Annotated in this window: 50 protein-coding genes and 1 pseudogene (1 of these 51 only partly in view); 26 read left to right on the forward strand and 25 right to left on the reverse strand. The window is 46.8% G+C overall.

The features are described from left to right. The 6 genes and pseudogenes from DXZ20_RS11665 to DXZ20_RS11690 form a co-directional block, all read left to right on the forward strand. Window positions 1-421: M20/M25/M40 family metallo-hydrolase (locus tag DXZ20_RS11665; RefSeq protein ID WP_163703471.1), on the forward strand; the 421-nt coding region annotated here is incomplete at its 5' end. Between the two features lie 188 nt (window positions 422-609). Continuing rightward, a complete protein-coding gene (locus tag DXZ20_RS11670) occupies window positions 610-1,800 on the forward strand; it encodes an ABC transporter ATP-binding protein (RefSeq protein WP_250565724.1) in 1,191 nt (396 codons plus the stop codon). 67 nt (window positions 1,801-1,867) lie between these two features. Further along, the gene (locus DXZ20_RS11675; protein WP_163665019.1) at window positions 1,868-3,178 is read left to right on the forward strand and encodes an ABC transporter substrate-binding protein; all 1,311 of its coding nucleotides are present in this window, start codon (window positions 1,868-1,870) and stop codon (window positions 3,176-3,178) included. 129 nt (window positions 3,179-3,307) lie between these two features. Further along, a complete protein-coding gene (locus DXZ20_RS11680) occupies window positions 3,308-4,165 on the forward strand; it encodes an ABC transporter permease (RefSeq protein WP_163698320.1) in 858 nt (285 codons plus the stop codon). Beyond that, window positions 4,162-4,974 (forward strand): ABC transporter permease, encoded by an 813-nt coding sequence (locus DXZ20_RS11685; protein ID WP_250564963.1) that lies wholly within the window; start codon window positions 4,162-4,164, stop codon window positions 4,972-4,974. Before DXZ20_RS11680 ends, DXZ20_RS11685 begins: the two co-directional genes overlap by 4 nt. A gap of 33 nt (window positions 4,975-5,007) precedes the next feature. Further along, a pseudogene (locus tag DXZ20_RS11690) lies at window positions 5,008-5,166 on the forward strand (transposase); the annotation flags it as partial. 190 nt (window positions 5,167-5,356) lie between these two features. On the opposite strand, the gene DXZ20_RS11695 reads toward DXZ20_RS11690, so the two are convergent. Both DXZ20_RS11695 and DXZ20_RS11700 read right to left on the reverse strand, forming a co-directional pair. Beyond that, window positions 5,357-5,920: a histidine phosphatase family protein gene (locus DXZ20_RS11695; RefSeq protein ID WP_163669347.1), complete on the reverse strand. Its 564-nt coding sequence runs from the start codon at window positions 5,918-5,920 to the stop codon at window positions 5,357-5,359. Between the two features lie 809 nt (window positions 5,921-6,729). After that, complete coding sequence (locus DXZ20_RS11700; protein WP_163669346.1) at window positions 6,730-7,116, reverse strand: RidA family protein; 387 nt, start codon at window positions 7,114-7,116, stop codon at window positions 6,730-6,732. Between the two features lie 975 nt (window positions 7,117-8,091). Here DXZ20_RS11700 and DXZ20_RS11705 point away from each other — a divergent pair. Continuing rightward, window positions 8,092-8,337, forward strand: coding sequence for a hypothetical protein (locus tag DXZ20_RS11705; protein WP_250565725.1), 246 nt, complete (start codon window positions 8,092-8,094; stop codon window positions 8,335-8,337). 230 nt (window positions 8,338-8,567) lie between these two features. Here DXZ20_RS11705 and DXZ20_RS11710 read toward each other — a convergent pair whose 3' ends face one another. From DXZ20_RS11710 to DXZ20_RS11720, 3 genes are all read right to left on the reverse strand, one after another. Continuing rightward, on the reverse strand, window positions 8,568-8,975 hold the full coding sequence (locus DXZ20_RS11710; protein WP_163669342.1) for a nuclear transport factor 2 family protein: 408 nt from the start codon (window positions 8,973-8,975) through the stop codon (window positions 8,568-8,570). 60 nt (window positions 8,976-9,035) lie between these two features. Further along, window positions 9,036-9,452: an ester cyclase gene (locus DXZ20_RS11715; RefSeq protein ID WP_163669341.1), complete on the reverse strand. Its 417-nt coding sequence runs from the start codon at window positions 9,450-9,452 to the stop codon at window positions 9,036-9,038. 210 nt (window positions 9,453-9,662) lie between these two features. Next, window positions 9,663-10,292: an NAD(P)-dependent oxidoreductase gene (locus tag DXZ20_RS11720; RefSeq protein WP_163698325.1), complete on the reverse strand. Its 630-nt coding sequence runs from the start codon at window positions 10,290-10,292 to the stop codon at window positions 9,663-9,665. Window positions 10,293-10,574: 282 nt separating this feature from the next. Here DXZ20_RS11720 and DXZ20_RS11725 point away from each other — a divergent pair, with 282 nt between their 5' ends. Then, the gene (locus DXZ20_RS11725) at window positions 10,575-11,378 is read left to right on the forward strand and encodes a helix-turn-helix domain-containing protein (protein ID WP_163669337.1); all 804 of its coding nucleotides are present in this window, start codon (window positions 10,575-10,577) and stop codon (window positions 11,376-11,378) included. Between the two features lie 32 nt (window positions 11,379-11,410). Here DXZ20_RS11725 and DXZ20_RS11730 read toward each other — a convergent pair whose 3' ends face one another. Continuing rightward, complete coding sequence (locus DXZ20_RS11730; RefSeq protein ID WP_163698327.1) at window positions 11,411-11,872, reverse strand: GNAT family N-acetyltransferase; 462 nt, start codon at window positions 11,870-11,872, stop codon at window positions 11,411-11,413. Window positions 11,873-11,950: 78 nt separating this feature from the next. Between DXZ20_RS11730 and DXZ20_RS11735 the strand changes: the two genes are divergently transcribed. Continuing rightward, window positions 11,951-12,535 (forward strand): TetR/AcrR family transcriptional regulator, encoded by a 585-nt coding sequence (locus tag DXZ20_RS11735; protein WP_163698329.1) that lies wholly within the window; start codon window positions 11,951-11,953, stop codon window positions 12,533-12,535. Between the two features lie 45 nt (window positions 12,536-12,580). Here the strand turns inward: DXZ20_RS11735 and DXZ20_RS11740 are convergent, their stop codons facing one another. The 3 genes from DXZ20_RS11740 to DXZ20_RS11750 form a co-directional block, all read right to left on the reverse strand. Beyond that, window positions 12,581-13,552, reverse strand: coding sequence for an NAD(P)-dependent alcohol dehydrogenase (locus DXZ20_RS11740; RefSeq protein ID WP_163698331.1), 972 nt, complete (start codon window positions 13,550-13,552; stop codon window positions 12,581-12,583). A gap of 236 nt (window positions 13,553-13,788) precedes the next feature. After that, entirely contained in the window at window positions 13,789-16,545 is a 2,757-nt protein-coding gene (locus DXZ20_RS11745; protein WP_163698333.1) for a winged helix-turn-helix domain-containing protein, read from the reverse strand. Between the two features lie 164 nt (window positions 16,546-16,709). Continuing rightward, the gene (locus DXZ20_RS11750) at window positions 16,710-17,357 is read right to left on the reverse strand and encodes a TetR/AcrR family transcriptional regulator (protein WP_163703473.1); all 648 of its coding nucleotides are present in this window, start codon (window positions 17,355-17,357) and stop codon (window positions 16,710-16,712) included. A 188-nt stretch (window positions 17,358-17,545) separates the two neighbouring features. Here DXZ20_RS11750 and DXZ20_RS11755 point away from each other — a divergent pair, with 188 nt between their 5' ends. The 8 genes from DXZ20_RS11755 (at window position 17,546) to DXZ20_RS11790 (ending at window position 27,056) form a co-directional block, all read left to right on the forward strand. Beyond that, window positions 17,546-18,958, forward strand: coding sequence for a flavin monoamine oxidase family protein (locus tag DXZ20_RS11755; RefSeq protein ID WP_163698335.1), 1,413 nt, complete (start codon window positions 17,546-17,548; stop codon window positions 18,956-18,958). 15 nt (window positions 18,959-18,973) lie between these two features. Further along, a complete protein-coding gene (locus tag DXZ20_RS11760) occupies window positions 18,974-19,702 on the forward strand; it encodes a VC0807 family protein (protein ID WP_163669329.1) in 729 nt (242 codons plus the stop codon). Window positions 19,703-19,880: 178 nt separating this feature from the next. Beyond that, entirely contained in the window at window positions 19,881-20,306 is a 426-nt protein-coding gene (locus DXZ20_RS11765) for a hypothetical protein (protein ID WP_163698337.1), read from the forward strand. A gap of 139 nt (window positions 20,307-20,445) precedes the next feature. Then, a complete protein-coding gene (locus DXZ20_RS11770; protein WP_163698339.1) occupies window positions 20,446-21,825 on the forward strand; it encodes an efflux RND transporter periplasmic adaptor subunit in 1,380 nt (459 codons plus the stop codon). Window positions 21,826-21,865: 40 nt separating this feature from the next. After that, window positions 21,866-23,095: an ABC transporter permease gene (locus DXZ20_RS11775; protein WP_163698341.1), complete on the forward strand. Its 1,230-nt coding sequence runs from the start codon at window positions 21,866-21,868 to the stop codon at window positions 23,093-23,095. A gap of 13 nt (window positions 23,096-23,108) precedes the next feature. After that, the gene (locus DXZ20_RS11780; protein WP_163669322.1) at window positions 23,109-23,843 is read left to right on the forward strand and encodes an ABC transporter ATP-binding protein; all 735 of its coding nucleotides are present in this window, start codon (window positions 23,109-23,111) and stop codon (window positions 23,841-23,843) included. A 441-nt stretch (window positions 23,844-24,284) separates the two neighbouring features. Further along, on the forward strand, window positions 24,285-25,823 hold the full coding sequence (locus DXZ20_RS11785) for a glutamate-cysteine ligase family protein (RefSeq protein WP_163698343.1): 1,539 nt from the start codon (window positions 24,285-24,287) through the stop codon (window positions 25,821-25,823). Between the two features lie 9 nt (window positions 25,824-25,832). Then, window positions 25,833-27,056, forward strand: coding sequence for an ATP-grasp domain-containing protein (locus DXZ20_RS11790; RefSeq protein ID WP_163698345.1), 1,224 nt, complete (start codon window positions 25,833-25,835; stop codon window positions 27,054-27,056). A gap of 137 nt (window positions 27,057-27,193) precedes the next feature. Here the strand turns inward: DXZ20_RS11790 and DXZ20_RS11795 are convergent, their stop codons facing one another. From DXZ20_RS11795 to DXZ20_RS11805, 3 genes are all read right to left on the reverse strand, one after another. Then, window positions 27,194-29,620 carry an EAL domain-containing protein gene (locus DXZ20_RS11795; RefSeq protein ID WP_163669314.1) on the reverse strand — a complete coding sequence of 809 codons (2,427 nt, stop codon included), beginning with the start codon at window positions 29,618-29,620 and terminating at the stop codon, window positions 27,194-27,196. 163 nt (window positions 29,621-29,783) lie between these two features. Then, complete coding sequence (locus DXZ20_RS11800) at window positions 29,784-30,257, reverse strand: response regulator (protein WP_250565135.1); 474 nt, start codon at window positions 30,255-30,257, stop codon at window positions 29,784-29,786. Next, the gene (locus tag DXZ20_RS11805; RefSeq protein WP_489670945.1) at window positions 30,238-33,903 is read right to left on the reverse strand and encodes a PAS domain S-box protein; all 3,666 of its coding nucleotides are present in this window, start codon (window positions 33,901-33,903) and stop codon (window positions 30,238-30,240) included. Before DXZ20_RS11805 ends, DXZ20_RS11800 begins: the two co-directional genes overlap by 20 nt. Before the next feature lie 493 nt (window positions 33,904-34,396). Between DXZ20_RS11805 and DXZ20_RS11810 the strand changes: the two genes are divergently transcribed. From DXZ20_RS11810 to DXZ20_RS11820, 3 genes are all read left to right on the forward strand, one after another. After that, window positions 34,397-35,128: a class I SAM-dependent methyltransferase gene (locus DXZ20_RS11810; protein ID WP_284681670.1), complete on the forward strand. Its 732-nt coding sequence runs from the start codon at window positions 34,397-34,399 to the stop codon at window positions 35,126-35,128. Between the two features lie 433 nt (window positions 35,129-35,561). After that, window positions 35,562-36,878 (forward strand): sensor histidine kinase, encoded by a 1,317-nt coding sequence (locus tag DXZ20_RS11815; protein ID WP_250565726.1) that lies wholly within the window; start codon window positions 35,562-35,564, stop codon window positions 36,876-36,878. Between the two features lie 38 nt (window positions 36,879-36,916). Beyond that, entirely contained in the window at window positions 36,917-37,597 is a 681-nt protein-coding gene (locus DXZ20_RS11820) for a response regulator transcription factor (RefSeq protein ID WP_163698351.1), read from the forward strand. 104 nt (window positions 37,598-37,701) lie between these two features. On the opposite strand, the gene DXZ20_RS11825 is transcribed toward DXZ20_RS11820, so the two are convergent. The 4 genes from DXZ20_RS11825 to DXZ20_RS11835 all read right to left on the reverse strand — a co-directional run bounded on the left by DXZ20_RS11825 (window position 37,702) and on the right by DXZ20_RS11835 (window position 41,471). Then, complete coding sequence (locus DXZ20_RS11825) at window positions 37,702-38,565, reverse strand: sulfotransferase domain-containing protein (RefSeq protein WP_163698354.1); 864 nt, start codon at window positions 38,563-38,565, stop codon at window positions 37,702-37,704. Window positions 38,566-38,859: 294 nt separating this feature from the next. Then, window positions 38,860-38,982 (reverse strand): hypothetical protein, encoded by a 123-nt coding sequence (locus DXZ20_RS38205; protein ID WP_284681671.1) that lies wholly within the window; start codon window positions 38,980-38,982, stop codon window positions 38,860-38,862. A gap of 84 nt (window positions 38,983-39,066) precedes the next feature. Further along, a complete protein-coding gene (locus DXZ20_RS11830; RefSeq protein WP_163698356.1) occupies window positions 39,067-40,350 on the reverse strand; it encodes a DEAD/DEAH box helicase in 1,284 nt (427 codons plus the stop codon). A gap of 632 nt (window positions 40,351-40,982) precedes the next feature. Continuing rightward, window positions 40,983-41,471 (reverse strand): hypothetical protein, encoded by a 489-nt coding sequence (locus DXZ20_RS11835; protein ID WP_163669302.1) that lies wholly within the window; start codon window positions 41,469-41,471, stop codon window positions 40,983-40,985. Between the two features lie 44 nt (window positions 41,472-41,515). On the opposite strand from DXZ20_RS11835, the gene DXZ20_RS11840 reads away from it, so the two are divergent. Then, window positions 41,516-42,091, forward strand: a complete 576-nt coding sequence (locus tag DXZ20_RS11840) for a TetR/AcrR family transcriptional regulator (protein WP_163669299.1) — start codon at window positions 41,516-41,518, stop codon at window positions 42,089-42,091. Window positions 42,092-42,257: 166 nt separating this feature from the next. Here the strand turns inward: DXZ20_RS11840 and DXZ20_RS11845 are convergent, their stop codons facing one another. From DXZ20_RS11845 to DXZ20_RS11865, 5 genes are all read right to left on the reverse strand, one after another. Then, window positions 42,258-43,466, reverse strand: a complete 1,209-nt coding sequence (locus DXZ20_RS11845) for a serine hydrolase domain-containing protein (RefSeq protein ID WP_163698358.1) — start codon at window positions 43,464-43,466, stop codon at window positions 42,258-42,260. Between the two features lie 34 nt (window positions 43,467-43,500). Then, the gene (locus DXZ20_RS11850; protein WP_250565134.1) at window positions 43,501-44,412 is read right to left on the reverse strand and encodes a carboxymuconolactone decarboxylase family protein; all 912 of its coding nucleotides are present in this window, start codon (window positions 44,410-44,412) and stop codon (window positions 43,501-43,503) included. 678 nt (window positions 44,413-45,090) lie between these two features. Continuing rightward, window positions 45,091-45,570: a methyltransferase family protein gene (locus DXZ20_RS11855; protein WP_163698360.1), complete on the reverse strand. Its 480-nt coding sequence runs from the start codon at window positions 45,568-45,570 to the stop codon at window positions 45,091-45,093. Window positions 45,571-45,713: 143 nt separating this feature from the next. Beyond that, window positions 45,714-46,112: a RidA family protein gene (locus DXZ20_RS11860; protein ID WP_163698362.1), complete on the reverse strand. Its 399-nt coding sequence runs from the start codon at window positions 46,110-46,112 to the stop codon at window positions 45,714-45,716. A gap of 374 nt (window positions 46,113-46,486) precedes the next feature. Beyond that, complete coding sequence (locus DXZ20_RS11865; protein WP_163698363.1) at window positions 46,487-47,932, reverse strand: DUF1254 domain-containing protein; 1,446 nt, start codon at window positions 47,930-47,932, stop codon at window positions 46,487-46,489. A 502-nt stretch (window positions 47,933-48,434) separates the two neighbouring features. On the opposite strand from DXZ20_RS11865, the gene DXZ20_RS11870 reads away from it, so the two are divergent. Beyond that, entirely contained in the window at window positions 48,435-48,989 is a 555-nt protein-coding gene (locus DXZ20_RS11870) for a shikimate kinase (protein ID WP_163698366.1), read from the forward strand. Here the strand turns inward: DXZ20_RS11870 and DXZ20_RS11875 are convergent. Further along, a complete protein-coding gene (locus tag DXZ20_RS11875; RefSeq protein ID WP_250565727.1) occupies window positions 48,984-50,213 on the reverse strand; it encodes a SidA/IucD/PvdA family monooxygenase in 1,230 nt (409 codons plus the stop codon). The genes DXZ20_RS11870 and DXZ20_RS11875 overlap by 6 nt on opposite strands. Window positions 50,214-50,487: 274 nt before the next feature. On the opposite strand from DXZ20_RS11875, the gene DXZ20_RS11880 reads away from it, so the two are divergent. Then, on the forward strand, window positions 50,488-51,663 hold the full coding sequence (locus DXZ20_RS11880) for a metal ABC transporter substrate-binding protein (protein WP_163698368.1): 1,176 nt from the start codon (window positions 50,488-50,490) through the stop codon (window positions 51,661-51,663). A 72-nt stretch (window positions 51,664-51,735) separates the two neighbouring features. On the opposite strand, the gene DXZ20_RS11885 is transcribed toward DXZ20_RS11880, so the two are convergent. After that, window positions 51,736-52,026 (reverse strand): hypothetical protein, encoded by a 291-nt coding sequence (locus DXZ20_RS11885; protein ID WP_163698370.1) that lies wholly within the window; start codon window positions 52,024-52,026, stop codon window positions 51,736-51,738. 185 nt (window positions 52,027-52,211) lie between these two features. Here DXZ20_RS11885 and DXZ20_RS11890 point away from each other — a divergent pair, with 185 nt between their 5' ends. From DXZ20_RS11890 to DXZ20_RS11900, 3 genes are all read left to right on the forward strand, one after another. After that, entirely contained in the window at window positions 52,212-53,699 is a 1,488-nt protein-coding gene (locus tag DXZ20_RS11890) for an aminotransferase-like domain-containing protein (RefSeq protein WP_163698372.1), read from the forward strand. 92 nt (window positions 53,700-53,791) lie between these two features. Next, window positions 53,792-54,739, forward strand: a complete 948-nt coding sequence (locus tag DXZ20_RS11895) for a M14 family zinc carboxypeptidase (RefSeq protein ID WP_163698374.1) — start codon at window positions 53,792-53,794, stop codon at window positions 54,737-54,739. Window positions 54,740-55,416: 677 nt separating this feature from the next. Then, window positions 55,417-56,739 (forward strand): AAA-like domain-containing protein, encoded by a 1,323-nt coding sequence (locus DXZ20_RS11900; protein WP_163669639.1) that lies wholly within the window; start codon window positions 55,417-55,419, stop codon window positions 56,737-56,739. Here DXZ20_RS11900 and DXZ20_RS11905 read toward each other — a convergent pair. After that, complete coding sequence (locus DXZ20_RS11905) at window positions 56,736-57,122, reverse strand: PleD family two-component system response regulator (protein ID WP_163698376.1); 387 nt, start codon at window positions 57,120-57,122, stop codon at window positions 56,736-56,738. The two genes, DXZ20_RS11900 and DXZ20_RS11905, sit on opposite strands and share 4 nt — an antisense overlap. Before the next feature lie 345 nt (window positions 57,123-57,467). Beyond that, window positions 57,468-57,671 carry the final stretch of a WD40 domain-containing protein gene (locus DXZ20_RS11910; RefSeq protein WP_163698378.1) on the reverse strand. 3,333 nt of this gene lie beyond the right edge of the window, so the window shows 204 of its 3,537 coding nt (coding positions 3,334-3,537); its start codon lies beyond the right edge, outside the window — the gene reads right to left on this strand; it ends in the stop codon at window positions 57,468-57,470.

Here is a 57,671-nt window from a genome sequence, read left to right on the forward strand (position 1 = left end):
TCGGGATCTGTCGAATCAACGGTTGGATGCCATGGTGGCAGAGTTGGAGGAAGCAATGGATGCGATCGCCACCCAAACCCAAACCCAAATTCACATCAAGCCACAACTCCGCAACGAACCCGTTCCCGTTAATTCCCACATTTACAATGCCATTGCCCAGGTGTGCGATGAACTACGGCTACCGGCTCAATCATTGCCCAGCCGCGCCAGCCACGATGCCCAAATTATCGCTAGCATTACCGATATGGGTATGATTTTTGTCCCCAGCCAGAACGGCATCAGCCATTCTGAAACCGAGTACACAACGCCTGAACATTGCATTCAAGGCGCAAATATTTTATTACATACTTTGTTGAAGTTAGATCAACATTATCGTTGCCCAGAATATCCTCCAGCCATTAGAACAGAATCTAAAGTTTAATGGAACTTTCCACCTTCTGAAGGCAGCTATTGGTACGTTTTTACCCAGCTGTCTCCTAAGTTACATTCACTGTTGTCCCATGTTCACTGGTAACAGTTATTACTAACCTTCACGGCCCATAGTTGTATTCAGATTAAACATTTAGCTTCAATTTCGCACCCTTCTCATCCCTATAGGAGACATCCCCCATGGCGGTTAGCGCTGATCGGCCCTCCCCGATAGCCCCTCAAGAGCAGCCTCCCAAACCCACCATAGTATCGACTGAAGCTGCAGCAGGTGTTTCACTGCGCTCCGTCACCAAAAAATATGGCAATGTCATCGCCATTGAAAACATGACCCTGGATATCCCAGCAGGCATTTATTGCTGTTTGCTAGGACCCAGCGGATGCGGTAAAACCACTGCCCTGAGGATGATTTCAGGCCATGAGTCAGTCACCAGTGGCCAGGTCTTGATTGGAGATCGCTGTGTCAATGATTTGCCAGCCGCAAAACGGAACACTGCCATGATGTTCCAAAACTATGCCTTATTTCCCCATAAGACTGTCTGGCAAAACGTTGAGTTTGGCCTCAAAATGCAGCGTGTTCCTCTGACAGAGCGACGGGAACGTGTGGCAGAAATTTTAGAGTTGGTTGGTCTCAGTAATACCGCTAAACGCAAGCCTCATCAGCTAAGTGGTGGGCAGCAGCAACGCATTGCCCTGGCACGGGCCTTGGTCACCCGGCCCCAGGTATTGATGCTAGATGAGCCCCTCAGTGCCTTGGATGAAAACCTCCGAGTCCGGATGCGAGGAGAGCTCCGTAATATTCAAAAACAGTTCGGTCTCACATTTATTCAGGTAACTCACCATGTTGAAGAAGCCTTTTCCCTATCGGATCAAATTGTGGTGATGAACCATGGTCATATTGATCAGGTGGCCACACCGACTGAGCTGTTCAATCAGCCCGCGTCTCGGTTTGTTGCTCGATTTATCGGCGACAACAATATTTTCTCCGGTAAGGTATTAACCTCCACTGCCCAGGCCAATGGTAAGGATCTCATTCGCCTTGATGTTGAGGGCATAGGCTTACTGCACGCCATTGGTCACAGTAGTCAGCCTGGCACCAACGCCGCATGTTCTGTGCGCCCTGATCTTCTCACCCTAGGGAAGCCGGATTCTCCTACTGATTCTAAAACTCTTCCTACTAATACGCTGACCGCCCGCATCATCCAGGTGGAAATGACTGGTTTCGTCACCCGTGTCACCCTCATGGCAACCGCCACGGGCCAAACTCTACTGCATACGCTACGGACAGTAGACTTTCAAAACCTTGCCCTGCAAGAAGGCCAGACTGTTTCACTCAAATGGTCGGCCAACGACTGTGTTTTCCTAGCTAATTAGATGGGCATTCATCGCTGATCTAATCGAAGTCACAGAACTCACATGAATTTGTTTCTAGGACTAATCTATGACTAAAATCACTCGTCGTAAGCTACTTTACACTGGTTTGGCCGCTGGGGCTGCCGTTGCGACCACACGATGCGCGTCCTCTGCACCAGAAGGCACCCCTAACAATCCGGCTCCCGGCCCTGAAGTCAACACAAATCAAACTAAAGACGTCACCCTGCGCCTCATCGGTACTGGCGTTTCCCAGATCAACGAAATCCGCGATAAGGCCCAAGAGGACCTGGGCTTTAAGCTAGAAATGCGGGCTTTGAGTACTGAAGAAAACAACCAAATTGCCATCACCCAGCCCGATCAGTACGATATCTTTGACGGCGAATACTTTAGTTTGCCCCTAGTGGTTCCCTCCGGCAACCTGCAACCCATTGCCGTCTCTAAAATCAAAGATTGGGATAAGATCGTTCCCTTCTTCACCAGTGGCAAATTTGAAGGCATGCCGGTGGAAACGTCCCAGGGTACGGCTCCTTACAGAGTGATGTATCTGACTGGGGCAGATTCCAAAGAATTCTCAGCCACGCCCACAGATTTTGCCACCCTGATTCCCTTCCAGTACAATGCTGACACTCTGGGCTATCGTCCTGATCTTGTGGGTCGTAACATTGAAAGCTGGGGAGAACTCTTTAACGAGGAATTCAAGGGCAAGACCTCCATTCTGGATATTCCTCAGATCGGCATCATGGATGCGGCCATGGTGGCTGAAGCCCTGGGTCTGATGACCTTTGGTGACAAGGGCAACATGACCAAAGCAGAAATTGATCAGATTACCGATATCCTCAAAGAACAAAAGGCCAAGGGGCAGTTCCGTGCCTTCTGGAAGACCTTTGATGAGTCAGTAAACCTGATGTCCTCGGGTGAAGTTGTACTACAATCCATGTGGTCTCCTGCGGTGACTGCGGTGCAGGCGAAAGGCATTGAGTGCATCTACGCCCCCCTTAAAGAAGGCTATCGCGGCTGGGGTGGTGGCGTTGGCCTTTCCAAGAACCTCAGTGGCATCCAGCTAGATGCGGCCTACGAGTATATGAATTGGATGCTAGAGGGCTGGGTTGGTGCCTTCTTAGGTCGTCAGGGTTACTATAGCGCTGCACCAGAAAACGCTAAGAAGTATATGTCTGCTGAGGAGTGGGACTTCTGGTACGAGGGTAAGCCCGCCGCTGTGGATATGGTAGACCCCTTTGAGAAAACCCTAGCCAAGGCTGGGGCTGTTCGTGACGGTGGTGCCTTCAAGGATCGCTTTGGCAACATCGTCTGCTGGAACTCCACCATGGAAGAGAACACTTACCTCGTTCAAAAGTGGAACGAGTTTATTGCGTCGTAGTCGCCCTCACCCTAAATCCCTCTCCCCAGGGAGAGGGACTTTTAGTTCCCCTTCTCCCCAGGGAGAAGGGGGTAGGGGATGAGGGCCAACGTCTGCCAGCCAACCTTTTATTCAAGGCCCTATAGACCCATGGCTAAAGCCTGGACTAACCTAAAACCCTATTTCCTCGCAACGCCCCAGGCGCTAGCGCTGGGGCTATTCTTAATTTTCCCCATACTACTCATTGCGGTGGTCAGTTTCTGGGAGTTTAATGGCTACTCCATGACCCCCGCCTTTACCCTGGATAATTACATCGGCATTTTTACCTCCGATGTCACCCTTAAAACCTATTTCAACACCTTTAAATTTGTTGGGTTAACGTGGCTATTTACCTTGCTAATTGGCTACCCAGTGGCCTATTTTCTTTCATTTCACATTCCTAAACTGCGATGGCAGGTATTGTTGTTTTTGGTCTGTACCATCCCGTTTTGGACCTCGAATATCATTCGTATGATTTCCTGGTTACCGCTGCTAGGAAGAGAGGGGCTGGTTAACCAATTACTTCTAGGGGCAGGCATCACCCAGGAGCCGCTGGAGTTTTTACTATACTCAGACTTTGCGGTGGTGCTGGGCATGGTGCACCTCTATGTGATTTTTATGATTGCCCCTATTTTCAATAGCCTGATGCGCATCGACCGCACCCTAATCACCGCTGCAGAAGACATGGGTGCATCGGGGTTTGAGGTTTTTAGGGAAGTGATTTTTCCCCTATCAGCACCGGGCATTGCCATTGGTTCGATTTTTATCGTCACGCTGGTGATGGGGGAGTTTGTCACGGTGCGGCTGATGGGTGGGGGGCAGGCAGCTTCCATTGGCAAGCTGATTCAAACTCAGATTGGCAGTTTGCAATATCCCCTAGCAGCCGCCAATGCCATTGTGCTATTGGCCGTGACGTTACTAGTGGTCATTTCGATTTTGCGCCTTGTGGATATTAGAAAGGAATTATGAAAAAACGCTCTCTCTCTTTTTATCTGCTAGCTGCATTTTTTGGGCTGTTTGTTCTCTTTCTTTATGGCCCGATGATTACCATCTTTATCTTGTCTCTCCAAGGGCCAGATGGGACACTCACCTTTCCTGTCCGCAGCTTTGGCTTCTACTGGCTTGGGCAGGTTTTCCAAGAGCAGCGAGTGGGTAACTTTGTGGAGCCATTTAAGCGATCGCTAGTGCTGGGCGGTTTGGTAACCGCCTTAGTGGCTAGTATGGCCATTTCCGCAGCTATGGCCTTCCGACAACGGTTTCGGGGTGCAACTATACTGTTTTACTTGAGTATTGCCAGCCTAATTGTACCCAGCATTTTGGTTTCCCTGGGGCTGGGCGTCATGTTCCAAGTCATGGAGTGGCCCACCAGATGGTATAGCTCAGGTTTGGGAGCTCACCTGACCTGGACCTTGCCCATTGCATTTTTGATTATGTTGGGTATCTTTAATCGGTTTAATCCGTCCTATGAAGAAGCGGCCCGAGATCTAGGGGCCAGCGATGCCAAAACATTTTTGGAAATTGTCTTACCGCTGATTGCCCCTAGCCTCATCGGGGTGAGTTTATTAACCTTCACCCTTTCATACGATGAATTTACGCGTACATCGTTGGTGTCTGGACAGTACAATACATTGCCCTTGGAAATCTTTGGTATGACGACTAATGTTACGTCCCCGGCACTCTATGCATTGGGCACGTTGACCACTCTGTTTTCGTTTAGCTTAATTATAGTGGCCTATGTACTCTATAGACGTTTGTCAAAGCAACGTCTGTCAGAGTGAAATGAGTAGCTTAGCCGAAAACCACCCGTCCCGGAGATGGCCAAACAGCTCATGGGGAAACTTTTTGGTGATAAAGGCTATGTGTCTCAGGCATTATTTGAAACCCTCTATCAGCAAGGGTTTACCTTGATTGCCATACGACGGAAAAACATGACCCATCGCTTAATGTCCCTTCTGGATAAAGTCCTCTGAACTCACGTTGCTTAGATTGTGAAATGCGCAGCCCAACAACACTTTAAGTGGTCGGAGCAGGCCTGGAGTTATTTGGAGACTCATCACAAATGAGAGTCTCTCTATTCTGATTAGATGACATGATGGTGCATAGTTGCGTTCTAGGCAATATCACGTACATGCCACTAGCTTAAAATATTCAGCAGATAACTCAACGGCTATAAGTTGTACATCCCCAGTGTTCCAGTTTTGGCATTTGGGGACCATGCCATCCTCGCTTTTTTAACTCTCTAGCAATAAATAAGTTTGTGATGCCATGACCCACCAGGACTACAGACCCAGTCTCATAAGATTTTTGTTCTAATAATTCAGTGGCTTTTCTAACTCGTTCTTTGTTATAGGTCTGAGATTGAGAGTGAGGAGAATAACCTAAACTCAATAGCAACCTATCAAGAAAAAGCCACATATGAAATGGTAACCGAATATTGAGCGGACACTCAAGCCAAAAGTCTACTTCACGAAAGATAGGATTCCTAATAGGGAGAATGGTAGGTTCAAGGATTTGAGCAGAGTGTATAGAACGAGGAAGATCGCTCGTGAACACTAGCTTTGCTGATTGAACTAGCGCTTGAATAGCTTCTGGAGGGAAAGAATCACTTGCAATTCTGGCTGATTGATAATGACCAATGACCTGTGATAAATCGGAGCTATTGATCCATCCTTGTGGTGTAATTGCTGGTTTCCCATGCCTAATCAAGGTGATAGTTGTGCTCATTGCTTAGGATTCAAAAGTTCACTATCAAAGATGTGCTAGCTAACTATTATGCATGCGGAAAGCTTCTGGATAACACACCTACAAGGACATTATCTAGAAGTGTTTTGCCCAATCCCCTGATTTACTAAATTAGGCAGCCATCGGCCAACCTACCATAGTGACCTAGTCAAACCCCATGCCAGTAATTCAATACTATCCATACAGAATTCATTCAGATCATTGCTCGATCTTGGAATTTGCGAGGGGGTAGACTGCAAGGGCTAGTTAATGAGGTCAAGAATGACTTTTTTAAAGTTGATATGTGCAGCGGGTAGTCTTGGATTCGGGATTATTGTATTGACGGAGGAATCCACTCCACCATCGGTTAAGTCAGCTATTTTAGTGTTGATTTCACTCCTCTTCTTGAGGCTTTATTGGCCAGCTAAGTTATCTTAGGAGCACCGCACAAGTGATGTGAAATCGCCCTCTCAAGAACCAGCTTCGAGATAATTTGAGTAACGCCAGCAGCACGATCAACAGCCAATGTAGTAAGCCGTTTGAACACGTTACTGACGTTAGTAATGCGATTTGAGTTTTGAAGATTACGCCGTAAAACCCCTTTCTAGCGAACTTTCATGATGGCAGGGGAGAGCGGCAGCGGTTGGTTCGAGATTTGAAAGACGTCTGTGGTGGCTACTTACTGTTGGCGTTTTGCTGCTGCCTGCATATTTACTTGGAATCATTTTTAGCTGCTACATCCTTTTCAACCAGGTTTTCAACACGCTACCCTATTGGAGGGCAGCGTTTATCATAGTTCGCTAACCAGGGGACTATGAGCGGTAAGCGATGACACGAATCTCCACTAATGCACCTTCAGTGATGAGTTCGGAAACACCAATAGCTGACCAAGCAGGATAAGGATCTTTCACATACTCATCCTTGACCTTCGTAAAGGTGTCAAAATATTTACGTAGAGAAACATGGTAGGTTGTCATTTCTACAACATCATCGAAAGAAAGCGTGGCTTCTGTCAAGTATAGTAGAACCGTTTCAAAAGCCTCTCGGAACTGCGCCTCTGGGTCGCTTGAGATACTACGATCAGGACGTGTTCCTGTAGCACCTGAAAAGAATACGAACTTGTCAATTTTGACAGCAGGTGCGAAGTGCCAGTCGTTGTAATAATGAGAGAACTCTTTTGGAATAATCGGCTTTTTCATGTTTTACCTCTCGGAACTAAAGGGAAGGGTGGAATAAGTCCTTCAACCGAAGCCTATAAGCATTTACCCCCTACCCCTACCACGATAGCCTTCCATCAGCCTGGGAATGCTAATGAAGTATGAAGTATGCGCTAGCACACAACGCCCTTATCCGTTAGGGCGTTCTTTTTTTGAAAAAAAATCCCTCAGCCATTACCAGCCAAGGGATATGAAAAAGTGCATTTAGATAGAGTCCGGTAGTCCCCCTTTTATCTTGTGTAATACATGAAATTGACTACCGAATGTCTTTAAAAGTTGCAAAAGAATGCTCAATGGATGGTATTGAGGGAGGTTAGCCGAGCTAGTGCTCGTAACCGTGCTGGTGACCGTTAACTTCTCTGTAACGGCTTTAATAACAGGTTTAGCCCCGTACCGCTGGTAGTAGCCCAAACAGGAAACCCGCTAATAGTTCAATGGCACACATTAGCGGGTGATAACTTTATGTGACTCTCTGTGCTAACGAAAAGTTCAGGCTCATGCAGGTAAAAGTTCAGGTTTGTTCAGATCTAATAGGGTTGAGTGAGCTAATATTCAATATGCTGTGATATTGATGTGACCGTGTTTTCAACAAACATTGATGTGCTCACATTCCAAAGGAAGATCCATATGAAACACCAAGTTTTTGCACTAAATTAGAGTTAGCCTTAATCCACTAAACCCTGATGCATTAATGAATAATCAGGGAATCGCATTTGCGACTAAGCCATAGTTGGTGCATGCTCTGGCCAAGATATGTATCAACTATTTATTTAAGAGCATCAGGGTACCCCGCATATACCCAAAGAATTAGGGTGGGGTGAAGCGATCTTATTCTCCAGAAGTATTATTTATAGCTCAACTGTACCGTTAGCCTGTAGAAAGGTTGGGGCAATCTTATAAATGACTTTGTCAACAAGGCATTGAGTTTTGTGCAACACAACATCTAAAAGAAGGTCTATGAAGTACATATTGTGTACATTATTTTTGACATTGGGATTGGCAGTTTCACCTGCCACTGCTCAGGTAGAAATCATTGAAGAAGAGGTAATCCTGGAAGAATATGTCGAAGAAGAGGAAATCTATGAAGAGGTAATCCTGGAAGAATATGTCGAAGAAGAGGAAATCTATGAAGAGGAAATCATTGAAGAAGCAGTAATCCTGGAAGAAGAGCTGATACTTGAAGAAGAAGTATACGTTGAGTAATCAACCCTCTCTCTAGGGCGGCGATGGGTCTGTTGAGGGTAGATTTTACGCCGTCAGCATTACCGAATACAACCACCTTTTTTACCAATATTTCTCCCTTTTCAGATCACCATCAATCCATTATGCCAACGGCAATTGCCAGGCTGCTACGCTAATGGCTGTTGTGATAAAGCACTGAACCATGAAAAAACTATAGATACATTAGATCAACTTTTTTCACTGGATGAGCTCTATTTATCTTGGTCCTTATCTGAAAGCGTGTAGTGAAAAACTTTTGAGATGATTGTCCACTGACCGTCTAAGTAAATGAGAGATAGCAGATCGATATAGTTTTTGGAGAACATAGAGCTGCGAACTTTCGCGATCGCAGTTACTGCACCTGCAAACTCAATCGAATCAATGGAAAACCCATAGGGCTCACCATTATGTTCTGGTGAAACACGGGTTTCAACCATTGGTAAATAGGTATCCATATCAAGATGTAACAGTTCTCCATCGGATGCTGTGAAATATTGTGCCCTGGGATGAAACACCTTTTTTAAGAGCGATACATCACATCGATATAGACCGTCATAATACCGCTTGAGCAAGTCAATTACAGCATCATATTGTTGTTCTAGGATCAGCTCTGGGTTCATAGTTGCCTCCTGTTTATAGTTACGGCTTGATATACGTTTGCGAGCTAAATCTATTGTGCTTTATGTGGGTAGAGAGAAAAAGCCAAGCTGTTGAAACATTGCCAACTGGTCTAAAATTTCCCATTCCTCGATAATTTTATCTGCCTTAAAACGGCTGAGAATCATGCCGTGGACGTTCACTGGTTTGCCAGTTGCAGGGATTCCCATCAGGTCGCCATTATGGGTTCCGGTTAACGTAAAGCAGGTCACAACCTTGTTCTTTTCAGTGGCCAAGTCATCAACCTGTATCTTCAGGTCAGGAAAGGCTGTGCGAAATGCTTCAATAAAGCCCTTTAACCCATCGGCTCCCTGGACCTCTTCACTGGGACTACCAAAGATATAGTCTGGATGAACAAACTCCTCTATAGCTGAGAAATTGCCTTTATTGATCACCTCTTCAATGTAACGACGGATGATTGCTTGGTGAGTATCAGACATAAAATTCTCCTCGATTAGGTGCCAATGTTGAAGCTGTCAGCCTGTTTACTCGGACCCTTTAGCTGCGAACGTGGATAAGGTTTAGCTAAAGACATAGGGAAAGGGTGAATACAGCTGCTGCCAAAAAGGATGCTTCTGTCCGCACATGGTCCAATGTAGAATTCTGTAGGGGCAAGCCTTGTGCCTGCCCTAAGATAGCGAATGCGTTCTTCAGTAAGACAAACTTGGTGCTTGACGAAGATAGGTATCATTGAACAGCTGCTTCAAAATAAAATCCGCCACATCCGCGCGAGTAATTTTCAATTTCGAAGTTTTATCGGTGCCTGGAAACCCATGGCGGTATTGTCCTGTTCGACCACCCTCAATCAATGCCCCAGGTCGAACAATGGTCCAATCCAGGTTGCTTTGTTGCACATAACTCTCCTGTAGCTCATGATCTGCAAACACATGGCGCAGAATCAAGCCAAACATAATGTACTTCCAGAAGAAGTTTAGGCTACCCCAGCTATCTCCGGCACCAAGAGTGCTTTGACAGATAAATCGTCGTACACCCGCGTGTTCCATGGCACGGATGATCTGCTGTGTTCCTGCTGAGCGAATATTACTTTTTAGCTGTTGACCAGACCCGAGGATACATACAACCGCCTCTTGACCTTGGACTGCCTGCTCTACCGATGGCAGATCCATCACATCTCCCTGAGCCACGTTAAGGTTGGGATGCTGAATATTCAACTTAGCAGGGGTCCGGACAAAGGCTGTGACCCTATGCCCCTGGTCCAGTGCCTGTTCGACAACCTGACGCCCGGTACTGCCTGTAGCTCCGAAAATAACTAGTTTCATGGTGTTTGCTCCTAAGCAATGACACCCTTAGCTTAGGCAGGCGATTATTTCTGGGCTTTTTATTTCTTGCGGCCCTGTCACAATCTTGCGGGGAGTTGTCAAATGTGGACATGAAACGCAGAAGAGGCAGAGAAAGGCTGAAATCTAAAGTATGTAAGCGAAGTTACCTGATTACAGTTAGATAACCGATATAATTAGGTGCTGACGTCATGGGCTGACTCCGTGCAAGAACCTGCTATACCATCGGTTCAAACAAGTTCTTCGTTCGACCAGACACAGGACGTGGAGCCTATTCGTATCACACAACTCCTAAATCCCCCTGGCGAAGGGCATTATCACTGTGGGACTAAACACACGCTGTTTATGTCCCTTGTGCCTCGGCCTATTTACTATTTGCAAGCACAAGATGGCAAAACCCATACGGGATTGTACAAAAAAGGGGATATCTCTATTACTCCAGCGAGTACCCCATTTTTTGCTCGGTGGGAAGGAGATGAAAATTGTTTACAGATTCAGCTGAGCGATGCCTTTGTGAAACGTATCGCTCAAGAGACGATTCAGCAGGATTGCGATCGCATCCTGCTTCTCCCCCAATTTCAAACCAATAATCCCCAGCTTGAATCCATTGCCACCATGCTCCTCACCGAGTTCAAGCAAAACGCAACAGGCAACAGGCTATACCTGGATTCCCTAGCTAATGTTCTGGCGGTCAATTTACTCAGACAGCACACCACCACCAAAACATCAGTTCCCACCTATGGGGGTGGCTTACCCCAGTACCAACTGCAGCGAGTTTTGGACTATATCGATGCCTATTTGGATCGCGAGATCAAACTGGCGGACCTGGCCCAGCTATTAGACATGAGCCAATTTCACTTCAGCCGCTTATTTAAACAGTCCATCGGCATTTCTCCTCACCAATATCTGGTACAACAACGGGTAGAACGAGCTAAACAATTATTGAAACAAACAGACCGTCTCATCGTTGATATTGCCTTAGAGTGTGGATTTAACAGCCACAGTCATTTAAGCAAGCAGTTTCGTCAAGTGACCGGCATGAGCCCCAAGGCGTTTAGGGCAAGCTAATCATCAGACTCAGTGTCTTCAAACATCTAACCTCAAAAATTTAATAATTTACGATAAACAATCTTGTCAGCGCCTGCTTCATAAAAGTCACGAATGCACGCTTCTTGCCCATAACCACACTTAAGATAAAACGCTCGTGTCCGTTCGAAGCTTGCTAATGTCTCCACCAATAATAAGTGCGCCCCCCGTGCCGCCAACGTTTCTTCAACATGGCGCACCATTGCTGTACCCCGCCCTTGCCCCTGTTGCTCGGGATGGACAGCGAGAAAGAGTAGATTCCAGGTCCCATTGGTCATCCGCTCAGGCGCACAGTAGGCCGCCGCCACTAGCCCGTCATCATCGTCCGTCAGCCAAAAATGATCGCCATTTTCACCGCTAAAGTAATCATTTAGGCTTGATTTCAGCTCCTTCAACTCCTCTGGTGAGAAGCCAATTGCCTCACTAGCTAAGGCAAGTAGCGCAGCCGTGTCATCGAGCGTAGTCGATCGAATCATTACATCACAACAGTTGTTATATCGCTCAAAACATAACAACTGTTGTGATAACCTGTCAAGGTAGAGTTGCTAAACGCTATGGGTCATGAAGATCGCCGGATTGAGATTGCCAAAGCTGCATGGCAAGTGATTGTGCGGGAAGGGTTAGACCGGACGAGTATGCGTGCGATCGCACAGGAACTCGGCTCCTCAACCGGTGTGGTCACCCACTACTTTCGCAATAAGGAAGAGCTCACCCTATTTGCCCTAGAGCAAGTGGTGAAAGGCACCCTTGAGTATATGGAAACCCGTGCTACAGGGTTAGACGGAATCAGCAGATTAGAAGCAATGCTTTTCTCGGCTCTACCTTTGGAGGTTAGTGATAGAGACGACTGGACAGTATGGATAGCATTTTTAGGCTATTCCATTGGTCGTGAACACCTGGTTCAGGCGCATCAAAAACGCTATAGCCAGATACAACAGGTGCTCAGAAAAGAGCTATCTGATTTGCAAACCGCCAAATTAATTCGAGCCGATCTTGATTTAGCACTTGAAGCTAATGCTCTGATTGCCCTAGTCGATGGCATTGGCATCGGAGTCGTCATCAACCCTGATCAGTTCTCTATAGAGCAGCAAAAATATCTCATTCAGCAGCACATCCATGGTTTACAGATAACAGCCTGAACTGGGTTAAGTCGGGTCTAACAAATGTTGAATGCGCCTAAGGAGTTAGGCGTTGCTATGGGTATCCCAAGTAATCACCACTTTCCCCTTAGCGTGCCCTTCCCCAAGATAGCAAAGGGCTGCTGCTGTTGCCTTCAATGGATAACATCGATCTATCACAGGGACGACTTTGCCAGATTCAAGCAGTGCCCCAATAACGGACAGGTCCTTTTCCTCTATTTGCGCTACCCCCATAAATGAGAGTTTTCTACTGTCAACGTTGGATAATATGGGTCCCACAAGCAATGCCTGCATAATTTGAGCCAGTGCTCCCCCAGCCGCAACATAGATGCCTTTAGGGCATAATGCCCGACGGTAATTAAAAATCGAGTTATAGCCATTGACCGCAAAAATCAGGTCATACTGCTGCCCATGGGTGGTGAGATCGTCTTGTGTGTAATCGATAACGTGATCTGCGCCAATTGAACGGGCAATATCAAGATTTCGGGTGCTACAGACAGCCGTTACCATTGTCCCAAAAGATTTAGCTAGCTGCACGGCAAATGACCCCACGCCCCCAGAGGCTCCATTGATGAGAACTTTTTGACCTGGGTGAATTCGACCTTGCAGCGCTTGCAGCGCTGTCAGAGCTGCAACAGGCGTAGCGGCTGCGGCCTCAAATGATACGTTGGTTGGTTTCAGGACCAACTCATGTTCGTCAGCACAGGCATAGTCTGCGAATGAGCCTTTGGCGACTCCAAAAACCTCATCCCCTGGCTGAAACGTTGTTACGCGATTGCCCACAGCCTCAACCCGACCTGCTACATCCAGGCCCAGTGATATCTCTTTGGGCTTAAACAGTTCACCGTTGAGTAAACGGATCCCCATGGCCCCTCTTAAACGATGCCAGTCTAAAGCATTGACAGATGCCGCATAAACCTTGACCAAAACCTGATGATCACTGGGTACCGGTTGCTCGGTCTCGATCAGTTCAATGACATCCGGGGAGCCATATTTTGTGTACACAATCTTTTTCATTGAGATCTCCTTCTGTTCAACATTTACCCCTTTAACCAACAATGAAAACCAGAGCATTGTTTCACGCATTCTGGAGGGCAAGACTCAAAGATCCCAGAATGCGGGGGGCTGAATAATTGAACTTCTTTTCTAAAAATGTCCTTATCACCCACACAAGTAGCTTATGGGCAAGACGGGACAAGCGTCATACCACCCAGGTATTAATCGAGGAGTAATTACCAGGGGAAACCTGATTACTATGTTGACGACAAAATGCCGAAAACACGGGCTTTTGCAACGGCATCGGCTCGATGATGGGCATCGAGTTTGCCATAAATATTTCGCGTATGAACTTTCACTGTATTCACCGAAAGGCAGAGATTGGCTGCAATTTCCTGATTGGTCTGACCCTCGGCTATCAGGTGGAGCACTTCGATTTCTCGCTTACTCAAGGGTTCGAGCAAGGTGGTTGCTTGAGACTGTGTTGTGAATGATTTTTTAGGCCCTAATGCGTTCGGAGGAAATGTCGCTAACACGCGCTGCACATAATTAGGGTTTATTTTGTGAGAAAGAGCCCCATAGAGCAAACGGGCCATGGGCTGACCTTCATTGACAAAGATACGCAGGTAACCTTCAGTTTCTGCTAGTGTGAGCGCGCGTTCTAAAAATTGGAGCGCACACGGGATGTTTTCTTGGGCTTCATTGATGAGTGCTTGTAAGACAACAATCTCAATCATGCTGCCTAATCTGCCGCCTGTTTCTGCCATCGAGTATAGTTGTTTCAGCAGTGATATTGCTGTTTGCAACGTTTCATCTGTCTGGTCATGTCTGTACTGAGCAATGAGCACTCTGGCAAATGTAATGTACTCAAATTCTTGCAAATAACTGAGCTCATTTTCAACAGATAAGCCTTGTCCACGCAGCCAACTGAGAGCTTCGGCCAGTCTATCTTGACGGAGCCATATCCGTGTCTTTAATGCGGCTACAGAACAAACATTAGGAACAGGACTTTTTTGGTATATCTGTTCTGCCTTGTCGAGTAACGTGAGGGCATCATCGAGGTCTCCCTGCTCGGCCTTTAATTGAGCCTGAACGAGATACAATCCATAGGGCCATTCCGGTAATGCCGCTTGCTTCCCAAGTACCAGACATTTTTGAAGCTGCTGTTGAGCAGCTTCTTCATTGCCCTGTTCATGGTAAAGCTTGCTCAACCCCAGATGTAAGTCAGTTGTGCCCACTGGTTCGCCCTGCGCTGTCGCAAACCGTAAGGCCTCTGTGTAGATCTTGCTTGCATCAAAGAGACGGCCCTGGGCGATCTTAATGCTGGCCAATGTATAGGAGCCACTGATGGCAAACAGTATATGTCCTGTGGTCCGTAAGCGTGCGATCGCATCAGTCATATACTGAGCCGCTGTCTCCAAATCTCCATTTCTCCAATAGGCCAAACCTAGCAGAGAGCTTGCCAGGCCAGCTATATAGTGATTTGTCTCAGTCAGCAGGCTGAGGGTTTTCCGGGCATATTTGATCGTGCCAGCATGATCACCAAGGGCTTGGGCATAAAATGCCCAGGCCAGGTCCAATAACTCTTGTGGTGACTGGACTATGCTCTCATCTTGACTGCTTAACGAGACCTCCAAAGAATCTCTGTTGTTGACTGCCAATAAACGACTTGCATCCTTTAGTCGGCTCTCTGCAGCCTGCAACTGACCTGAAAAAAGCAACTCCCATGCCAGGCCAATGCTGAGCGTTGGCCGCGTTCGGACTAACTTATCCGGCAAGGTCTGCACCCATTTTGTCCAGGTTGCATTCTGATAGTAGGAGCCAATATTCGCTGACCATTCCCATTCGATCAGATCCGCCGCCCGCTCAAACTGTCGCGCAGCAAGGGCATGGTGGATCGCATTGAGTCGCAAATTATTTTGCTCGTACCAGGCACAGGCCCTTAGATGTAGCTCGGCTACATTGCCCGGCTGAAGCTTAGCTAAGCGCGCCTGTAGAACATCCTTGAAAAGATGATGGTAGCGATACCACTGGCGTTTATCATCGAGCGGAATCAACAACAGATTTGTACGTTCTAAAGAGTCTAAGATTGCTTGGCCTGATATGGAAGATTGTGGCACAACAGCATCACAAAGAGACCCACACAGTTGGTCAAGAATGGATGTGAACAATAGAAAATTCTGGATGCGTTCAGGTTGTTTTTCCAGAATCTCTTCCACCAGATAATCTAGTATAAAGTAATGGCTACCGGAGAACGATTGGATAAAGTTGCTTGTGTCCCGATGGCCTTGTAAAGATATGGCTGCCAGGTGTAGTGCGGCAATCCAGCCTTCAGTGCGGGTTTCAAGTGCGGTCATATCGTCTGCCGACAAGTTGAGCGCCATTACCCGGTTAAGAAATTCCGCCGTTTCGATTGGGGTGAAGCGCACATCAGATGCACGCAACTCAGTTAGTTGATCACGGGCACGCAGTCGTGCCAGGGGCAGTGGTGGGTCTTTGCGGGTGGCAATAACAAGGTGTATGGAGGATGGCGGCAGGTGATTGACCAAAAATTCTAGTGCCTGATCCACCGGTGCAGATTTAATCAGGTGATAGTCATCCAGGACGAGGATAAAATTCTCAGAAACCGCTGTAATTTCATTGATCAATGTCGTTAGAATTGCATTGATTGGAGGCAGTTGGGGGGAGTTTAGTGAACTTAAAATCCTCTCACCCAGTGGAGCCTCCCCCTCAACCTTGCTGAAGGTGAGCCTTTGCAAGGCAGACACAAGATAAACCAGAAAGCGAGTTGGATCATTATGCTCCTCATCCAGTGATAACCATGCCACCGGATGTTCACAGACCGCGACCCATTCGCTGAGTAACGTTGTTTTGCCAAAGCCAGCAGGGGCGGAGATGAGAGTGAGTTTTCTGTGTAACCCCCTATTTAACTGTTCAAGTAGCCGTGGACGCCGCACAGCATTGCGTCGTGGGGGTGGGATATATAGTTTGGTGGTTAAAATCGGCCTGTACATTATTAAATTATGTACATTACTCAAAAAATGATCCCGTGAATTTGATCCCGCTTCAACGTGAGGGGAGTAGTGAGTCTACCGTACCCATCATCACTATCAAGCTCTTCCTTGTTTATGCCGCTCATCTGCTGGAACCCAGCCACGATTTGTTAAACAGGGTGTTTCTAATCCAAGTATTGTTGAAGATAGCTGAGGGTAAGCAGCTTAGTTTCTGCCACCAGTTCTTGACGGAATTCCTGATCTCCACTGAGGGAAATCCATAAAAGTTCAGTAATTGTTTTAGTAATAACCATAGCGATGCGCTCACATTTTGTTATTGATAAACTTGGCTTACGCGCATGGAAGAAGCGAGCGAGTTCATTGATTACCTGATATTCAAAGTCATCGATTTTTTCAATGGCAGACCAGGTGATGGTGTCTAAAAGCTGTTCAAAAATAGCGCGTGACCCCGGATAGTCTGTGTAGAACTGATCAAACACATCAATCATCCGATCAACATAGCTGCGTAACGTTAGGGTGACTGTGTCGGGGGTATGCAGATCGAGAAATCGCTGATATTGCGTCTGCATATAGCGAATGGCCAGGGCCTTAAGAATAGCTTTTTTGTCGGGAAAGAATTGGTAAAGTGAGCCAACTGACACCTTGGCACGGGCTGCGATCGCACGCGTTGTCGTTGATTCATACCCAACCTCCAAAAATAGCTGCTCGGCAGCATCCAGAATGTGCTGGACTCGCTCCTGACTACGCGCCTGTTTAGGCTGTCGTCGCATCTTATTAAGTTTGGGTGAACTAGAGGAATCCGGTAGGGACATTGATTTTGGCTGTTGCTGATTGCGAAGACGGATCGACTGGGTAGCAGGCATCTATCTATTCAAGATGAAATCATACCGAGGATCGACGGCAACTATTTTTTTGCTAGGTTGACAAAACATGAATATTATTCGTATTTTTGAAACATGAACATTGTTCAGTTTTCTGCTTCTTTGAAGGCCCATTTCCCATGCGAACTATTACTCGGCGCATTCTGGTGTCCCTGCTAGCGGCTATTCCCTTCCTAAAAAAAACTCGTCAACCCATTGCTGCGCCAGCGTTGCCAGATCAAACCCACTATGACACCATCGTGATTGGTGCAGGGGCGGCAGGGTTAGCCGCCGCTCGGACATTGCAGGAGGCTAACCAGTCTGTACTCCTGCTTGAAGCTCGCGATCGCATCGGTGGCAGAGTCCATACAAATTACGATTTTGCCTCGCACCCCATTGAATGCGGTGCGGAATACCTCCATGGTGACAACATTGTGACCTGGGACTGGGTGCGTCGCTACCGGCTAGGGACATTGCCCGTATTTGATGAATATCGACACCAGTTCATGTACGTCAACCAAAAGCTGCTCCCGTTTAGACGTTGGTCAGCCATTCCTGGCATGGAAGTGCTTGATTGGATGGATGACTCGCCCATTGATACATTGATCACCTCATGGATTGATGCTGGCAAACCCGATGTCAGTCTGGCGCAGTTTCTCTTAGACGCTCAAGTCGAGCTGTCAACCGATGTGCGTCGCATCATGGACCATTTTTTCAGCGGTAGCTATGCAGCTAATCTCGATCAGCTGGGAATATATGGGTTAGCGGAGTTGACCTATGCCGGCGACGGCGATCGCTATTCTCGGCTAATCGAGGGATACTCCCATCTATTTGAGCAATTTGCAGCCGGACTCAAGATTCGCTATAAAACACCAGTCACACGCATTCACTGGCGTTCATCGGGGATAGAGATTCATACAGAAACCGGCAAAACTTACACCGCACAACAAATTGTGATCACACTGCCCCTGGCTCTATTGCAAGAGAATGCAGTGGAGTTTGAACCTGAGTTGCCCGATGCCAAACTCAATGCCATTCACGGCCTCGCTGCCGGACAGATTACCAAACTCATTCTGAAATTTGATCAGCCCTTCTGGTCTAGGGAATTAGAGTCTTGCCTGACCACACTGGATACTCAACTTTGGTGGAGACCGGGCTGGAAACGCCACCATGAGGCACCTGTTTTAACAGCCTTTACAGGCGCAACCGGAGCCAATAATCTGGGGCAGCTTGGACAAGCAGGCGCGGTTCAAGCAGGCTTACAAAATTTAGAACAGATGTTTGAGATGCCGTTGGCAGATCGATTAGTGGATGCGCTTTTTGTTGATTGGCAAGCAGATCCCTATGCCCGGATGGCCTATTCCTATGTTCCTGTAAATGGGGTGGGGTTGCGATCGCAACTTGCCCAGCCAGTCAATCAGGTCCTTTTCTTTGCTGGCGAAGCAACCCATACAACCCGTGCAGCCACCGTCCACGGCGCGTTAGAAAGTGGTATCCGGGCAGCTAATGAGATTCTATCTTTGAATACCAACGAAAATAAAAAAAAGAAATAGGAGGACAACTAAACCATGAACCGAAAACTAATACTCGATATCTTTATGGGATCTGTCATCCCTATCCTGGTCCTAAGCAGTCTGAATGAACAACTCGGAGCAGAAATGACCTATGTTGTTGCTGCCCTTGTTCCAGTAGGCTGGGTGTTTATTGATTTATTTTTTATCACTAAACGATTTAACTTTATTACCAGCTATATTGGCACGTTTGCGATTATTCGTGGTCTGCTAGCATTTTGGTTTGTCGATGGTATTCAGTTTGCCTTTAAAGATAGTGTTGGGTCTATCTTTCTGACCGTGGTATTTGGTGCTTCAATCATCATTCGCAAGCCGATCATCTACTATTTTCTGATGCAAGGCTTTAGTCCGGAGTCGCCGGAGCAAGAAAAATCATTAAAAGCATTGCTTACAGAGTCAAGGGTCTATCGGTCACTTGTCAATGGCACAATAATTATCTTGATGGTTAATCTATGGACAGGTATTGCCAATTTCTCTCTCAATCTCCGGATTGTGGTAGCCGATTTTGGCACAGCTATGTTTAATCAACAAGTGGCACAGGTGAATGCTATGACCCGCATCGCGCTGGCGATACCCGAGTTTATCGGATTTGTGATTGCTATTGTGGTGATCCGCCGGGCGATGTTTTACTATCTTCCTAAGGAGAATGGTAAAGAGCACAGTGAAAGTGATTTCTGGGATCTCTTACAACTACGCGAGGCTCAGAAGATCACGACAGACCCATAAAATCTAAAATGAGGGACTAAGAACTGCTATTGGCGTTAAGTCAATCCTCCTACAAGAAAACGTGATATATGTCCTATGCGATTTATGAAGTTTGCTACAAGCGTTCAGCAAGCCAAATTGCATAGGATGGGCATGTTCCAGCCAAAGAAACAAATTAGTGACTCATTGGAGCATCCCCATGCAATTTCAAATTACTCGAAAACGAATTGTCAACACTGTGTTGATCGGCACTCTAGCCCTGGGTCTGGGGAATTTTAATGGTCAGCCTGCTACAGCCCAACTTGACCGCAGTACCTTTCGGGAAGTAGCGCAAGAGCTTGACTTAAGCCGCTCTCAGATGAGACAAGTGGGCGGTATTATGCGAGACTTAAACTCTGAACTCGAAGAAATCCTCACCCCTGGGCAACTTGAGACACTACAATCTGCACGGGAACAGCAGGAGTCTCAGGACCCTCAGGAACTACAGGAAGCCTTAAATTTAACAGATACTCAGTCGGAACAGCTTGCTGTGGCCCATGCAGAGACGGTTGCTGAACTGCAAGAGGTTCTGACACCTGAACAGCTTGAAGGAATTATGGAAGTAACTGCCTTCAATCGGCTCTAAAAGACCATCCTAGCTTATACTACATCACTAAACTCACACTTCACCACAGGGCTCCTCTTAAGCTGATTTAAGAGACTAAGGGGGGCTTTTTCTCATTGCTAATGATGCGTTCGACCTGAATCAAATATTCAGTCTTGCTATGGATGATCACACTGACGCGACTAGTACACTAGCGATCGCAACCGAAGCACTCCATGCCACATCCCCCATATCATCTGAGAAAAAAAGGCCTCGCCGTTGGTTTCTTTGGCTGAGGAGAGCACTGTTCCTCAGCTTACTGTTACGTCTGGGGGTGGGCATAGTATTACGCTTGCCATCTATGCCTCGCGGCCATAATCAGGCAGGGTCACTGGAATCGTTGACGGTACCGGTAACCCATGGGCCTCTAGCAGTGAGGATTGAGGGTAATGGCACGGTCATTTCAAAGGACACCGTGAACCTCAGCCCAAAAACAACGGGTCGTCTGGCCAATCTCGATGTCCAGCAGGGTGATCGCGTGGAGGCAGGTCAGGTGGTTGCCCGCATGGAAATCGGGAGTTTAGCCGCTGAGCTACAGCAACGAAAAGCACAGCTTGATCAGGCTCAAGCTGATTATGCCAGAATTGTAGCCGGTAATCGAGAGGAAGATATCCTTCAGGCTGAAGCTCGTTTGGTGGCAGCCCAATCCCAGGTTGATCTGACGACAACTCGTCTGGAGCGGTTTGAGGATCTAGCCCGTCAGGGGGCGATTTCCCAAAATGATTTAGATCAGTATGTGAATGAAGCCCAAAGTGCTGTGGCAAATTTTAATGAAGTACAACAACAGCTTAAGGAAACCACCAACGGCTCGCGTCCCGAAGACATTGCAGCGGCAGCAGCCAATGTAGCAGCGGCTCAAGCGCAAATTGAGGTGATTGAAACGGAATTGGCAGACGCGAATATCCTGGCCCCCTTTGCTGGGTATGTAACCCAAACCTATGCCACCATTGGCGCAATTGTCACACCTACCACCACCGCATCCGCCACCGCATCCGCCACCTCCAGTTCCATTTTGGCCTTATCCTCAGGTCTCGAAGTTGAGGTGGATATCTTAGAAGCCAACATTGGCCAAATTCAGGTGGGCCAATCAGTGGAGATTGTCGCAGAGGCATTTCCCAACCAGGTCTATACAGGTCGGGTACAACGGATTGCTCCAGAGGCGATTATTGAAAACAATGTCACCACATTTCAGGTGGTTGTTGAGCTATTGACGGGCACTGACCAACTGCGATCGGGTATGACGGTGGATGCCACTTTTATGGGTGAGACCTTAACAGATGCTTTAATGGTGCCAACTGTTGCGATCGCCACCCAAGACGGACAGCTGGGCGTGCAAATGCCAGATAGTGAGGGCAATGCTGAGTTTCAACCGGTTACTGTCGGTATCACCCAGGCAGGGAGTACTCAAATTGTTGAAGGCCTAGAAGCAGGGGAGCGAATTTTTCTGGAACTGCCACCGGAGGAACAACGCCCTGGTCAATCTGGTTTTCCTTTACCTTAGCTGGTGACAAATTCAATTCACTCTCACACCTTTGAAACCAATGGGACTTAATGTTCTTGAAAATGCCAAGATGGCCTTTAAGACCCTGGCGGCCAACAAACTGCAAAGTGGTCTTACCATGCTAGGTATTATCATCGGCAACGCCTCTGTTATTGCCATGGTGGCAGCCGGAGAAGCGGCCCAAGGGTTTGTCACGGCACAGTTTGAATCCTTAGGCACCAATCTGTTGTTTATTACCCCTGGTGATGCCCAGCGGGGGCCGCTTGCCGGTACAACTCAGGCAGATACCCTGACGCTGGCGGATGCTGAGGCGATTACTCAAGAAGTATTGGCTGTTAGTGCGATCGCACCTCAAAAAAATACGCGGTTACGCATTACCCAGGGGGCCGCCGAGACCCAGGCCAATGTGACAGGAACTACACCAGACTACCAGGTTGTGCGAGATATCCAGATCGCCCAAGGACAGTTCTTGAATCCCATTGATGTCCAAACTAATTTACGGGTCGCTGTTCTCGGTAGTGAAACCGCTCGCACATTATTTGGAAATCAAGATCCGGTCGGTCGCAAAATTCGCATTAGTAACCTGAGCTTTACGGTTAGCGGCGTTGTGGAAGAGCGCGGTTCTTCATTTGGCCAAAACCAGGATGAGCTAGTCTACATCCCAATCAATGTGATGGTGAGCCAGTTGACAGGGCAAGAGACCGGCAAGATTAGCCCAACGGTGCAGGTGATTTCAATTTCTCTGGAAAGCCCAGACACAACTAATGCAGCCGTTTATCAAATTAGAAATTTGTTGCGTCTGCGCCACAACATTTTGCAAGGAGACGACGACTTTGCAGTACAAAGCCAGCAGGAATTGTTGGAGAGGTCTAGCAGCATCACAGATATTCTGGTGCTAGTGCTGGGGTTTACTGCCGGTATCTCCTTGTTAGTCGGGGGCATTGGCATCATGAATATCATGTTGGTTTCGGTGACAGAACGCACGGGGGAAATTGGTCTCCGTAAGGCAATCGGGGCCACTGGGACAGATATTCTGGCCCAGTTCACCATTGAGGCTGTTATCCTGGCGGCAACGGGCGGCATGATTGGTATTGGTGTGGGGCTTCTTGGAGTGGTGGGTCTGACATTGTTTAGCCCCTTGGAGGCTGGGGTCAGCCTGAACGCTGTGATAGTTTCGTTTACCGTGTCGGGCAGTATTGGTTTGATTTTTGGCATTGCGCCTGCCCAGAGAGCGGCAAATCTTGATCCGATTGTGGCCCTGCGGAGTTAGAACAACACATGCTATGAGCCATCTTATTCAACTGCAAAACCTATCTAAAACCTACGGCATAGGCGATCTCCAGGTGTATGCCTTGAAGGCTGTTGATCTGACCATAAATTCAGGAGACTATTGCACCATTATGGGGCCATCTGGCTCGGGAAAGTCAACGATGATGAATATGATTGGTTGTCTTGATCGTCCTACCCAGGGGGACTATTGGCTGGATGGTGTGAAGATCTCACAACTAACTGCTAAGCAATTGGCTGGCATTCGTAATCGTAAAATTGGTTTTATTTTTCAACAGTTTCATTTGCTCCATCAGCTGACAGCCGTAGAAAATGTTGTTCTGCCCATGGTCTATGCGGGGGTGCCTGCTGGCGAACGGGAGTCACGGGCCATTGCGGCATTGCAGCGGGTGGGTCTAGGGGACAGGCTAGGCAATCGGCCTAATCAACTCTCTGGCGGACAACAGCAACGAGTAGCGATCGCACGGGCCATCGTCAATCAACCCAAATTGCTCCTGGCCGATGAACCGACGGGGGCTCTGGACTCTCAGATGAGCCAGGAAATCATGGATATCTTTGCCGAGCTGAACCAGCAGGGCATGACCCTGGTGATGGTCACCCATGATCCGGAAGTCGCCCAGCGCTGTCGACGTACCATCACCTTTCGGGATGGGAGTGTTTTACAGGACTCGCACCACCAACCATCTCGCTCTATTCCCAGTGATTTAGCCCCAGGGCCATCTAATACCTAAGTCGAACTTTTAAAGACAGTCTCTGGGCAAACGCATCTTCATTGAGGCTCAAGTGGCGGGGAATATGACCTGTACGCTGGCCTACCTCGAATTTTTGCAATCTCAGTTTCCAGACCAATGCTTGATTGTGTTGTGGCATGGTGCCAGTTACTATTGGGGGGTATGGGCAATGAGCTCAATTCAAGTCTGCCAGCCCCCAATAGCGGATTCATTTCATTCGCTTTGCCCCCAATGGTCCAAATCAAAATCCGAGTCAACACATGTGGTTGTAGGCAAAGACTTGGGTCAGACATATAGCTGAATTGAAACCTCCATTTACAGTGCTTAATGCCCTTTCTGGATATTTTTGTGCACCCGAAATCTTTGATTTTCCGAACATGTAAATATACGAGATATTATCACCAACCAACTAGGTAGAGGCTATACAGAAGACGTGTAAAAATGACAAGTGTAATTTATCTCGAAGAAAACGGCCCATGGTTATCTAGTTTGGGCGATGTTTATGAGTTTTATGAACAATCTTTATCTAGCAATACGGTTAGTCCACAAACCTATGGTTTTGAGGTAGAGTTCTACGCTTTACAACAGCAAAGCGATTATGCAGGACATCTGGCTAATGTCGCTCAAGTTCAGCGTGTATTAGATGATTTAAAGGTTTCGAATACGGATTCCAGCGATGCTGTTTATACACTAGACCTGGCTCAACAATTAGAATTTGCCTCTGCCCCCCGCGATTCTATCACTGCGCTCTATCAGCATGGTCAAGAAGCCGAGCAATTACTGCAAAAAACAACTGAGCGTCATGGCCTTAGACCATCAGCATTATCTGTTCACCCTAGCGCCAATTGGTCTGATCCAGACTACATTAACCATATTGATCAAGAGCTAATTTCTGATGAACGCACCCAACTAGTCATTCCATGCTTTCAGCGTAGCATCGACAGTGCAAAACAACCGTACTCTGCCCATGATCTTTTGGCAACCTGCGGTATCCATACCACATTTGCGATTCACAACAAAATAGTACTCGAAGAAACACTAACCCTTGTTGGTGCAGTAACCTCACTCATTGCTGCGGCCAATCATGCTAGTCCGTTTTCCTATTTTGAGAATGCACAAAATTCTGTCCGTGAACTCTTATGGGATGCAAGCCTCACTCGCAGTGATAACCGTTTTGGTTTGCCACCGCAGCTTTCTGGTGCAGTGACCCTCGATGATGTCATCACACATATCATCAATCAACCGATGTGGTATGGCATTGACCAATACAATAATCTTCATGAGATTGCTAAACCAGTTACATTTGCCGATCTCATACGAACTGGCGGCATACATCTTGACGATACGTTTATTGCACCAACATTAGAGCAATATATCAATCATTCCCGCACCTGTTATAACAGTTACCGTGTGAAACCAACCTTTGCTGCTGATGGCATGATGTGTCTCACGGAGTTCCGAATTCCCGACGGTGGTGGTATGGGCAAAGCTGTCATGAATGTGGCGCTTATTCATGGCTTGACCCATAGTGCCGAAGCCCGTGGCCAATTCCGTCAGATTTTAGAGCGTTATGGTTTGCTTGATGTTACAGATAGTAAACAAGATGCGTATGAACGCAATAAGATTTTGCAGCAGAACTTATTAAAAAATAGTCTCTACGGAACAACTTTACCCTACAGAGGAGAAACTGCCATCACAGTTTGGCAAGAAATTATTGATTTGGCCTGTCATGAATTATCTGCTAAAGAAGATACACCAGAAATTCAACAAGTTTTGAACAAACTACAGGCAACAACCTATGTGAGTGAAGCAGAACAGCATCGTAAGTCCTTACAACGACTCGATATCGATCCGCAACAGCTTAGTAAACCGCACTATGCCGACAAGTTAGATCTGTTAACGGGCTATGCCCAGTTTGGGGAATACTACGAACTACCGCCTGCTCGTGTACTCTATCATCGGGCCGGGGACGGGCGGTAATGGTTTTCTATGACCCACAAAGTCTTTATCTTTGATTCCATGATGCAGAAAAATGTGTTATTCATCACTGACCCTATTGATTCCTTAGAGCCAGGGCACGATACCTCATTGGGTTTGATGGAAGCTGCCATTAAACATGGCGATCGAGTTTTTGTCACCACCCCTAAAGACTTCGTGATTAACTCCGACAGCCATGTTGGTAATATATATGCCGCTGTTCGAGAAGTCACTAGCTTTGCGCAACAGCAACATCCAACCGAAAATAAAAGGGTCTCAGCACCTGTTACTAATGGCACTGTTGTCAATATGACACTTAATTACCCACCTGGAAGCAGCGCAGGTAAAAATTCTATTGCGGCACCAGTTGCGGTTTTGCAGCGGCAGGATGACCGTAGTGACTGGTCAACCCAGCAAATTGCCACCAGGCTACATCCCAAGATTTGTGTCCTCAATGGTGGTGAAGCCACTTTAAGCACAGAAGACAAAATTGCAATCGTCACAGATTTTCCAGATCTTTGCCCACCCAGTATGATCACTGCCGACGCAGATAAACTGATTGGGTTTGCAGAGCACATGAAGTATGAAGGTGATCAAAAACTGGTGCTTAAGGCGACCCAGAGTTATGGTGGCAACGATGTTAAAATCATTCAATTAACAGATGTAAATTGGCAGCAGCAAATACGAGACTATACGCAGGAAAAAAACGCAACTAAACGTCCTATGATTGTTGCCCAAAAATTTCTGTCCGATGTTAAGAATGGCGATATGCGTATTTTCTATATCAATGGTAAACCCATTGCCGCTGTAAATCGTGTCCCCTCCCATGAAGAAACCCTAGCAAATATGGCTCAAGGCGGCATTGGCATTGCTGTTCCGCTGAGAAATATCTCACCAACTACTATGGCAGCCGTGCATCAGGTTGTTGACTGGGGTAAAAGACAAGGGATTGTTATTGTTGGCGTTGATGTAATTGGGCAGGACAGACCCTATATTACTGAGCTTAACCCAGGTTCGCCAACCGGACTGATTGAAGCTCAGGAACAGTTGGGCCAAGATGTATGTAGTGAAGCTTGGGTTGCGGTCAAAGAAGCTATTCATGAGCATCAAATAGCCCATGGAAATCTTTTATCCTTACACTGGCAGTTTATCTCAGAGCTATTTCAGCATCCAGGGTCCTACCTTGCTAACGTTGCTGCGTTAGCACAGCGATGGCTTATTACAAGGTTCTCTTAGACGTTTGCTAGCTTTTAAATCTTTAAAGAAATCACATGAAAAGGTAGACGTATACCTTATATGAACACCGTTTCACCCATAATCATTGGTGCGCTCTGCTCGGTTGATTGTCACTAGTGCCCATGGGATGAGAGTGTTTATGTACAAGCAATAATTTGTGCTAGATAACTTTCTACCTTTGTCGCTGGCAAGGGTTTAGAAAATAGATATCCCTGGCCTGCATCACATCCCAGTTCATGTAATTCAGTCAGCTGCTCATGGGCTTCAACCCCTTCGGCAATGGTGTTAAACCCTAATGCTTTAGCCAGGTTTACAATCGCACTCGTAATTCTAAAATTGCGATCGCTATTATTTAACCCATCGACAAAAGAACGATCGATCTTAATTGTTGAGATCGGAAATTGCTGCAAATATCGCAGAGAGGAAAACCCAGTGCCGAAGTCATCAAGACTCAGTTCAATACCTCGATTACAAATCAACTTCATAATTTCAGTAGCCGCTTGGGTATTTTGAATGAGACTACTTTCAGTAATTTCTAATTTGAGACATTGTGGATCCAATTGAGTCTCTGTCAGGATAGTATCAAGGGTGTAAATTAGAGACGGATTCCGAAACTGTTGACCAGACAGATTAACACTTAAGTATACATCCATCGTCACCTTTCCCTTGGCTTGCCAGGTTTTTAACTGCTTGCAAGCATTTCGTAAAACCCATTCATCTATGACATTAATTTGTCCTGTTTCTTCAGCAATGGGGATGAATTCAGAGGCTGGGATAAGACCTTGGTCTGGGTGATGCCAGCGCAATAGAACCTCAAATCCTTTCAGTTGATGGGGAGGATTAAGATTGACCAGGGGTTGATAATACAAGCAAAACTCTTGTGTTTTTATGGCTTTTCGCAACGCTGTTTCGATTTCTACTAAACGCAGGGTTTGAAGATACATCGTTTGATCAAAGATGGCGTAGCTTGATTTTCCCTGGCTTTTAGCCCGATACATAGCAATGTCGGCATCGCGGATAATGTCATCAACCGATTGATACGATAAATTGGAAAAAACAACACCAATACTAGCACTGGTAAAGATTTCCCGAGCCCCCAATTGAAAAGATTTTTGTAACTCCTTTTGTAGGCGATATACCGTCTTTAAAGCATCATTCAGATGATCTAGTTTCTCTAGCAGAATCAGAAACTCATCACCCCCCAAGCGCGCCACGCCATCTATCCCTCTGACTACCGCCTTCAGCCTTTGGGAGACCTGAATCAGTAGCTGGTCACCCACCAGATGCCCAAGGCTATCATTGATATACTTAAAGTTATCGAGATCCACAAACAGAACCGCAAAATGTTCATGGGGCTGCCGTTTCTGGTGCTCGATGGCAAGTTCCAGGCGGTTTAAACAACAGACTCGGTTATCCAAGCCAGTTAAACTGTCGTGTAATGTTTCGTAAGTTAAACGGGCTGCAGACGCCTTGCGTTGAGTAATATCGCGCCCACTACCGTACAATAAATTCTCTTGGGGGAATGGCACTAGATTCCAGGCTATCCAATGATAAGTTCCATCTTTTGATCGCACTTGAAATTCCAGCCCATTGATGTCTTGTCCCTGGGCTAGGGTATCCTGTAAATCCTGTTTACTATGCTGATCTTCGGGAAGCATGAATTGCCAGAAAGACTGGCCTAACAAATCATCAGCGGCATAACCCAATGTAGCCAACCAGGAAGGATTGATGCGCTTAAATACACCGTCTGCGTCTGCAATAAATAATAAATCAATCGCAAGGTTGAAAAAACGATCGCGTTCTAGCTCAGCTTGCTTACGTTCGGTAATATCATGAATCATGCCAAATCGTAGGGTTTGTTGTTGCGCTTTGACCCACGACTCAGACAGTAACACGGTTCGATCTAGCCCTATGGAAGATTCCAGGGACAGCTCAGTTTTGAATGTAGAGTTTTTTTGTGTTTGACGGTTTTGGTTTCCCTGGGATAACAATTGTTGCAATATTGGAGATTGCAGTGGGTCTAGTGGTTGTCCCAATGTTGGTTTAGCTGGGTGGGTGCAAAGTTGTCTGAGGGATTGATTTAAAAACAGTAACGCTCCCTCTTCAGTCGCCATATATACACCATCATGAATACTCTGAAGCACATGGGTTAATAAGCATATTTCCGCTGCCGCTTGAGTGCGTTCTATCGCATGCAAGATTGAACGTTCCAGGAGTGGGCCGGTCAACAGGTTACCTTTAACTAAATAGTCTGAGGCTCCCATCGCCATACATTGACGATCGATATCGTAGTTGCTTAACCCTGTCAAAAGGATCACTGGCTTACGTAGACCAGATTCTACAGCGGCTTGCAATAGCTCTAAGCCAGTTTTTGCCCCTAAACGATAGTCCAATAAATAAACATCATAAAAATCAGCATGTAGGGCCTCAAGGCCAGCTTGAAAAGTATTTACCCAGTTCAACTCAAAGGATGCTTGTTCTGAGTCTTGTAATAAGTCTCGGGTAACAATATAATCATCTTCATCGTCGTCGATTAGTAAGACTTGGTATGACAAATCACTCATTGTTATCATTTTCCTAAGATCCGTGACGATAAGAGTTGAGTCTTTAAGATGGATAACCTTTGATAGGAAACCTTTCAGTACTTTAGATTTCTAGCGCTCTTAAGAGGTTGCAAAGCTGAATGCATAAGGTATAAAAACGTTGACATGTACTTCAAAGAGTGTCTTAAGGCCTTGATGCTGAGCTGACCTCATCTGGCAAATGTACAATTTGAAACCAGTATGTACCAAGGGTTTTCATGATATCAACCATGGATTGAAAGCCCACAGGTTTAGTAATAAATGAGTTAGCACCCAAATCATAGGTTTTTAAGATATCTTCTTCGGCTTTAGATGTGGTTAATACTACGACTGGAATACTGCGTAGTACAGGATCCTTCTTAATCTCTTCCAGGGCTTCACGACCATCTTTGCGAGGCATATTCAGGTCCAATAAAATTAACGTGGGACGGGGTGCAACATCAGGGTCACTGTAGTTTCCTCGTTGATATAGATAATCCATCAGGTCTTCCCCATCTTCAACGAAATACAGCTCGTTAGCAACTCGATTTTCGGCTAAGGCTTCCTGGGTAAAAAGGCGATCGTCCTCATCGTCGTCGGCCATTAAAATAATCGCAGGTTTACTCCGTTGTTGAGACATTCTCCTCTCCTTGGGAATGATGAACTGGTAAGGTGGCGATAAATGTGGCTCCTTCTCCAGGCTGACTTTCTGCCCGGAGTATTCCCCCGTGACGGTGAATCACCTTACGACAAATTGCTAAACCAATACCACTGCCCTCATAGGCTTTGCGTCCGTGAAGGCGCTGAAATGGCTGAAAAATGCGATCGCAATACTTAACATCAAAACCTATTCCATTGTCGATTACTCGTAATTCACAAAATTCTTTTCCTCCCGTAAAATAACTCCGCATCCTCACATGAACCTGGGGTACTACATTTGGTTTATGAAACTTGAGGGCATTCCCGACAAGATTTTGAAAGACCTGTTGCATTTGCATGCGGTCAGCATCAATGATCGGTAACGGCTCCACATCTACGGTAGCCCCAGTTTGCTCAATGCGAACCTCTAAATCCGATAAAACCCCTGCCATAACTTGTGATAAGTCTGTGGGGGTAAAGGGTTTAGCCTGCGTTGTCACCCTCGAAAAGCTAAGCAAATCATTAATCAGCGCCTGGGCACGCACTGCCGCATTTAGCATTCGTGCCAAATAGTCTTGCCCTTTCTCAGAAAGCCGATCTTGACAGGTATGGCTTAAGCGATCGCCAAAGACTTGTACTTTCCGCAGAGGTTCCTGGAGATCATGGGAAGCCACATAGGCAAAATCCTGAAGTTCTTGGTTACTTTCCCCTAGGCGTTGGGTGGTAAGTTGCAACGCCTGAATCACTTGCTGACGCCTTTTGACTTCGGCCTTAAGTTGATCCTCTGCCGCCTTACGGGCCGAAATATCTCGCATAATTTTTGAGCCCCCAATCACCTGGCCAGTTCGATCCCTTAGGGGGGAAATGGTCAGCGACACGTCTAAAAGCGTACCGTTTTTATGACGACGAACCGTTTCAAAATGGTCAATGCTCTTGCCCTGAGTGATCTGTGCAAGAATATAAACTTCTTCAGAAATCCGATCATTTGGGAAAAGCATGGTGATCGGTTGTCCGATTGCTTCTGATGCTGAATACCCCAGAAGTTTTTCTGCTCCTACATTCCAACTGGTAATGGAACAATTGAGATCCTTGGTAATGATGGCGTCTTCGGTAGACTCCACCACCGCAGCCAGCAACCGAGCCGTTTGTAGCGATCGATAATGCTGCATTGTGTGCCAGACCAGATTGGAAATCAACTGCACCGTCTCAACATCCATATCGGTGTAGCTGCTGTCCTTGTTGCCAACTCCTGTGAGCATCACGACTTTGCCATTTTCAATGACAGGAATACTCAGGAGGCAACTAAGGTGCTCATGATTTTGCAATAATCCTTGTGTTTGAAGAAAGTCTTGTTCTTGTCGAGCGGGACCACAGGCATAATTGCAAATTATAGACTTGCGCTGATGTAGAACATCAGCCAAAATCCCCGCCTGATTAATTGGCAGACCAGCCTTAGCGACGGTATTACCAAAGTCAGTTAAGGTTTGCTGCCCCCCACCCATCAATTCAAAGGTTGCTTGATCCTCATAGACAAGATAAAGGAATGCGACCTGACTACCCGTCAGGTTTTTGGCAATATCCTGGGCCTGTTGTATAAATTCATGTTCATTCAATTGCTCAGCTAGTTGAGATAGCTCTAGCAAAGCCTCCGCCCGACATGTCTGGTGGGTCAGGGCTAACTCAGCTGCATGGATTTCTGAGATATCTCGCACGCTGACGACAGCCCCGGTAATCGTTCCATCTACTTCGTGATAAGGGGCATAGGTAACATCCAGATACTGCTGTTGCTGTCGCTCATCAGGCAGGGAAAATAGACTTTGGTAGTGAACTGTTTCCCCTGCAAAGGTGCGATCAAGATTAGGTTTAATAGTTTGCAAAAATACGCCCTCGCCCAGAAGCTCTGCTACGGAATGACCAATAATCTCGGCTTTGGATTTACCAAATTTTTGAGCATAGGCATCATTGACCATGGAATAGATATAATGGCAATCCACAAATGACATATGGTCGGGTGTAGTACACACCGCACGCTCATAGAGACGCAGCATTTCTTCCGTTTGTTTGCGAGCCGTGATATCTTCTATCACCTCAATAAAATAATCCGGCTCACCATTCTGAAGCCTTACCAAGGAAACCGTCACATGGGCCCACATAAGAGTTCCATTCTTTCGGATATAGCGTTTTTCCATGGAGAAGGTCTGAATCTGATTTGTAAGAACCTGCTGTGTATAGTTCAGGTCATGCTCCACATCCTCATCCTCTAGGTAGGTAATGTCTTGAAACGTAAGGTTTAAAAGTTCTTGTTGTGAATAGCCAAGAATTTCACAGTAGCGCTGATTAAGACGAATAAATTGCCTGGTGATAGCAAGATGTGCAATGCCTACCGCCGCTTGCTCAAACGTGTTTCGAAACAAGGCTTCTTTTTGCGCAACTTCATCTGTAGCAGCTTTCAGTCGAAGTTCTGTTTGTTTACGCTCGGTAATATTAGTCAGACATCCTATATAGCCGATCACTTCATGGGCGTGATCGAACTCTGGGACCGCTTTTTCATATACCCAAGTCACTGGGCCTGATGGATTTCCAAATCGATATTCCACTTGAAAGGGAAGATTCTGGCTAGTAGCGTTATGCCATTCTGCCAAAATAACGTCTCGATCCTCTGGATAGATAGCCTGAATCCATCCTGCTCCTAACATTTTCTCCGAGGGCAACCGAGCAATCTCGCATAAATGTTTGTTGACATAAATACAACTTCCCTCAGTATTTGCCCGAAAAATGCCTACGGGAGCCGTAGCCGCAAGGCTAGCAAAGCGTTCTTCACTCGCCATCAACTGGTGTTCGGCCTGTTTACGATCGGTGATGTCGTAGTTTGTCCCAATCATACGAATAGGGGTTCCCTCGTCATCCCGTTGCACCAGGCCATCCGCTTTCATATAGCGAATTACGCCATCGGCATGAACTACCCGAAATTCAATGTCATAGACGGCTTCATTGCGTAAAGCACGCTGTATAGCAGCTTCTGCATGCGGTCGATCCTCTGGATGAACACGCTTTGCCCAGGCTGAGTAATCTCGCTCAAACGCTTCCGGTGTAGTGCCATAGAGTTCATAGAACCGACTATCCCAGATCAATTTATTGTGAGTGATGTTCCAATCCCAAATACCAATGCCCACTGCCTCCAGCGCTAAGTCTAGCCGGGTCGATAATTCTCGTAGCTCTACTTCAGCTTGTCTACGCTCAGCGATTTCCTGTTCCAATTGTTGATTTAAGGCTTCTAGCTTAGCTGGGGTACGTAAGTCTAGAGCTTTAGGTAGCATGGGGATGAGGGCAATCGCAGTATACGTAGAAATACCGGCTGTCACCGCTTTAAGAACACCAGAAACCCAATAGTCTGAATGCCATAGGGTCCAGACCTCAACTAAATGTGTGGTGCCACATAAAAAAATACATGCTGCAAAAAGCAGAAATATTTTATAAAAGGGGATACTCTCACGCTTTTTCAGGAAACAGATTAAGGTGATGGCAATAGAATAGTAAGCCAGCCCAATGAAAGTGTCTGATACTAAATGTAAGCCAACTAGACTGGGCCTCCACCCATAGCAGTAGCCATGGGGCATATATTGGCTAAGCCATGAAATACTCAACATTTTGGAGAACAACCCTTGACTTTCTCAAATTGAACTCAATACGCTCCTAATTATTAATTTATTTTGATTAATATTCCCATCTTCAGACAGCCTAAACTTGTCTATACCAATCTCATAACACGTCAACTTTTCCGCTAAAAAGCCAGAATTAGCCACCTTTTCAGCCTTCCAAGAAAGCATTGCCTACCCTTGCAAGGAATTAAAATAAATTCACAAAAGGATTTTATTCGTCTTATTCGTTTGTGGAGAAGATTCAATGCCTTTGGCGTGTATACTTTTGAGGGTGAGAAAGAACATAAATCTGTTGCTGCCCTTCAAGAACAAAACGTTGAATACTTGATGAGATTGGCACTTATACCCTTTAGGTTGATTACATTCAAGAAGCTTAGTAACTATGGTCGTAGTGTGAGTCATGCACCGCTTACCCTCTTTGGTAGGTGCTAAACCCATCATTTGATGAGACTATGATCTGAAAAGTTAAAGGAGGAATCTGATGGATTACTTTCTCCAGATCTATGGAACCTTGCCGCGAGCTGGCCCTGGCTCCAACGAGCTGACTCGGAGAGCCTTCGAAATGATGTCGAATCTCCCTGAGTCAGCTAAAATCCTGGACGTTGGTTGTGGCCCTGGTATGCAGACAGTCGAGCTTTTGCGTATCACATCGGGTACAGTTGTCGCCCTTGACCTCCTCCCAGAAATGATTGCCCAAGTAAGAGCTAGAGCTGAAAATGCTGGGGTCTCTGATCGCCTCGAAACATTAGAGCAGAGTATGACGGAGATGGCTTTCCCAGAGTCGAGCTTTGATGTTGTTTGGTTTGAGGGCTCGATCTATTTCTTAGGTTTCGAAACGGGCCTCAAGAAAGTTAAAAATTTCCTTAAACCAGGTGGCTACGTAGCGGTCAGCGAGGTGGTGTGGTTAAAACCTAACCCCCCGGCTGAGGCAGTTGAATTCTGGAAAGAGTATCCCGAGATTGATACTGTAGCTGCGAAACTTGACGTTATTAAGCGCATTGGCTACGAGTCCGTCGGACATTTTGTATTGCCAGCTACCGCATGGACTGAGCATTACTACAACCCAATGGAGGAGCGCATCGCTGATAAAACAGCAGAGTGGAGTGGCATACCGGAGGCAGAGGCTGTCCTGAAAGAGGCGAGAAACGAGATCGCAACCTTCCGCAAGTACTCTGACTACTTCAGCTATGCATTCTTCGTCATGCGCAACTGAGTGCATGTCTTACCAGGACTATTGTCCTACCGAAAGTCCCATAGAATTAGGACTTAAGTGACTGGGCGGCTCAATTTCGCAATGGTAAATTAGGGATTATTTCAAGCAATGCCCTAGGTTCAAGATGCTCTAACCCAAGGTTTCCCTTGACTAAGGCTACCGTGTATATACATCTCGGAAGTGAGCTCAAAATCCTGCATTACCCCCCTTAATCCCCCCTTAGTAAGGGGGGAAACTCCAGTTCTCCCCCTTACTAAGGGGGAGTTAGAGGGGGTAGTGCAACAAAAAACGCTAGTTTCCAGTACTTGTGTGTACACCGTAGCCTTGACTAAGGGGAACCGCAACTGTCGTCATCAGGCAACGTCGCATAGAGCTGTATACAGGCTAGCCTGAACCCTAGAGAGAACCCCTTTGTGTTAAGAGTTGAAGCCTAATGGTCCTAAATCCACCCTCCCGACTGTTCCCAGATCTCACAGTCACCAGACCCTTACGCATACTGCTGCATATTGAGTGGATTTTGCTCAGTATGGGTGTGCTGGTTAGCATTACGGCCATGGTTTTCCATCGGACATTTCAGGTTACCTGGCTAGAACTGCTCTTGTTTGGTTTGATTGGCGTCATGGGGCTTTATTTACCGCTGACTCAGTGCCGGGCCAAGATTCTTTATACCGCAATCGAGCTTAGCCTCTTCGGTATTTTGGTTCTGCGTTGTTTTGATAATCCTTTGATGGTCAGGATTATCCCACTGCTGGGATTGGTCATTATCATCCGTAGTTGTCAAATCTTTCACACACGAGGGCGACTCGTAGTGGCCGGCATTACGTTTAGCTCACATTTATTTTTATCATTAACTTTGGGTCAGACGGCCATGAGCCGAAATCTATCCCGACTGATGTCAACCCCTGAGGCATGGCAGGTAAGCGTGTTTCAGACCAATGCCATTATTCTCTTTACCCTGGCGCTACTGTTTGTTTTTTTACTGGTGGATGCTTTGCTCAGTCTTCATAGGAATCAACAGAAACTGGAGAGCGCCCATGGTCAATTACAACAATATGCGCTACAGGTGGAAGGCCAGGCCGCATTACAAGAACGTAATCGCATCGCCCGCGAAATTCATGACTCCCTCGGACATTCCCTGACCGCTCAAACTATTTTGCTAGAAAATGTCCTCCTCTTTTGGGGACAAGATAATGGACGGGCAAAATCCTATCTGCTTGAAGCTAAAGATTCATCTTATCAGGCGCTCAAAGAGGTTTCACGGGCTGTTGCGGCTCTGCGCGACTCTCCTCAAACGGATAAATCTTTGCAGGTGGCGATTACCGAATTGGTTAATAAGGTCTGTCAATCCACACCGATAACGCCAGCGTGTGAGATTAATATTACGGCACCGCTGTCCGATGAGCTGAGTCTGACCGCCTACCGGATTGTGCAGGAAGCCCTCACCAATGTGGTGAAACACGCCCAAGCCACACAGCTATCTGTGCAGCTATCGACTAAACCACAGAGTCTCTATGTAGAAGTGTTGGATAATGGCAAAGGGTTTGATCCTAGCAAAAATACGACCGGATTTGGCTTACGGGGCATGAAAGAACGTGCGATCGCACTTAGTGGAACCTGCCAAATCTGGAGTGCATCAGGGACTGGCTGTCGCATCAGCGTAGTTTTGCCTCTTCCTCAGACTCTAGAGTCTCCTCTACCTCTACCAAATTCGAATTCAGTATCGGTGACAGGTGACCAGAACTTTATATGAGAGATTGATGAATGGGGAGATCTAAGGAGGTCAAGAGGATGATTCGTGTCTTACTGGTGGATGACCAACCCATTATTCGACAAGGTTTGGCCAATCTGTTGGAAAATCAACCTGATTTACAGGTAGTTGGCGACGCAGCCAATGGTCAACAGGCGATTGATCACGTCTCAACACTCTATGGCACCCCCAATCAACCTGATGTAATTTTGATGGATGTGCGGATGCCGGTGGTGGATGGTGTTGCGGCAACAAAACAGATCTGTGCCGACTTTCCAGCGGTAAACATTTTAGTGCTCACCACATTTGACGATAGTGACTATGTCCAGCAAGCTATGGGTTGGGGGGCTAAAGGCTATTTGCTTAAGCAAACCCCTATTCAGGACTTGGTGATGGCTATTCGAGCTGTCTATCAAGGTTATACCCACATGGGACCTGGTCTTTTTGAAAAGACGTTAGGCGCTTCTCAAGCACCAGGAGCACCTCTTGTTCATGCTGAAACTGCACTTCCTGAAAAATTGAGATCGCTATCCCCCCGCGAACAAGAGGTGCTCCAATTGATTGTTACAGGACTCAATAACCGCGAAATTGGAGAAAACCTTTTTATCTCTGAGCGCACCGTTCGGAACCATGTCACCAGCATTTTGAGCCAACTCCAACTGCGCGATCGCACACAAGCAGCTTTGTACGCCAGTCAATTTTGGCCCCAGAGTATGCGCTAAACCTATACAGCCTTAAAAGCTACTTCATGATTGATTTAAAGAAGGACTATAGAAAAAGAAAGATTAGAGTCAAGGCACACCAAAAATAATATGAGTACATTCCGTTAATTCAAATCCCAATTTGATATATCCAAACTGTATTCAGTTTCTAAGCGATGACTATCGTCCTTTAGCATCGCCCGAATGAAATCTTTTTGCGCATCTGTTAAAGGGGGGACTTTACCCTGATCCTGATTCATCAGTGGCCTCGCTAGCACATTACGGGCATTGTTCTTGATTGAGTCAGGGAATATATTTTTGAGCGGATTTAAATATTTGGCCTCCCTTAAGTAATGCCAAATTGTGTCAGTCCTGTAGGAGTTTTTGGAATTATGTATTTTTCCAAGGGAAAATTCGAATGATGGTTCTATCTCCAAAAAGGGACAGATTTTACATTTCAAAGTCATAGAAATAACGTCTTTCTTTAGTTCATCTGTTTTTAGTAAAAGTATTTGCTCCCTTGAAAAGTTGCGTGTAAAAGCATCAACTATTGCTGCATAGCTAACAGATTCAATTACATTTAACGGCAAACTGTTTGGTGTTTCTTTTGCCAAATGTTTAGCATACCAGCCTTGATAAATACCCTGCTTCCTCATAGATTCAATTTTTTGGACAGGGTCTCTCAAGATATAAATAAACTTATACCTGATGTCCACTGTTTTCATGCGCTGAATAACTTTTCTGACATTATTCAGAGAACGAGTGTAATTTGGTGAGGCTTCTAATGCTGTTAAATGTTTGTTTAAATCCCACGCATATAGGTTCTCGTAGTAGTCAATACCTTTGCCCCACTTACCGTCTTTTAAGAAGAAGTCAGTTTCTTTCATCTTCGACTTTGATACCTGTGGATGCTGAGATAGATAATTAAATAAACTGCTTGTGCCGCCTTTTTGAGTACCAATAATTATACTGATTTTACTGAATTTCATACTAGGGCTCGATATTGAGTTTGCAGGTTATAGGGGGATGCTCACTTTCCAGAGGAAGAAGATCTCTGACGGCGCTATCCCTTAATAATTCTAAGGAAATAAAATAAATTAACGTCCAAATTTTGGACGTTATGGATGGCTTGCTCCTAAGTGGAACTTACTGGCCTCCTGATCACTGGCATCATCTGTCGCACGAGCAATACATATGTCTTGTGGATACCGTACTGTGTCTAAGCATGTCGTCATCGTTGATGAAAATTGGCTTCTAACCTCAGCAGCCTAACCTGTACTCACTCAATGGGCCACTCGCTCACGTCCTGCCTTCACACTCAGCACTTTGTGCCAGTAGCCTGTCCACTGGCACAAAGTGCGATCCTGGCCTCGATCAAATGCCAGGTGATAGGGCAGCGGTTGCATTGATGAGTCGCCTCAAATCGCCTCTGATTCCTAACCAGTAGCATTCTTCTTGAAACCTGCCTGTTTTTATAAACGGTTTTGCAATTAAGCCTTACGGAGCCGTTTACGGTGGTTACCGGTGGGAGACTTTTTACCCTGGGCAGGACGTGCTTGAGTGTTGGATGAATTGTAATTTCTCCGACGTGACTTAGAGCGTTGACGCTTTGGTTGCTCTCCCTGATGATTAGGGGCAGCCGTTGGTTCATAACCGGGAAGGACAGACTGAGTGAGTTTGCGCTTGAGTAACTTTTCAATTCTCTTTAACAGAGATTGTTCATCATTGGAAACTAGCGAAATGGCTTGGCCTTCATTACCAGCCCGGCCAGTCCGACCAATCCGGTGTACATAGTCTTCCGGCACATTGGGTAATTCAAAATTGACGACGTGGGGAAGCTGGTCAATGTCTAACCCCCGTGAGGCAACATCGGTTGCAACCAGCACTCGCACCTTACTTTGCTTAAAGTCTCGCAAGGCACGGGTACGAGCGGCCTGACTTTTGTTGCCGTGAATGGCAGCTGTTTTCAAGCCATCTTTAGCCAATTGTTCGGCCAGACGATTGGCACCATGTTTGGTACGGGTGAAGACAAGCACCTGTTGCCAATTGTTAAAGCCAATTAAATATGACAGGAGTTCTCGCTTACGCGTGCGATCAACGGGATATACGAGTTGTTCAACTTGTTCAGCCGCCGTGTTACGGGGGGCAACTTCAATCTGCACTGGATTGTGTAACAGCGTGCTTGCTAGTTTCCGGATAGCCTTTGAAAATGTGGCGGAAAACATCAGGGTCTGCCGCGATGCAGGCAGTTGTGCCAAAACCTTGCGAATGTCATGGATGAACCCCATGTCCAACATGCGATCGCACTCATCCAGCACCAGCATCTCGATCTGAGATAGATCAATTGTATGTTGACTAACATGGTCCAGCAAGCGACCTGGAGTTGCGACCACAATGTCACTCCCCTGCTTCAACGCTTTAATTTGGCGCACAATGCCGACGCCACCAAACACCACCACTGATTTAATGGGCAGGTATTTGCCGTAAGTATTGACACTATTGTTAACTTGAGCGGCCAATTCACGGGTGGGAGTCAAGATTAGAGCCCGTGGGGCTCGTTGCGTTTTGGTAGGGGGATTGCTGCTGAGGCGTTGCAGCAAGGGTAAGGTAAACCCTGCTGTTTTCCCCGTACCCGTCTGAGCACTGGCAAAAATGTCATTTCCTTGCAAAATGGGAGGAATTGCCTGCTCCTGAATCGGAGTTGCTGCTGTGTAGCCTTCCTCAGCCACAGCACGTAGGAGTTGGGCCGTAAGACCTAGCGTCTCAAATGTCATGGGTTTTTAGTAGCTCCTAAATGCGCCCCTAACCCAAATGCAATGCTGGGACCAGTCTTAAGAGCAATAAACGTATGGTTGCGTTGGATGACTTGGGTCAACAAGTACCAAGGCTGCAACAATAGACCGGAACTAAGTTGCAGTTTATTACCCTAACACACACTGGATGCTTAGATAGATGTTTCAAAGGGCATAGCCCTCATTACGCAATGGAGTTAATGGCAACCGCGATCCGCGGCTTTGGCTGGTCTAGAGCTCTTGGTTACGATGCTGGCTTTCTTGCTTGCTGGTTTGCAGAGCTATGTGTACGCGTTGCAGCCCTAATCTACGCAAAAGACTACAGATACCTGTCATGTCAGCTTTGAAAGCTTTAGCAATTTGGATGACAGTGGCTTTCGTGAGCCGATCCAAGCAAATTGTTATAGCGTCTATCCATCACTTTTATAAATTTGTTTTGAGGATTGATGCAATCTCAACCATTAATCTCTGACGACTTCGATCTCCTTTTATATATTCAAGATTTGCAGACCAATTTAGGATATCTATCATAGTTTCTCTTAATTGAGCTGAATGCAACTCGTTGGTTGTTACAACTGCCATGAAGTATTGGGTGGCTGATGCGCAATTAGAACTTATCTTATAAAAAGCAACAGATCAAACTCTTGGCGGATATCCAAAAGAGAACGATCAAGCAACGGCTCAAACTCAAGAAATGGCAGTAGTTTTGGGCGGTTGCGAGTTTTAAACCAAATTGGAATTAATTCTAAAAGTACCCCAGGAAGCACCCTCAAAATTGCTCCGTACAGCCACAGCGAGCCCTTGCCTCTGATCATATCTTCATACATCACATCAACGGCAGGGGAGTTTTTCATCTTTAAGTACACCTGAAACGTACATTCACTCGTCCACCAAAATAGCGGCAGAATTTTTAGCTCATCGTACATTCCTGTATCACAACCGTAAATCACATGCCCTACATCGTGCGATCTCAAAATTTTGCCGAAGTCTGAAGGTTGTGTCGCTGGATCAGTAACGTGTGGATTGAGAGCATAGTACTCCGCTAGACCTGCTCGTAAGGTTTGAGTACTGTGCTTGTCCATGTAAAGAGGTTTTTGGGGCATAGCATTTACGATACGGTACGGTATCGTAAATTATAATAGCATCTATGAACGATACCAAAAAAAAATCTCCCGGAAGACCTCGTAGCGCAGCCTCTCACCAGGCAATGCTGAAAGCCGCGCTAGGTTTGTTGTCAGAAGTCGGCTTTGAAGCGATGAGTATTGAGGCGATCGCCTCTCGTGCTGGAGTTGGCAAGACCACCATCTACCGGCGTTATAGCAGTAAAGATGAACTAGTTGCTGATGCAATTGAAAGCATTAGGGAAGAGGTGTTAATTCCTGATACAGGAAACCTTTGGAGTGATATAGATGCACTTATTGAAAATGCAGCACAAATAACCCTTACTCCAATTGGGCGGCAGGCTGTTGCCATGATTATCAGTAGTGCATCAAGCAATCCTGGGTTTGCTCAAGTTTATTGGGAGAAGTATCTACAACCCCGTAGACAAGCCTTCGACATTGTCATCGAACGGGCAAAAGCAAAAAACGAAATTTCAACAGACTTAGATTCAGGTTTGGTTTTCGACACAATGAGCGGCATCATGCTCTATACATTGATCTTCCCGCCGACAGAATCTTGGAAAGTCTATATCCGTCGTGCCCTAAGTTTACTTCTCAAATGAACTTCAACTGAATTGGCTCCAATTGCTCACAAACAACCTTTAGGTCACTATCTCCGCATAATTAAACCGTAGCAAAGTTTACGAGTTACATAACCCCATACATCGCTTTTGCCCGCTTAGCCAGTTCGTCTCAGCGAGTTGTGAGCCAGCCGAACCCGCTTGCCCATTACTCACTCGGTAAGGAGGCAATGAAGTCAGCAACCAAGTTTATGAGCTGTTTTTCAGATTTCCAAGCCTTGGCATTATGTTCCAAGAAGAAGGGATCACCGGTCACAACAATCACCATATTAAACTTATCCAAAACCGCGATGACCTGTCCGCCATGGCCCAAAGCCGCATGATAGTGATGTTCACCTGATTGTATAGCCCACCACTGGTATCCGTATCCTGTCCTATTGACGTTGCGGCCTTCCTTGGGCCATCCAACAGATGGATTTTGGGTATAGTTCTGTAGGGAATCGTGCACCCATTCAGAAGAAATAACCTGCTTTCCATCAAAAATGCCATCATTTAGGTAGAGCAACCCAAACTTAGCCGCATCACGCGCAGTCATATGCATCGTGCCGGTACCCATTGGGTATCTATCATCGGAGGCTGTTGTATACCATTCACCCAACTCAGCTCCTAGAGGAGTAAATAGTTGTTCCTCTGCAAAGGTTCTGAGATCTGTGCCGCAAGCTCGGTCAACGATAACACCAAGATAGTGCGAGGAGAGATTACTGTAATGGAATTCTGTGCCTGGATCGTTAATGAGAGGGACGTGAACCATCAAGCCAAGAAAGTCTCCCGCGACGAAAACCTCCCAGAGATCCCTATCGGATTCCTCCCAGGGATAACCGGAGCGCATCTGTAGGAGATGACGAATAGTGATCTCCTGCTTTCTTGGATCTTTGATCAGGTTAACGTATTCCGGAAAGTAGGCTAAAAACGGTTGATCTAGACTGGGTAGGCAACCCTGCTCGAAGGCAATACCCACAAGGGCAGAGGTAAAGCTCTTACCCACCGACTGTAGATTTGACTTTAGGTAAATGGAGCCATCATTGAAATATTTCTCGGCAACCAGGTAGCTGTTCTTGACGATCAGTAGGCTATAGATGGAATTCAGTTTGGCAGAATCATAATACAGCTCTGCCACCGTATCGGCATCGAGTCCTTCTGCTTCCGGTGAGGAGACTTCCCAGTCATCGCCAGCTAAGGGAATGTAGTTCAGAGCGGCGAGATCCTTGGACGACGGACCGCAACCGAAAAGGGTGGTTAGGATCAGGGCTGAACTGGTGAATATGAAGGAATGATTCTGATGGTGATGAGATTTTCTCAGCACCCGCTGCAGAAACTTCTGCATCATATTAATCCACTGTCGGTGGTCAGTGTTCATAGGCGTTATGGGGGACGAGCATAGCAAAGTAGCTCTACCCTACGTTGGCAAATACCTCTCGTGCAGTTGTGATACCGTTGAGAGCCGCAGGAAAGCCTGCATACACAGCCATTTGTTGGATCACCTCAACGATCTCCTCTCGTGATGCCCCGACATTAAGGGACGCATTGATATGCACGTTTAGCTGAGGTTGTGCTGTACCTAAAGCGGTCAAGAGGGCAACAGTGGCCAGTTCTTTTGAGCGAAGATCCAGGTCTGGACGGGCAATAATATCGCCATATGAAAATTCGATGATGAACCGAGCAAGATCTGGAGCGATATCCTGTAAGCTTTGCACAACGTCAGCTCCCGAACCGGCACTCACTTGCTCAAGCGTTTGTAGTCCTCGTTCATACCGATCATTCCCAGTAGGGCTAGAACTGGGCGTGAAGGCAACTCCGCGTTCTTGAAAGACCTCTCGGGCAGAAAAGACACCATTGAGTGCTGCTGGAAATCCAGCATAGACAGTGCTCAGCAAAATTGATTCAATCACTTGGGGTGGTGAACAGCCGACATTAAGGCATCCGTTGATATGATACTTAAGTTGCGGCTGTGCATTTCCTAGAGCAGTAAGCGCCGCGACGGTTGAGAGCTGGCGAGTCTGTAGGTCGAGTGCATCTCGTGACATGACATCTCCGTATGCAAACTCTACAGTGAATCGCGCAAGGTCAGGGGCTATATCGCTAAGGCGATTGATTGGTCCATCATAGTTTTCGCCCCCGACTTGTCTCAGGACTTCAATGCCAACATTGTATCGATCTGACCATTCGTTTATCTGACCCGTTGTATTCAATGTGGAATTCGCTGTTCCATATTCTGTAAGTGTGACAAGAAGTACCATCAAAACGATCAAACTAACTTTGAGATAACGACCTGTGAGCATACGGCCTCCTTTGGTTTTACTCATGGAACTAGACTGATGTATGAGGTTCTAGCGACTGGAGATGCATCACGATGTCATGCGCCCGATACCAGCTTTGATTTGATTGAATTGGCCAGAAGGCATTTGAAGTGGTCCCTAGTTAAGGCCCCTATATCATGATCAGTGATTGTTCGATTTGATGAGAATAATCACTGGTGACTCAGCAACAGTGATTTAAGATTGAAAGACGGAGATATTGAACCTGTAGTTTGGGCTACTGGTTGGATAGCCTGTTCCTATTCCATAGCTATACCCTAGAAGTTAGAGCACGCTCTAAGTCAAGTCGTTTTTGCGATCGTAATAAATCCTGTTACAAATTACCTGTTCTTACTAGGAGGACTGACCTCGTTCAAAGTGGATTCGCTTGCAATGATCCAAAAGCCGCTACACTTCCCAATATAACTAGAACAGAGATAATAATATACGCTTTTAATGAACCAACTGTTTCTTTCATCACCCTATCTCCATCAAAACAACTGATTCACGGCTATCTCGTTTCAGTCAAAGCTTGGTTCAGATGTCAGCAGTGGGCACGAATTTTTCGGGACGGTCAACCACAAGATGAGAGATTTGTGGTGACAAACAATGAGAGACTCCCTGAAAAAATATGCCGACACCCACTTGACCCGCTCACGGTTTCATAGTTGATGAATTCGGGGCTGCCTAGAGCCAGCGACGTACAGATTCCTTGTAGTCGAGATATTCGCTACCGAACTTGCCCTCAAGGTAAGCCTCCTCAGGACGAATGGCCGTGATCTGGACGATTAGACAAGAAAACGCTACCAGCAGCACAACCCAGAGGTTGCCCAGGCCAATACCGATGGCAATCTGGAGTAGTGCTAAGCTCAGGTACATCGGATTACGCGTAAACCGGTAGACGCCCGTCTGAACGATCTCCGGTGTGGCAATCCACGGTTCGGGGTTCTGCCCTGTGGCCCAAAAGAGCTTCAATGCCCCGGCCACTAGTACAATGCTCGGCACGGCAATCGCCAAGGCGATCGCAAGTCGAATACTAGCACTGAATGCGAAGGGCAACGGCCAGATGAATTCATTCAGCGCGATGCCTACAACCCCTACCACCAGATGCAAGAGTGGTGGCGGCACCAGCACCGCAGCACCATCGGTTGTTTCATTGTTGTTCATCGTCTTATCGTTTTCTCCTGAGCCTACGAGCACCACCTAACTATATAGTTATTCAATATATGTATTCAACGTCATATCTGACAGATCAGATCCAATTTTCCAGAATAGTATCAGATAGCATTACAGACCGATTCTCCACTTACCTATCTGACGCTGGCTATTGCCTCAACCTCAACCAGTGTTGATGGTGATGCGAGGGAAGCTACACCGATACCGGTCACCGATGGGCGAGACTTGCCTAAGAAGTCAGAAAGAATAGGGGCAACAGTTTCCATATGTTCTCCAAGTTCACCTCGGATATATACGCGAACTTGCAATAGTTGTTCAACCGATGAACCAGCTGCTGTTAGAGCAATTTTAAGGTTTTCAAGTGCCTTTCTCATTTGGCCTTCGATCGAGTTCTCTGTGGTCTCATATTGATGATTCCAATCAACCTGACCAGATACGAAAACTAGTCCCAAGTCTGTCTCGACAGTAGCCTGAGACATGCCAAATGCAGCACCATCATACAGTTCCTCTGGATTGATTAGTTTTTTGCTCATGTTGTCCTCCTAATTGATTCGAGTAATCTCTAGCAGCTATACTAATCCATAGAAACAGTTCTCAACTGAGTAATAGACTCTCTTAGCTATCTGCTCCCATGCAATACTAGCCTATGATTACCATGGTGAATGCTTTCTAGACACAAAAAGATTATTGCAACCATAGGCTATATCCTTAAACAATATAATAAATTATCTGTTTCGGGCAAGGCTAAACTCTCTTATTACTCATTTCAAATAGGTTCAGGCCATAATCAGAGAGATTTAGCTAAGTGTGAGAAATACGCAAGCCATTATTGGAAGATGCTTCTACAGTCAAAAGAGGCTATTTATCCCTATATTGGTTGATGACTTAATTAGCATCGAAGAGAGGCTTAACGGGGGTAGTCACCGGCGCGAAAGAGAGCTAAAAAGATACGCTTAAGCCTGATTATCCAGGGTGGTGCGGGCTTTACTCGCTTTAGTGGTGGCGTTTGCCAGGTGCCATTAATCGCATCTTGTTGCGGTAAGTAAAGCCGCAAGGTTATGAAGAAGCCCTTATTTGGTGCAGGCAGCCAATTTTTCTTCTTTTTTTCTTCAGTGGGTTGAGCATGCTGGATATAAAGCGTCAGTCCCCCGTCTTCGTCGAGAACGAGTTCGTTGTTGTCCAACATCGTTGAGTTAATAAGATAGCGATTGAGGTCGTTCTCGACGAGGAGCTGCTCAGGAAGGTTATACATGGTTGCCGACCAGAAAGCGTCAGCCGGTGGCAATTCACCTGGCTCGAAGCGTAGTGTATAACGGACATCACCTGAGGCGTTTAATTCGTTGCCGTCTGAATCGTTATAGTAGGAGGGATACATGGCCTCCTCAATGGAATTTCCCCAAATACCACGAATCGCGCCAGCCATGCGATATAGATAAATGTTACCGGTTGCCGTCAAGTGTTCACGGGTGCCAAATAGGTCGGCGGCGGTGACGTCTTGAGTGGCAAGTTTAGTCTTCTTCAGCTCCAGATAAGTCTCCCAACCGTCTTTTATGCCTTGTTCGATGGCCTGTTTCAATTTCTCAGAGAGTTCTGTTGGATTAAAGATCAGACCAGGTCCAATGTTTAGCTTAGCGAAGCGTGTCATCAATTCTGTTTCCGATTCGTGTGTTGAACAAAATGTCGTGAGCAGGAAGTTCAACAGGCGAAATATTCTGGGTGACGTTTCGCCCTCGTCAAGCCTTACAGGTCTCGGGTATTTCACCGCTGGTATTTTTGCTGGTGGTTCCGTATTTGTAAACTGGCTCAGCGGCTGAACCTTATACCCGTTCTCAATGATGTTTTTGACATTCTCTAAGTCATCTGAGTCGAAAAGCTGGGTGCGGTACAAGGCTAGGGCAAGACTGGTTTCGCTACGGATAACGGCGGTGATTCCAGCCGGTGTCTGCCCCGTCCAGTCAGGCCCTACCAGCAAGTACTTGCCTCCGCCATTGCCCGTCGTTCGAGTACCAACGTATTCGAAATTGTGAGTGTAAGTATCAATGAGTTGGATAGAGTAGTATCGTTTAGGGTCTATAGGTGGCACCGTCAAAACTAAAGGTTCCGCCCGAAGATCTGCGCCAACCACACAGTAAGGTGTATCCGCGTTCGGTGTCTGGACTGTTGTATCCGATGGTGTGAACAGTCGTGCTTCGCCAAGCAATTTATTCAAGGGTCCCTTGTATTCAGCATTATTGGGCCAAAGAAAGAACGCAAAAAGTATCCGATAACTGTCCACCATTGGATACGCGTAAATGAACGCATCTTTTGCGATCAATCGGGCTTCTTGTAGAGTCAGTGTAGACGAACTAATCATTCTAAATTTTCCTTTATGTGGTATTCAATGAACATAGAAAACTGATGGTGAAGCTGAGTTGCAACCAGTAATTCTATGATTCATATCCAATTTATGAAAATTGCCCACTTCTGCGAAGTATCAGATGTAATACAGAGCTAGGAAGATTTTCATGCAGCAACAATGACTTTTTGCATTTATGCATAAAGTTGATATCTGTTGACCCATGGTTCACTCAAACTAGAGGGTTAAGGAATGCACCACCCACCAGTTTTCTTTCCAGGTGAAGCCCTTTACCCCGTCACCGAGAGATTGCGTCATTGTCATGTCAAATCCCTCGGCAATTACCTCAGAGGTTGGGTCGGATGGCTCCTCTGAAGATCGACTCGTTCGTTTGTAATTAGCTGGGCCATGGAGGGGCTACTCGTGAAAGGGAGTCGCTGTTTTTTCTAATTCTTTATTCTTATAAGCTATTTCAGCGAAACATAAGAAGGTAAACTTTTAGGACCTTACAAAACCACCGATGCCCTCAGACATTATTCTTATTGGCCCCCAAGGGGTTGGCAAATCGACTGTTGGAGAATTATTAGCACAACAATTAGATCTGCCACAATGTTCCATGGATGAACATCGATGGAACTATTACACCGAAATTGGCTATGATGACACCATCGCCAAACAAAAGCGGGAAACGGAAGGAGCTTGGGGCATTATTCGCTATTGGAAGCCATTTGAGGCCTATGCGGTGGAGAGGTTACTGTCAGAGCATACAAACTGTGTGATTGATTTTGGTGCAGGTCATTCCGTCTATGATGATCCGCTGCTGTTTCAACGGGTAAAACGAGCGTTAGCCCCCTATCCTAATGTTGTTCTTTTAATGCCATCACCGGATTTAGAAGAATCGCTCGATATTTTGAATACGCGTAACCACAAACTGCCAGAGGATATTCGCAGGACTAATGAACATTTTGTTAAACATCCTTCAAATTGCACTCTGGCTAAATTCACGGTGTATACAAAGGCTAAAACACCAGCAGAAACCTGTCATGAGGTGTTGCAAGTGGTGAATGTCTCATGAGCAACGATGCAGACCCACTTGTTTAATGAGTGCAGGCACAATGCGATCGCAACACAATTTGCCACCAAACAAATTTCGGGCCACTGGCCCCACCTGTAATGCCGCCCATGGTCCCATTAGAAACAAATCGCATCCCGGCCATCGCAGATGTTTATCCAAAACAGGTACCCCATTGACTATCTCTACCGGATAGCGAGCCATCACATCTTTGAGTAACGGCTGATTTGCAACATCAAGCTGGTTGCCAGTTGCCAGCCAAATGCGATCAATCGACTGATGATTTAAACAATCATGCACCGCGTAATTCTGACAGTGCACTTGCCAGGCATTCCCCGTCCAAGCCAACTCTTTCACCTGACAATGTTCGTACAATGTCACCTTATCCTCACGGGACAAACGCCTGAGCTTGGTCAACATATCGGGCGTTAAGGAACCACCGTCTCGCGCTTGTTGAATCATCTGACTGCGCTGATGCCAGTCAGTTTCCGCATGAAATCCCTTGAGATATTTTGGTCCGAGCCAGCCAGGAGCAGCATCAAAAATCTTTTCTTGAAATCTGCGGCGAGCCATTAACAACACCCTGGCCCCTCGCTTCACTGCCCCTATGGCCAGGTGGCCACTGGTGAGCCCGCTGCCCACAATCAAAACAGTTTCTCCTTGTAGTGACGGTAAATTACGAAGATCCACCGCTGTACTATGGCATAGACGACCCGGTGGGGCATCCACTGAAACTGCCCAGTCGGGTAACTTGGGTATGGCATTACCCACCGCTAGCACCACCCGTCGAGCGATCACCTTTTGCCCATTGTCTAACGTTAGTGCAAACCGTCTTCTCTGGTAGATAAGCTCCGTCACCTGTGCTGGTAAAACCCGATCTCGTAATTGCCAGCCCTCAATCACCCTCTCACAAAAGTCTCGAAACAGAGATGTCCCTGGACGATTGTAGGGGTTGTGCAGTTCCAGATAACGCCGGTCTGCAAAATTCAACAATGCTTGGGGTTTAGGGTCTGGATGGTGAACGGCAGGAGAGCGCAAATGGGGAATTTCTTGAGCCGCAAATTGTCGATGCCACTGGGTCAACCACTGACCGCTGGGGTCAAAAACCTGAAACCGCGATCGCATCGTTTTTTTCTTTTGCAACAAGTGGGTTACCAGGGTTAACGCCTGAGGTCCAGCTCCAATGATGGCAATGTCCAAAGGCTTATGAATAGATAATGGATTCAAATGACTACTCAACGGTCCTCCGGCTCAATATTTTAAATACTATGAGAATGATTATCATTCTTTCAAATTATTTTTGTTTATAGTCAAAGAAAAATAATCTTTTTTAACCCTCACAAAGAGTTTTGGCAGTATGCCTTGCACCAGGGGCACTCTCCTCTCTTGGATTGACAGATAGATGGAGACGCTTTAGCATTCTTTTGATATGAAAATGATTATCATTTCTTTGAAAGACGCATCGCAAAATTACCAGTATCAGGTTTCAGGAATCCTAAAAATGTTGAGCAATCATCAGGTTTTGAGTTCTAACAAGCGAGGTTCTGGCCTGCTACGTATCAGCAAACTGGGTTGGATAGCCTCCGTATCTATGCTGGTGGGGCTAGTGGGCTGTGCCCAACCGGCTACACAGAATGACACGGCTGCTTCAGGCGATAACACAACCACAGCAGTTAATTTGCCTCAGGTGGTCGCCACCACCAGTGTGCTGTGTGACCTAACTCAACAGATTGCTCAAGACACCGTCGCCCTCACCTGCTTAATGGAGCCCGGGCAGGACCCCCATACCTACGCCGCCGCCCCTTCCGATCGCAAAGCCATTGATGAAGCTGACCTGGTACTTTACGACGGTTATGGGTTTGCCCCTCAACTCATTGCCATGGTCGAAGCCAGCACGAATACGGCCCCCAAGGTAGCGGTTTATGAACAGGCAGTCCCCAATCCCCTCCTGGCTGATCCCCATGACCATGACCATGGCCATGGCAAAGAAGACCATGGTGAAGAGACCCATGCAGACCATGGCGAAGAAAACCATGACCATGAGGCCCATGCAGACCATGGCGAAGAAAATCATGGCCATGAGACCCATGCAGAGGGAACAGACAAAGAAGAACTCGTTGCGGATCCTCACATTTGGCATAATGCGCTCAACACCAGCAATATCACCGAAGTCATTGCAGATCAGCTGCAACAGATTAATCCTGACCAGGCGGATCTCTACGGCCAAAACGCAGCACTGCTCACGACTCAGTTTGCGGAGCTACATACCTGGATAGAGGCCCAAGTCACCACCATTCCCGCCAGCAATCGTAAGCTGGTGACCACCCATGAAGCCTTTAACTATTTTGCCGATGCCTACGGTTTAGAGCTTGAAGCGGCCCTGAGTGGCATCAATACCGAAACATCTCCCTCGGCTTCACGGGTGGCCGACCTGGTGGATGACGTAAAAACCTTAGGTGTCCCTGCCATTTTTGCGGAAACCACCTCTAATACCCAGCTGATTGAGACCCTGGCAAAAAATGCAAATGTTAAGGTGGCCCCTAATCCGCTCTTTGTGGAAGGACCTGGCGGACCAGGTACCCGTGCAGAGACCATGCAAGCGATGTTAGTCTCCAACACCTGCACGGTGGTCAATGCCCTGGGAGGCACCTGTGTTGAGGCTGATGCCCCTCTGTAAGTCTCCTGTATCCCCCTTTAGGGACCCCCCTTGTAGGGACCCTGTAGAGCCACCTGTAGGGACTATCCGTGACTATTGATAATATCTCTCTTCCAGCCAGACCCGGACCTCTGTTTCTGATAACCCGGCTATTTTGTGTTGAGTGCTCGGGTCATAGATGCTGTAAGAGATTTGGCCCCTGCGATCGCATTGTTTGTGAATCATGGGTTCAGACGATCCTGTCATTAACTTCAAAACAGATGTCCAGACCTCTTTTGGCATTGACGTGAGACAACGCCCTAATTCTCCGGTTAAGGACCACCGGGGTGGCTGTTTTTGTAGAAAAACAAAATGGGGCTCAGATAAACGACGCTGAAACTTCATGGGACAGACCTCCATTCCCGGTGAACACCCCCTTAAATAGGGCATGGCTATATTTTTGCGAAAAACATCTGACCAGAACAGACTCAGTTGAGCTAAATTGTTATGGGTACAGTTCCAATAAGGTAAACTGTTCTGGTTTTTTGACGCTTAACTGTACCGGTGCCCACAAAGACAGAGCCATAGCCATGTCCACCAGCCCTATTCCCCAACTGTCTCCGCTACAAACCTCTACTGACCAAACCCTCTATGAACAGGTGGCTGAGCGTATTCAGGCCCTGATCCGTGAGGGTACCCTGGAACCAGGGGATCGACTGCCATCGGTACGCCAACTCAAGCAGCAGCTATCGGTCAGCATGTCTACGGTGCTGGAAGCCTATCGCTTACTGGAAGATCGGGGCTTTATTATGGCTCGCCCCCAGTCAGGGTATTACGTCAAGACCACGGCACTGGCGCTTCCTAACGAACCCTCCCAATCTATGCCCACCCCCCAGGTGCGCCCCGTTGATATTTCCCTCATGCTGCGGCTGCTAAGGATGGACCTTTCCCCCGAGACCATCCACCTGGGGGCAGCCGTTCCTGGGTTGGAGCACTTTCCCATTAATACGCTCAACCGATTAATGGGGCAGGTGATGCGAAACAATCCGATGGCGGTGCATACCTATAAAACGGTGCCAGGGTGCGAACCTTTGCGGCGAGAAGTGGCCAAACGCATGCTGAATGCGGGCTGTTCCATTACGCCGGATCAGATTGTGGTAACGGCAGGAGCCACAGAAGCCTGTTATATCGCCCTGCGTACCGTGACCCAGCCCGGAGATACGGTGGTGATTGAGTCTCCGGCATACTACGCGGTCCTCGAAGCCATGAACTCCCTGGGTTTAAATGTCCTGGAGCTGCCCACCCACCCACGGGACGGGATTTCCCTAAGTGCCCTACAGTCTGCATTGGAAAATCAACCGGTGGCGGCCTGCATGTTGGTATCGAATTTTAGTAATCCCATTGGTAGCTGTATGGGCGATCGCAAAAAGAAAGCCCTGGTGGATCTGCTTAACCAGCATGACGTGCCCCTGATCGACGACGATGTCTATGGCGATCTCAATTTTGAGGGCAGTCGTCCCAAGGCCATCAAAGCATTTGACACCGAAGGCCGGGTGATTTACTGCTCATCGGTCAGTAAAACCCTATCTCCAGGGTTACGGGTAGGCTGGTGTATTCCAGGTCGCTATCAACAACAGGTAGAGCATCTGAAAGTTGTCGTTAGCCACATGACGGCGACAGCCCCACAGCTGGCCGTGGCAGCATTCTTTGCCAATGGTGGTTACGATCGCCACCTGCGCAATTTACGCCGTGCCTATCAACAACAAATGAACCGCATGCTCCAGGCGATTCTAGATTATTTCCCGGCTGAGACCCGGGTTACTCGTCCCTCGGGAGGCCATGTTCTTTGGGTTGAAATTCCCGGTGGTTTTGACGCGCTAGAGTTGTTTGAAGACGCCATTCAACATCACATTAGTATTGCCCCTGGCCCCATGTTTTCGGCCTCCAACGGCTATCGCAACTGTTTTCGTTTGAATACGGGGTTACCTTGGTCGGATGCCATTGACCAGGGGATGAAAACGTTAGGAGATTTGGCAAAGAGACAACTGGCCCGCAAAATTTTAGCCAGCTCACTATAGCCATGATGGCCAGACTGAAAAACTCATACCTGGTAGCCAGATAGGTTTCCAGATAGGTTTTAATTCTTCACCCATATTCACGCCCCATCGCTATGCTGAAGAAGAATCTTATGGGGGCTGTGATGGAATGGACCGATATAACGCGACTTAACAGTCTCATTAAAGCTACGGAAGCTGATGGCACCAAGCTTGAAGAGATCGGGGTTTCTGGTGAAGGTCGACCGCTGTATGGCATTACCATCGGCGATAGTTCTGCCCCCTACACTGTTGTTATCATAGCTGGCTGCCATGCCAATGAAATTATTGGCCCATTGGCGGCTGTATCACTGCTGCACCGTCTCACTCAGCAGCCATTGCCAACGGTGAAATTTGGCATTGTGCCGGTTGCAGATCCAGATTCTCTAAGTCGCAACGCCAGTGAGCTACCGTCAAAACCCACATTATGCGATCTCCTCCGATTAAACCACTGTCGCGATTTAGAAGGATATTTCATAACAGATACCTATCCTGAGTGCATTGCCATCCGTCAATGGCTACAGCGGTTTGCCCGCATAGATGCCTACTTTTCTCTGCACTCAGCTGGGGTGATCTCACCAGGCCTCTTTTTTTACATCGGTCAGGGTGTCAATCCGAGCTACATAGAGCCTGTGGCAAACTCCATTGCCACGGTGTTGCCCAAGGATCTACCACTATTATCCCATGACCCCACAGGACTCTCTCAAGTAGCTTTCTCTCCCGGTTTTTTCGAGCTATCCATTGCCAATAGCAATGGGGAAAACCGAAAATCTCCCGGCAGTTCACTGGCTTTTGTTGATCAACATTTTCAGCCCCAGTTTATGGGGGCAACAGAACTGCCTTTAGCCGTATGTCCTGCATTAAAAAATGGCTCTCTCTTAGCCATTGAACAATACAATCGTGAGTTCCAACAAACTGGTCTTGCACAGTATCCATTTCGAGAAATTGACTTAACTATGCAACTATCCATCATGCAGGCATTTATAGTTTCTGTTGCCCAATGCGTTACTGTTATTCATACCTAAGCCATGAAAATCGCAACAGCATTGGTTTCAGGCATCCTAAAGAGGCGTTACAACAAAATCATCCCAAACTGATGAAGCGGTTTTGTGGAGAGTGAGGTTTGTAGAGTCATGATAAAACAACGCATTATCGCTGTGATGGCCGCTTTGTCCCATCACAAGGGTATCCCTATTTAGAAAAGCGGAGGTCCTCTCTGGTAACGATTGGGATCACCCCAGCGATCGCAATCCAGTCGCTGCATTGTTCACAGATTATGCATAAAGTCCCTTACCCCTGTGAGGCTTAACCCCTCATACTAGAGATCTATACTTAATAACTAGTTCTTTTTGAAAAATTAAATTATCATTCAGTGCTGGTTTAATTTCGGTGCGATCGCATCCATAGGATACGATCGTTGGAAACACTAGCTTAAAATTTGTCATAGAGGGGGCAAAGTGCCCTAAAGCATGATGCTATATGGGCTGTACAGATCAGCTAGACCTATGGATAGTGAATAAGGCTACAATTATTGATTGGCATAGGTTTCAACGGTTTTCTGTATCAAAAATACACATTGAATCACAAAATAGAACGCAAATGGCCTGATATATTAGTGGCTTCCTAATGTCCAACCATTGTTAATAGGAGAGACATCCACTGATAGTGATTTTCTATACTTTTGATTAATGGTGGTGGCCCTATGTCCCCTGAAGATGCCATCACGCTAGTTGATAAACTCCTTTCACCGTATCGGCTGACGGCTATTCAAGAAGTCGTTTTTCGGCGATGCTGGCAAGGTTCAACCTATGCGCAAATTGCAGCTAGTGAGGGCTACGATGCTGACTATGTTCGCGTTACAGGCTCACGGCTGTGGCAAAAGATCTCCCAAGTACTGGGAGAGCGAGTAACAAAAAAGAATATTCATGCAGTGCTGCGTCAGCAAGCCTATCAGCTGCATCAGCCCAATACACCAGGGCCATGGTGGCCTGGTGCCGATCAATCAGACACCACCTTCCCCGGCAGCCCACTTCCCCTCGGGTCTCCGCTCTACATCGAACGGCCTCCAGTAGAGCAGCAGGCCATGGGGGAGTTGATCAAGCCAGGTGCGCTGCTAAGAATTCGTGCGCCGGAACGTTGGGGTAAAACATCCCTGGTGAATCGCCTGGTCGCCCAAGCTCAAACCTTAAACTTCAGAGTTGTACGGCTTAACTTCCGCCAGGCTGATAGCTGTGTCTTGGCCAATTTTGATAAATTTCTACGCTGGTTTTGCGCCAATATTACCCAGCAGCTGAAGTTCACAGCCCAGCTGGATGATGTATGGAATGTCGACTTAGGCAGTAAGGTCAGTTGTACTAACTATATGCAGAGCAGCATTTTAAATCCGCTGCAGCAGCCACTGTTACTGGTGATTGATGATCTCCAGGCAGTCTTTGAGCACCCGGCCATGGCCCAAGAATTTTTGCCCATGTTGCGGGTGTGGCACGAAGAAGCCAAAAATCTCACCGAATGGGGGTACTTACGCCTCCTGGTGGCCTATGCCACAGAAGCATACATTCCGTTACAAATTCACCAATCTCCGTTTAATGTGGGGTTGCCCCTGCGGCTACCTGCCTTTACTCTGGAGCAAACCCAACAGCTGTCTCTGCGTTATCGCATTGAATGGGACGATAGTTTAATCTCACTTCATACGTTGGTTGAAGGACATCCCTATCTAATTCATTTGGCGCTGTATAACCTGAGCGTACACAAGATGGAACTAAAGCAGCTGATTGATGAAGCCCCTCAGCAAAGTGGCATTTATAGCGATCACCTGCGTAGCTATCTGGCAATCTTTGAAGCGGAACCTAACCTGGCCCGTACCTTTTACAAGGTAATTGAACAAGATACGGCCACAGAACTTGAACCAATGACCGCCTATCGCCTGGAAAGTATGGGGTTGGTTACCTTAGCAGGCAATAGGGCAACCGCTAGCTGTAGCCTCTACAGACAATACTTTGGCGGACGCTTAAGCGTCGATGCTTAAACATCACCCCAGGCTGAGCCGACGACGCTGTCTGACAAGAGGGCAGACAGAGGACGTAGGACCTGAATATTCGCAAACACGTCCTCAGCGGTGTAGGGAGAATAGAGGTAGGCATCAGCGCTCCCTTGGCCGAGCATACGGTCGGCACACACAATAACGGGTACGTTGTCTAACAATGAACTATGCTTGATGCGATCGCAAACCAGTTCAGCCGTGGCCACTGAGGGCTCAATAATAATTAACTCAGGTGAAATAAAGCTCAGCAGAGATAGCAAAGCCTCATTTTCATCGACCTGAAAAACGGATAGTCCATGCCAATGCAACAAATCGGCTAGCAGTGTTTGAGACTGAGCAGTACTTCCAACAATTGCAATAGCCTTCATAACCTTATCTCCTATGATCCTGCAAATCGCGTAGTAATACGGATGGCGATATCTGGACGGCTCTGGGAACGTGGCCAGAAAGTCTTACGAAATAAACCGAAATTGAACAAGCACAAAAAACAAAAACTGTTGAGCATAGGCCCCCTTTAGAGACCTTTGCCCAGCATTAATGTAAATATTATTATTGCTCTAACTGACTACAGACGTGGACGCAACTAGCCTTCGGTCAGTCGAAATTGAATAGACTAGATTGCTATGAAAGCAATTTAAGGGAAAACACGGAAGATGTGTAAGGTGAAAAAAGTAATTTAAAAGAACTTTCTCTTAGTCTTCCTAGATACCCTCCTAAATCCCCCCGCTACATAGCTGACGATCCGCATCAGACAGGTTATCTCCATGGGCGAGGTAATTGTCGAGCCAACGACAGCCATCCTCTAGCAATTGTTCAAAGCTACGGCTATCCTGCCAATCCCACAGGATGATTCTCCGATCATGACCGCTAGACAGCAGCGTTTGACCGTCAGCACTGAAAGCGACCCCCCAAGTAGA

This window comes from Adonisia turfae CCMR0081 (assembly GCF_011009555.1).
GTDB lineage: Bacteria > Cyanobacteriota > Cyanobacteriia > Phormidesmidales > Phormidesmidaceae > Leptothoe > Leptothoe turfae.

Coding starts and splice junctions, on each gene's coding strand:
- DXZ20_RS11795 (WP_163669314.1), bottom strand. CDS start 29,620: ATGAGTGATTTGTCATACCAAGTCTTACTAATCGACGACGATGAAGAT.
- DXZ20_RS11710 (WP_163669342.1), bottom strand. CDS start 8,975: ATGAACCCAGAGCTGATCCTAGAACAACAATATGATGCTGTAATTGAC.
- DXZ20_RS11890 (WP_163698372.1), top strand. CDS start 52,212: ATGTCCACCAGCCCTATTCCCCAACTGTCTCCGCTACAAACCTCTACT.
- DXZ20_RS11740 (WP_163698331.1), bottom strand. CDS start 13,552: ATGAAAAAGATTGTGTACACAAAATATGGCTCCCCGGATGTCATTGAA.
- DXZ20_RS11765 (WP_163698337.1), top strand. CDS start 19,881: ATGCAATTTCAAATTACTCGAAAACGAATTGTCAACACTGTGTTGATC.
- DXZ20_RS11810 (WP_284681670.1), top strand. CDS start 34,397: ATGGATTACTTTCTCCAGATCTATGGAACCTTGCCGCGAGCTGGCCCT.
- DXZ20_RS11770 (WP_163698339.1), top strand. CDS start 20,446: ATGGATGATCACACTGACGCGACTAGTACACTAGCGATCGCAACCGAA.
- DXZ20_RS11840 (WP_163669299.1), top strand. CDS start 41,516: ATGAACGATACCAAAAAAAAATCTCCCGGAAGACCTCGTAGCGCAGCC.
- DXZ20_RS11720 (WP_163698325.1), bottom strand. CDS start 10,292: ATGAAACTAGTTATTTTCGGAGCTACAGGCAGTACCGGGCGTCAGGTT.
- DXZ20_RS11905 (WP_163698376.1), bottom strand. CDS start 57,122: ATGAAGGCTATTGCAATTGTTGGAAGTACTGCTCAGTCTCAAACACTG.
- DXZ20_RS11685 (WP_250564963.1), top strand. CDS start 4,162: ATGAAAAAACGCTCTCTCTCTTTTTATCTGCTAGCTGCATTTTTTGGG.
- DXZ20_RS11820 (WP_163698351.1), top strand. CDS start 36,917: ATGATTCGTGTCTTACTGGTGGATGACCAACCCATTATTCGACAAGGT.
- DXZ20_RS11750 (WP_163703473.1), bottom strand. CDS start 17,357: ATGTCCCTACCGGATTCCTCTAGTTCACCCAAACTTAATAAGATGCGA.
- DXZ20_RS11780 (WP_163669322.1), top strand. CDS start 23,109: ATGAGCCATCTTATTCAACTGCAAAACCTATCTAAAACCTACGGCATA.
- DXZ20_RS11790 (WP_163698345.1), top strand. CDS start 25,833: ATGACCCACAAAGTCTTTATCTTTGATTCCATGATGCAGAAAAATGTG.
- DXZ20_RS11870 (WP_163698366.1), top strand. CDS start 48,435: ATGCCCTCAGACATTATTCTTATTGGCCCCCAAGGGGTTGGCAAATCG.
- DXZ20_RS11855 (WP_163698360.1), bottom strand. CDS start 45,570: ATGAACAACAATGAAACAACCGATGGTGCTGCGGTGCTGGTGCCGCCA.
- DXZ20_RS11805 (WP_489670945.1), bottom strand. CDS start 33,903: ATGTTGAGTATTTCATGGCTTAGCCAATATATGCCCCATGGCTACTGC.
- DXZ20_RS11775 (WP_163698341.1), top strand. CDS start 21,866: ATGGGACTTAATGTTCTTGAAAATGCCAAGATGGCCTTTAAGACCCTG.
- DXZ20_RS11885 (WP_163698370.1), bottom strand. CDS start 52,026: ATGAAGTTTCAGCGTCGTTTATCTGAGCCCCATTTTGTTTTTCTACAA.
- DXZ20_RS11785 (WP_163698343.1), top strand. CDS start 24,285: ATGACAAGTGTAATTTATCTCGAAGAAAACGGCCCATGGTTATCTAGT.
- DXZ20_RS11835 (WP_163669302.1), bottom strand. CDS start 41,471: ATGCCCCAAAAACCTCTTTACATGGACAAGCACAGTACTCAAACCTTA.
- DXZ20_RS11830 (WP_163698356.1), bottom strand. CDS start 40,350: ATGACATTTGAGACGCTAGGTCTTACGGCCCAACTCCTACGTGCTGTG.
- DXZ20_RS11670 (WP_250565724.1), top strand. CDS start 610: ATGGCGGTTAGCGCTGATCGGCCCTCCCCGATAGCCCCTCAAGAGCAG.
- DXZ20_RS11865 (WP_163698363.1), bottom strand. CDS start 47,932: ATGATTAGTTCGTCTACACTGACTCTACAAGAAGCCCGATTGATCGCA.
- DXZ20_RS11755 (WP_163698335.1), top strand. CDS start 17,546: ATGCGAACTATTACTCGGCGCATTCTGGTGTCCCTGCTAGCGGCTATT.
- DXZ20_RS11695 (WP_163669347.1), bottom strand. CDS start 5,920: ATGAGCACAACTATCACCTTGATTAGGCATGGGAAACCAGCAATTACA.
- DXZ20_RS11880 (WP_163698368.1), top strand. CDS start 50,488: ATGTTGAGCAATCATCAGGTTTTGAGTTCTAACAAGCGAGGTTCTGGC.
- DXZ20_RS11680 (WP_163698320.1), top strand. CDS start 3,308: ATGGCTAAAGCCTGGACTAACCTAAAACCCTATTTCCTCGCAACGCCC.
- DXZ20_RS11735 (WP_163698329.1), top strand. CDS start 11,951: ATGGGTCATGAAGATCGCCGGATTGAGATTGCCAAAGCTGCATGGCAA.
- DXZ20_RS38205 (WP_284681671.1), bottom strand. CDS start 38,982: ATGCAACCGCTGCCCTATCACCTGGCATTTGATCGAGGCCAGGATCGC.
- DXZ20_RS11760 (WP_163669329.1), top strand. CDS start 18,974: ATGAACCGAAAACTAATACTCGATATCTTTATGGGATCTGTCATCCCT.
- DXZ20_RS11730 (WP_163698327.1), bottom strand. CDS start 11,872: ATGATTCGATCGACTACGCTCGATGACACGGCTGCGCTACTTGCCTTA.
- DXZ20_RS11825 (WP_163698354.1), bottom strand. CDS start 38,565: ATGAAATTCAGTAAAATCAGTATAATTATTGGTACTCAAAAAGGCGGC.
- DXZ20_RS11715 (WP_163669341.1), bottom strand. CDS start 9,452: ATGTCTGATACTCACCAAGCAATCATCCGTCGTTACATTGAAGAGGTG.
- DXZ20_RS11895 (WP_163698374.1), top strand. CDS start 53,792: ATGCTGAAGAAGAATCTTATGGGGGCTGTGATGGAATGGACCGATATA.
- DXZ20_RS11700 (WP_163669346.1), bottom strand. CDS start 7,116: ATGAAAAAGCCGATTATTCCAAAAGAGTTCTCTCATTATTACAACGAC.
- DXZ20_RS11705 (WP_250565725.1), top strand. CDS start 8,092: ATGAAGTACATATTGTGTACATTATTTTTGACATTGGGATTGGCAGTT.
- DXZ20_RS11800 (WP_250565135.1), bottom strand. CDS start 30,257: ATGTCTCAACAACGGAGTAAACCTGCGATTATTTTAATGGCCGACGAC.
- DXZ20_RS11850 (WP_250565134.1), bottom strand. CDS start 44,412: ATGAGTAAAACCAAAGGAGGCCGTATGCTCACAGGTCGTTATCTCAAA.
- DXZ20_RS11675 (WP_163665019.1), top strand. CDS start 1,868: ATGACTAAAATCACTCGTCGTAAGCTACTTTACACTGGTTTGGCCGCT.
- DXZ20_RS11845 (WP_163698358.1), bottom strand. CDS start 43,466: ATGAACACTGACCACCGACAGTGGATTAATATGATGCAGAAGTTTCTG.
- DXZ20_RS11860 (WP_163698362.1), bottom strand. CDS start 46,112: ATGAGCAAAAAACTAATCAATCCAGAGGAACTGTATGATGGTGCTGCA.
- DXZ20_RS11745 (WP_163698333.1), bottom strand. CDS start 16,545: ATGTACAGGCCGATTTTAACCACCAAACTATATATCCCACCCCCACGA.
- DXZ20_RS11815 (WP_250565726.1), top strand. CDS start 35,562: ATGGTCCTAAATCCACCCTCCCGACTGTTCCCAGATCTCACAGTCACC.
- DXZ20_RS11900 (WP_163669639.1), top strand. CDS start 55,417: ATGTCCCCTGAAGATGCCATCACGCTAGTTGATAAACTCCTTTCACCG.